Source organism: Tahibacter harae (assembly GCF_024437735.1).
GTDB classification, from domain to species: Bacteria; Pseudomonadota; Gammaproteobacteria; order Xanthomonadales; family Rhodanobacteraceae; genus Tahibacter; species Tahibacter harae.
Genome location: NZ_JANFQO010000029.1, coordinates 1 through 57,671, shown reverse-complemented (window position 1 = coordinate 57,671; position 57,671 = coordinate 1). Strand labels below are relative to the sequence as shown.

General features: G+C 67.0%; 37 protein-coding genes, 1 pseudogene and 1 CRISPR repeat array (1 of these 39 running past the window's edge). Of the genes and pseudogenes, 25 read left to right on the top strand and 13 right to left on the bottom strand.

The features are described 5' to 3' along the window. Positions 1 to 11, top strand: partial view of a JAB domain-containing protein gene (locus tag NM961_RS21995; protein ID WP_255916583.1) — the 3' end only. Its footprint begins 565 nt before the window's first position; the window shows 11 of its 576 coding nt (coding positions 566-576); its start codon lies beyond the left edge, outside the window; its stop codon occupies positions 9 to 11. Positions 12 to 711: 700 nt separating this feature from the next. Here the strand turns inward: NM961_RS21995 and NM961_RS21990 are convergent. Beyond that, positions 712 to 2,328, bottom strand: coding sequence for a jacalin-like lectin (locus tag NM961_RS21990; RefSeq protein WP_255916582.1), 1,617 nt, complete (start codon positions 2,326 to 2,328; stop codon positions 712 to 714). 228 nt (positions 2,329 to 2,556) lie between these two features. Continuing rightward, positions 2,557 to 3,027 (bottom strand): hypothetical protein, encoded by a 471-nt coding sequence (locus NM961_RS21985; RefSeq protein WP_255916581.1) that lies wholly within the window; start codon positions 3,025 to 3,027, stop codon positions 2,557 to 2,559. Positions 3,028 to 3,499: 472 nt separating this feature from the next. Between NM961_RS21985 and NM961_RS21980 the strand changes: the two genes are divergently transcribed. The 8 genes from NM961_RS21980 (at position 3,500) to cas6f (ending at position 14,677) form a co-directional block, all read left to right on the top strand. After that, a complete protein-coding gene (locus NM961_RS21980) occupies positions 3,500 to 5,017 on the top strand; it encodes an MBL fold metallo-hydrolase (protein ID WP_255916580.1) in 1,518 nt (505 codons plus the stop codon). A gap of 204 nt (positions 5,018 to 5,221) precedes the next feature. Next, on the top strand, positions 5,222 to 5,770 hold the full coding sequence (locus NM961_RS21975; protein WP_255916579.1) for a dihydrofolate reductase family protein: 549 nt from the start codon (positions 5,222 to 5,224) through the stop codon (positions 5,768 to 5,770). Positions 5,771 to 6,182: 412 nt separating this feature from the next. Continuing rightward, positions 6,183 to 7,163 carry a type I-F CRISPR-associated endonuclease Cas1f gene (gene cas1f / locus NM961_RS21970; RefSeq protein WP_255916578.1) on the top strand — a complete coding sequence of 327 codons (981 nt, stop codon included), beginning with the start codon at positions 6,183 to 6,185 and terminating at the stop codon, positions 7,161 to 7,163. Further along, positions 7,160 to 10,519 carry a type I-F CRISPR-associated helicase Cas3f gene (cas3f, locus tag NM961_RS21965; protein ID WP_255916577.1) on the top strand — a complete coding sequence of 1,120 codons (3,360 nt, stop codon included), beginning with the start codon at positions 7,160 to 7,162 and terminating at the stop codon, positions 10,517 to 10,519. Before cas1f ends, cas3f begins: the two co-directional genes overlap by 4 nt. 191 nt (positions 10,520 to 10,710) lie before the next feature. Further along, a complete protein-coding gene (gene csy1, locus NM961_RS21960) occupies positions 10,711 to 12,048 on the top strand; it encodes a type I-F CRISPR-associated protein Csy1 (protein WP_255916576.1) in 1,338 nt (445 codons plus the stop codon). After that, positions 12,045 to 13,055 (top strand): type I-F CRISPR-associated protein Csy2, encoded by a 1,011-nt coding sequence (csy2, locus tag NM961_RS21955; RefSeq protein WP_255916575.1) that lies wholly within the window; start codon positions 12,045 to 12,047, stop codon positions 13,053 to 13,055. Before csy1 ends, csy2 begins: the two co-directional genes overlap by 4 nt. A 16-nt stretch (positions 13,056 to 13,071) precedes the next feature. Then, complete coding sequence (gene csy3 / locus NM961_RS21950; RefSeq protein WP_255916574.1) at positions 13,072 to 14,112, top strand: type I-F CRISPR-associated protein Csy3; 1,041 nt, start codon at positions 13,072 to 13,074, stop codon at positions 14,110 to 14,112. Position 14,113: 1 nt separating this feature from the next. Further along, complete coding sequence (gene cas6f / locus NM961_RS21945; protein WP_255916573.1) at positions 14,114 to 14,677, top strand: type I-F CRISPR-associated endoribonuclease Cas6/Csy4; 564 nt, start codon at positions 14,114 to 14,116, stop codon at positions 14,675 to 14,677. A gap of 132 nt (positions 14,678 to 14,809) precedes the next feature. Further along, positions 14,810 to 18,741: direct repeats of the CRISPR family, unit length 28 nt; unit sequence GTTCACTGCCGTGTAGGCAGCTCAGAAA. 154 nt (positions 18,742 to 18,895) lie between these two features. Here cas6f and NM961_RS21940 read toward each other — a convergent pair. The 3 genes from NM961_RS21940 to NM961_RS21930 form a co-directional block, all read right to left on the bottom strand. Then, positions 18,896 to 19,648 carry a DUF8616 domain-containing protein gene (locus tag NM961_RS21940; protein ID WP_255916572.1) on the bottom strand — a complete coding sequence of 251 codons (753 nt, stop codon included), beginning with the start codon at positions 19,646 to 19,648 and terminating at the stop codon, positions 18,896 to 18,898. 2 nt (positions 19,649 to 19,650) lie between these two features. Beyond that, a complete protein-coding gene (locus NM961_RS21935; RefSeq protein ID WP_255916571.1) occupies positions 19,651 to 20,181 on the bottom strand; it encodes an NUDIX hydrolase in 531 nt (176 codons plus the stop codon). A 466-nt stretch (positions 20,182 to 20,647) separates the two neighbouring features. Next, on the bottom strand, positions 20,648 to 21,055 hold the full coding sequence (locus NM961_RS21930; protein ID WP_439334238.1) for a VOC family protein: 408 nt from the start codon (positions 21,053 to 21,055) through the stop codon (positions 20,648 to 20,650). Positions 21,056 to 21,299: 244 nt separating this feature from the next. Here NM961_RS21930 and NM961_RS21925 point away from each other — a divergent pair, with 244 nt between their 5' ends. Further along, positions 21,300 to 24,137, top strand: a complete 2,838-nt coding sequence (locus NM961_RS21925; RefSeq protein ID WP_255916569.1) for a delta-60 repeat domain-containing protein — start codon at positions 21,300 to 21,302, stop codon at positions 24,135 to 24,137. A 121-nt stretch (positions 24,138 to 24,258) separates the two neighbouring features. Further along, a complete protein-coding gene (locus NM961_RS21920) occupies positions 24,259 to 25,560 on the top strand; it encodes a TolB family protein (RefSeq protein ID WP_255916568.1) in 1,302 nt (433 codons plus the stop codon). Positions 25,561 to 25,855: 295 nt separating this feature from the next. Here NM961_RS21920 and NM961_RS21915 read toward each other — a convergent pair whose 3' ends face one another. Then, positions 25,856 to 26,206: a hypothetical protein gene (locus NM961_RS21915; RefSeq protein WP_255916567.1), complete on the bottom strand. Its 351-nt coding sequence runs from the start codon at positions 26,204 to 26,206 to the stop codon at positions 25,856 to 25,858. A 219-nt stretch (positions 26,207 to 26,425) separates the two neighbouring features. Here NM961_RS21915 and NM961_RS21910 point away from each other — a divergent pair, with 219 nt between their 5' ends. After that, positions 26,426 to 29,707: an amidohydrolase family protein gene (locus NM961_RS21910; RefSeq protein WP_255916566.1), complete on the top strand. Its 3,282-nt coding sequence runs from the start codon at positions 26,426 to 26,428 to the stop codon at positions 29,705 to 29,707. Between the two features lie 464 nt (positions 29,708 to 30,171). Further along, complete coding sequence (locus NM961_RS21905) at positions 30,172 to 31,065, top strand: ETX/MTX2 family pore-forming toxin (protein ID WP_255916565.1); 894 nt, start codon at positions 30,172 to 30,174, stop codon at positions 31,063 to 31,065. Positions 31,066 to 31,230: 165 nt separating this feature from the next. On the opposite strand, the gene NM961_RS21900 is transcribed toward NM961_RS21905, so the two are convergent. Then, positions 31,231 to 33,984, bottom strand: coding sequence for a site-2 protease family protein (locus NM961_RS21900; RefSeq protein WP_255916564.1), 2,754 nt, complete (start codon positions 33,982 to 33,984; stop codon positions 31,231 to 31,233). A gap of 198 nt (positions 33,985 to 34,182) precedes the next feature. Between NM961_RS21900 and NM961_RS21895 the strand changes: the two genes are divergently transcribed. From NM961_RS21895 to NM961_RS21880, 4 genes and pseudogenes are all read left to right on the top strand, one after another. After that, positions 34,183 to 35,598 (top strand): MBOAT family O-acyltransferase, encoded by a 1,416-nt coding sequence (locus NM961_RS21895; protein ID WP_255916563.1) that lies wholly within the window; start codon positions 34,183 to 34,185, stop codon positions 35,596 to 35,598. A gap of 8 nt (positions 35,599 to 35,606) precedes the next feature. Continuing rightward, positions 35,607 to 36,830, top strand: coding sequence for an alginate O-acetyltransferase AlgX-related protein (locus NM961_RS21890; RefSeq protein WP_255916562.1), 1,224 nt, complete (start codon positions 35,607 to 35,609; stop codon positions 36,828 to 36,830). A 10-nt stretch (positions 36,831 to 36,840) separates the two neighbouring features. Next, a complete protein-coding gene (locus NM961_RS21885; RefSeq protein ID WP_255916561.1) occupies positions 36,841 to 38,055 on the top strand; it encodes an alginate O-acetyltransferase AlgX-related protein in 1,215 nt (404 codons plus the stop codon). A 67-nt stretch (positions 38,056 to 38,122) separates the two neighbouring features. Further along, positions 38,123 to 38,407, top strand: a pseudogene (locus NM961_RS21880) (RebB family R body protein); the annotation flags it as partial. A 391-nt stretch (positions 38,408 to 38,798) separates the two neighbouring features. On the opposite strand, the gene ppc reads toward NM961_RS21880, so the two are convergent. Then, positions 38,799 to 41,525, bottom strand: a complete 2,727-nt coding sequence (gene ppc, locus NM961_RS21875) for a phosphoenolpyruvate carboxylase (RefSeq protein WP_255916560.1) — start codon at positions 41,523 to 41,525, stop codon at positions 38,799 to 38,801. Between the two features lie 173 nt (positions 41,526 to 41,698). Between ppc and NM961_RS21870 the strand changes: the two genes are divergently transcribed. Continuing rightward, a complete protein-coding gene (locus tag NM961_RS21870; protein WP_255916559.1) occupies positions 41,699 to 42,256 on the top strand; it encodes an ECF-type sigma factor in 558 nt (185 codons plus the stop codon). Then, on the top strand, positions 42,253 to 45,018 hold the full coding sequence (locus tag NM961_RS21865; RefSeq protein ID WP_255916558.1) for a serine/threonine-protein kinase: 2,766 nt from the start codon (positions 42,253 to 42,255) through the stop codon (positions 45,016 to 45,018). Before NM961_RS21870 ends, NM961_RS21865 begins: the two co-directional genes overlap by 4 nt. Positions 45,019 to 45,163: 145 nt before the next feature. Here NM961_RS21865 and NM961_RS21860 read toward each other — a convergent pair whose 3' ends face one another. The 3 genes from NM961_RS21860 to NM961_RS21850 all read right to left on the bottom strand — a co-directional run bounded on the left by NM961_RS21860 (position 45,164) and on the right by NM961_RS21850 (position 49,067). Continuing rightward, positions 45,164 to 45,796, bottom strand: a complete 633-nt coding sequence (locus NM961_RS21860; protein WP_255916557.1) for a hypothetical protein — start codon at positions 45,794 to 45,796, stop codon at positions 45,164 to 45,166. Positions 45,797 to 45,923: 127 nt separating this feature from the next. Continuing rightward, positions 45,924 to 48,503 carry a serine/threonine-protein kinase gene (locus NM961_RS21855; RefSeq protein ID WP_255916556.1) on the bottom strand — a complete coding sequence of 860 codons (2,580 nt, stop codon included), beginning with the start codon at positions 48,501 to 48,503 and terminating at the stop codon, positions 45,924 to 45,926. Next, positions 48,504 to 49,067 (bottom strand): ECF-type sigma factor, encoded by a 564-nt coding sequence (locus NM961_RS21850; RefSeq protein ID WP_255916555.1) that lies wholly within the window; start codon positions 49,065 to 49,067, stop codon positions 48,504 to 48,506. It abuts the gene before it with no gap. Between the two features lie 239 nt (positions 49,068 to 49,306). On the opposite strand from NM961_RS21850, the gene NM961_RS21845 reads away from it, so the two are divergent. Then, positions 49,307 to 50,377 (top strand): choice-of-anchor Q domain-containing protein, encoded by a 1,071-nt coding sequence (locus NM961_RS21845; RefSeq protein WP_255916554.1) that lies wholly within the window; start codon positions 49,307 to 49,309, stop codon positions 50,375 to 50,377. A gap of 111 nt (positions 50,378 to 50,488) precedes the next feature. Then, entirely contained in the window at positions 50,489 to 51,547 is a 1,059-nt protein-coding gene (locus NM961_RS21840; protein ID WP_255916553.1) for a choice-of-anchor Q domain-containing protein, read from the top strand. A gap of 180 nt (positions 51,548 to 51,727) precedes the next feature. Here the strand turns inward: NM961_RS21840 and NM961_RS21835 are convergent, their stop codons facing one another. Both NM961_RS21835 and yihA read right to left on the bottom strand, forming a co-directional pair. After that, positions 51,728 to 53,092 (bottom strand): glutamate--cysteine ligase, encoded by a 1,365-nt coding sequence (locus NM961_RS21835; RefSeq protein ID WP_255916552.1) that lies wholly within the window; start codon positions 53,090 to 53,092, stop codon positions 51,728 to 51,730. Positions 53,093 to 53,327: 235 nt separating this feature from the next. Then, a complete protein-coding gene (gene yihA, locus NM961_RS21830) occupies positions 53,328 to 53,933 on the bottom strand; it encodes a ribosome biogenesis GTP-binding protein YihA/YsxC (protein ID WP_255916551.1) in 606 nt (201 codons plus the stop codon). A gap of 153 nt (positions 53,934 to 54,086) precedes the next feature. Here yihA and NM961_RS21825 point away from each other — a divergent pair, with 153 nt between their 5' ends. The 4 genes from NM961_RS21825 to NM961_RS21810 all read left to right on the top strand — a co-directional run bounded on the left by NM961_RS21825 (position 54,087) and on the right by NM961_RS21810 (position 57,341). Continuing rightward, a complete protein-coding gene (locus tag NM961_RS21825) occupies positions 54,087 to 54,749 on the top strand; it encodes a c-type cytochrome (protein ID WP_255916550.1) in 663 nt (220 codons plus the stop codon). A 161-nt stretch (positions 54,750 to 54,910) separates the two neighbouring features. Further along, positions 54,911 to 55,585: a thiol:disulfide interchange protein DsbA/DsbL gene (locus NM961_RS21820; RefSeq protein ID WP_255916549.1), complete on the top strand. Its 675-nt coding sequence runs from the start codon at positions 54,911 to 54,913 to the stop codon at positions 55,583 to 55,585. A 23-nt stretch (positions 55,586 to 55,608) separates the two neighbouring features. Then, on the top strand, positions 55,609 to 56,247 hold the full coding sequence (locus NM961_RS21815) for a thiol:disulfide interchange protein DsbA/DsbL (RefSeq protein WP_255916548.1): 639 nt from the start codon (positions 55,609 to 55,611) through the stop codon (positions 56,245 to 56,247). Positions 56,248 to 56,531: 284 nt separating this feature from the next. Continuing rightward, complete coding sequence (locus NM961_RS21810) at positions 56,532 to 57,341, top strand: endonuclease/exonuclease/phosphatase family protein (RefSeq protein ID WP_439334239.1); 810 nt, start codon at positions 56,532 to 56,534, stop codon at positions 57,339 to 57,341. The last annotated feature ends 330 nt before the right edge of the window (positions 57,342 to 57,671 follow it).

Genomic DNA, 57,671 nt, shown 5'->3' with positions numbered 1-57,671 from the left:
AGCGGCGGTGACGGCGATGCCAGCCTGGCGCGGAGGCGGCGCGGCACCGGCGCCGCTGATCGCGGCAGCGAACCGGCCCGGCGGATCGGCGGCGGCCCGCCAGGCCGCGGCACAGGGGTTCAAGGCGGAAGCGCCGCCAGGATGGGCGGCCCGGTTGAGGGATCAACCGCTTCCGCATCCGCTTTCAGGGCTTCCGGTAGGGCAAAAAGCCTTTCCGGCGGCGCTTTTTGGGTATGCGGATACCGAAAAAGCCCCTCCGTTCGGGCTTTTTGCAGTGGCAGTTGACGCTTTTTTGCTCAACGGATGCGCTTGGAGCGCCGGCGGAAGGGCAAAAAGCCCGACCGGTGATGCTTTTTTGCTCAACGGAAAGCGCTTCCACTGGCGGTCCGCGCGTATCGCGAGGCGCTGAAAGTGCCTCGGGCACCGCCGCAAGCACCGGCGCAGGCGGCACTTTCGCCCCCGGCGCCGGTTTTCCCGCCTACACCGGCCTTTCAATGCCCAGAAAAACAAAGCCGCCCAACCGGGCGGCTTCGCTCATTACCAAAGCCGCCGAACTGGGAAGCCGCCGAACTGGGACACCCACATTGCGAACTCAGCCACCGAACTGGGACACCCACGTTTCATACTCGGCAGCTGCCCGGGATATCCGCCCCGCCGCCGCACTGCCGCGGCGGGGACGGAAACTGCCTAGTTGCGAACGGAAGGTGTCACTCAAGTCCCCTGAGGCGGCGCGATCGACAGCTCGCAGCGCCAGTGGAACGTCAGGGCCTTGATGTTGTCGGTGGATGAAGCGCCTTGCAGCGACTGGCCGGACAACCCGGTCAACCACGTGGCTGTGGCTCCCGGCAGCGGCTGGACGTCAAATATCGCGTTGCTGTTAGTACCTTCGGCGCCGCCGGAAATCGTCCTTCCCTCGTTGGTGGTGAAATGCAGCGCGTTGATGAGGCCAGTCTGGTAGCCGCCGGCGGATTGTATGACCGAGCTGCGGTCGAGCGAGAGGCTCTGCACCGCACCCCCGTTGCCACCGAGTTTGTCCTGGGCAACGCCATCAAAGGAGAGCTGCAGTGCGTCAATAAGACTACCGCTCCACATTGACAGCTGTGTAAGTACCTTGCCCTCCGCGCGCTGGTCGAATTCGGTGGCGCCCTGATAATCCCCGAACGGCCCAACGGCGTAGTCGATCTGCGGCGCCGTGACCGGCAATGGCTTTTCCGGATCGAACCAAGCCCAGAGCTGGCTGGGGGCGTTGCTGAGGGCTAACGTCAGTGCCAGCTGGTTAGCCACCTGGTCTTTGAGTTGCTGCTGGTGCCAGTCGGCCTCGGTGCGGTTGGTTATGAAACCGCGCCAGCCGGTGAGAAGATCAACCACCAGGTAGTTGTCGCGGCTATCTTCCTGCACGACGATCAGCTCCAGGCGGCGCGCGATGATCCGCTCGCTGGCCAGTTCGAGCAGGTTCTGGTAGTTCGCGATAAGCCCCTGGATCTCCCGGGTCAGCTGTTCACGGTACTCGGCGCCGGGCTCACTGCCATGGTAGTACGCGTAGTGCTGCAGGTTTTCGCGTAATGTGGCCAATTGCAGCGTGGCGTAGGGCATGAAGAAACTGAGCTTGCTCTCCGGGGCCGTTTCGTCAACGAAATAGGCAGCTGCATTGTTGACGGTGTCGAAGAGATTGCTGAAATTGTCCACCTTGGCGTCGTACTCGCTATCGGGCGTGTCGACGAAACGCCGGGCGGCGCCGTACAGCGAGTTCAGCATGTCGTTCAGGTTCGTATACGTGATTTGCCAGTACACCCCGGCCACGGCCTGGTTGATGTAATTCTGGGTACTGCCCCACACCTGGTCGTTGTTGTTTGGATCGGGCCACAACCCGCCGACTAGCGTGCCCAATGTACCCCCGACAACGGGGATCAGGTTCAGCGCAGCGGAGATCATCGTACGCAGGTAGTTGTTGACGTCTGTCGCGTTGACTACCGAATCGGACGCTTCCGTGGCAAAGGGCCCACCTTCTGTAGATTCGACGAACCACGAAGGCCGGGTATCAAACAACTGGAAGCTGCTGATATTTCCGCCCATGTCGTACTGGCCCAAGTCCGAAATTTCGGTATTGGGACCGAACATGGCGTTGCGGCCCTCATAGTCATCGTCTTTGTAGACCACCAGCCAGGAGCGCGACCCTGTCTTGAGGGAATCCGGCTCGTCGCCTTCCTTCTTGCCATCGGATTGGGTGTAGTCGTCCAGGTTGTTTACGCTCTTGGGCCCATCAAAGCGCAGCGTGGCCCCCCGAAAGGCATCGTCATCCCAGAACTGCACCCAGCAGCCATCGCTCATACACTTCCCCTTGAGAGAATAATGAAGTTAACGCGACAAGTACCATTTAGGCCACATGCGCCATTTTTCTGAGCGCAAATCGGGAGGCGGAGCTATCAGCGGGGCAGCTGCCGGAACTGGGACATTCGCCCGCAACGCCGGTTCTCCGCACACTCCGCCCCTCCAAGCCCCCAAAAAAAAGCCGCCCAACCGGGCGGCTTCGTTCGTTGCTACAACGCACCGGCGCCGTTACGCCGGCACCTCACCAACTTCCTTCACCCGCTTCTTGGCAAACCGCGCCGACAGCTCGCGCCGCAGGCTGTCCAGCCCCTGGCTGCCGCCGATGGCCTTGAGCAGGGCGTAGCCTTCCAGCGCGGTGACCATGATGTCGCTGCCCAGGGCGGCTTCGGTGTCGGCGCCGCGTTCGGCCAGGCGTTCGATGCGGTCCAGCAGGGGGCGCAGGCGTTCCAGCGCGGCCATGTCCTGGCGTGCGGCGGCCAGGTCTATGCTGGGCGGCACCACGTTGGGGTTCTGTTCCAGCACGCTGAGGGTCTGGCGGCAGAAGGCTTCGGATTTCTGGCCCATGCGGGTGAGGCTGCGGCGGTCCTCTTCGCTCAGGGAAATCAGGTGGGTGAAAACGCCTTCGATCTGCGCGAGGGCGGCTTCGACGGTGGCGACGTGTTCGTCGGTGATGGTGAGGGAGACCAGGTTCTGGCTCATGGGACTTCTCCTTGGTGGTGCGTTCCTTGTGAATACCCGTCCGCGCCACTGGTGCGGATCGGGCGGTTTGCCACCGGCACTTTGGGTTATCCGGGCCATGCCGGACAGGTATTTTGCAATAGTGGCAAATGCGCCATAACGTGAACTTTTTTCATATGGCAAATCGCGTCAACGCCTGGCGTCGCTTTGCCGGCAGACCTGTCCGCGCACAGCCGCACCGACGAAACCGCCACTTTTGCAGAACCCATGGATTCCCTGCGATACCGCTATCGGCGTGAAAGCACTCCAGCTGAGCAACGGTCCTCTCCAATTTGTTGCCACCTCACCCGCATCTCCCGCGCATTTCCGCACAACCCTCCGCCGCACGGCGTATGTCCGCTTCAGGTCGGCGCAACGCTGTAGTCGCCCGACAGCACCGTGGCTAGATTCCCGCCGCCGGCACCTGGCGCCGTTACTTCTGAGGATTCTGCTCATGCTGCGACTTTCCCTACTTAGCCTGGCGTTGCTGCCGCTGCTCGCCCTGGCAGACAACCCCGAGACCCTGACGGAACGCTCCAACGAACGCGCCCGCGGCGTGATCGACGCGGCGGTGGCCGCGATGGGCGGCGCCGAGGCGGTACAGAGCGTCAAAGTGCTGCAACTGACGCTGGAAGGTGAAACCTGGCCGCGCCTGCAGATGCAGACGCCGCAGGCACCGTACCAGGATGGCTACTCCAAAGAAGTGCTGCTGCTGGACCTGGCCAATAGCCGCGTCAAGCTGGAGACCCGCCTGCGCGGCAACGGCTTCGAGAACCACGGCACCGTAGTGCTCAAGCGCGGCGAAGGCACCAACTACGATCACCGCGCGCGCAGCGTGACGGCCATTCCCGCGGCGCAGGCCAGCCAGCAGCAGTTTGTGCAGTACCAGCGGCGCCTGCCGAATCTTATCCTGCGCCAGGCGCTGGATCGCCCGACCTCGCTGCGCTACCTCGGCGAGGAAACCTTCAACGGTGCGCCGCATGACGTGGTGACGTTCGTGATGCCGGATACGCAGCAGATCGCCCTGTATGTGGATGCAAAAACCCGGCTGATTTCCAAGTACGACCTGATCTACGTCGACCCGCTGACCGGCGACGAGGCCGCAGAAGTGCTGTTCAGCGACTACACCGACAGCGGCGGCGTCAAGGTGCCGCAGCGCTGGGAGTTCCGCCAGGCCGGTGAAGTGGCATCGCGTTTTTCAGCGCAGGTGGCGATCAATCCCGCGATCAGCGATGCCACGTTCGAGGTCGCGGCGGATGGCTATGCCAAGGCGCAGCCCGTGCCGACGGAACTGCCGCAGCGCGTGGAAGACCTGGGCGGCGGCGTCTACGTGATCCACAACGGCGCCGGCCAGAACCAGAACACCCTGGCCGTGGCCTTCGACGATTTCGTGCTGGCGGTGGAGGCGCCGGGCTCCAGCGCAGGCGCGGAGAACGTGATACAGCGCATCAAGGAAACCATTCCGGGCAAGCCCATCCGCTATATCGCCATGACCCACCACCACGGCGACCATATCGGCGGGCTGCGCGGCTTCATCGCTGAAGGCGCCACCGTGGTGACTACACCAGGCAACCGCGGCGTGGTCGAAAGCCTGGCCCAGGCGCCGCAGAAAGACCGCCTGGCCCGCGCACCGCGCACACCGGAATTCCTGTTCGTGGAGAAAGGCCGCCGCGTCATCAGCGATGGCAAGCAGACGGTGGAACTGCTCGACGTAGGCCCGCATCCGCATGCGCGCGAACTGCTGGTGGCCTACCTGCCCAAGCAGCGGCTGCTGTTCCAGGGCGACCTGTTCGCCATGCCGAACAACGACGCGCCGCTGGGCCCGCCGCAGGAAAGCAGCCTCGCGTTTGCCCAGTTCCTGAAGAACAAGAAACTGCGCGTGGACAAGATCGCCTCAGTGCACGGCCGCACGGTATCGATCGAGGAATTTGTCCAGGCCGTACAGCCGGGCACGCCGACGGCGGCGCGCTGACGGCTTGCGGCAGGTGCTGCGCACGGCCAGCGAGGCCGGCGCAGCGCCTTGCGCAGTCCGGTGCACGCGGTGTGCCGGCAGGCTACAGTCGGGCACCGGATTCCGTCGCACTGGCCTGTCGAACGGGAAGTGCCTCGTTCGTCGCTGCTACAGGCGGAATCCGCCGTTCATTCCGAACGGAAGCCGCCCACGGAGGACTTGCCCATGCCGCTGCGACCGCTACGCTACTCCATCAACGTCACCCTGGACGGCTGCTGCGACCACCGCGCACTGGCTGGCGGCGACGAATTGCACCGCCACGCCGCCGAAACCCTGGCCCAGGCCGACGCCCTGATCTTCGGCCGCATCACCTACGAAATGATGGAGAGCGCGTTCCGCCCGGCCGCCGGATCGGCTGCGGAACAGACCGATCCCTTCGCCCGCACCATCCACGCCGCAAAGAAATACGTGGTATCGCGCACGTTGGCCCACGTCGACTGGAACGCGGAACTGCTGCACGGCGATCTGGAAAAGGCGGTGCTGCAGCTCAAGCGCGAACCGGGCAAGAGGCTGCTCATCGGCGGTGTGAAACTTCCGCTGGCCCTGGCGGAGCTGGGATTGATCGACGAGTACGAAATCATCGTGCATCCGCATGTGGCCGGTCATGGGCCGGCGCTGTTTGCGGGGCTGTCAAAGCCCATCGAACTGAAGCTGGTCGGCCGCAAGGAGCTGGCTTCGGGGGCGGTGGCGATGCGGTATGAGCCGAGGCGGTAGGCACTGAACCTGCTTCCGGCATTTCCTTGACCCTCGTTGCGCCGCCCCGCGGCGCAGCTGGCACAGGCCATTGCAGGTTCTACGCTCCGTGACTTTCCGGAGCGTCGTTTCTGTGCCATCCGAAAATCTCTCCGTAACCTTGCCGAGCAAATCCATGCCGCTACTGGTTACGCCGAGGCGGCTGCCGAGGTCATGAGAGTTCTCACCGGCTGGCGACAGACTGGACAAAGCCGAGTGCTGGTGTCCTGTGCGGCGTCATTCCGGTGCCGTCTCAAGCAGTGAGACGAAGCTGGCTATACCTCGCAGCCGCCCTCGGCAAAAACCCGTCGCAACTTCTGCACAATTCACGCAGGAAGCGCGCGCCGGCCGCACCACGGGCCGGACGCCGACCCGCCTTGCAAAGGAGCCAGCCATGCAGGACTTCTCCCCCACCGACCTGAAAAGCATCCTGCATTCCAAGCGCGCCAACCTCTACTACCTGGAACATTGCCGCGTACTGGTCAACGGTGGGCGGGTCGAGTACGTCACCGACGAGGGCAAGCGTTCGCTGTACTGGAACATCCCCATCGCCAATACGACGACCCTGCTGCTGGGCACCGGCACTTCGGTCACACAGGCGGCAATGCGCGAGCTGGCCAAGGCGGGCGTGCTGGTCGGTTTCTGCGGCGGCGGCGGCACGCCGCTGTTCAGTGCCAACGAAGTCGATTTCGATGTGTCCTGGCTTTGCCCGCAGAGCGAGTACCGGCCCACCGAATATCTGCAGCAGTGGGTGCGCTTCTGGTTCGAGGAATCCTCACGCCTGGCCGCGGCGCGTACTTTGCAGCTGGCCCGGCTGCAGCGGCTGGAGAAACACTGGACCAGCAGCCGCGAACTGCAGCAAGCCGGCTTCGCCGTTCCGGCCGATGCCATGCGCGACCTGCTCGCGCGCAGCCGCGAAGTCGTCGCCGCAGCGCCGGACAATGCGTCATTGCTCACCGAGGAAGCGCGCCTGAGCAAGGCGCTGTTCAAGCTCTGCGCCCAGACCACACGCTATGGTGAATTCACCCGCGCCAAGCGCGGCAGCGGCAGTGATCCGGCAAACCGCTTCCTGGATCACGGCAACTACCTGGCCTACGGCCTGGCCGCCAGCGCCTGCTGGGTACTGGGGCTGCCGCATGGATTGGCCGTACTGCACGGCAAGACGCGGCGCGGCGGCCTGGTGTTCGATGCAGCCGACCTGGTCAAGGATGCGATCATCCTGCCGCAGGCCTTCCTCTCCGCCGTGCGCGGCGACGAGGAGCAGGAATTCCGCCAGAGCTGCATCGAGGCGCTCACGCGCACGGAGGCATTGGACTTCATGATCGAAACCCTGCAGCAGATCGCCCATACGACGCCGGCCGCTGCGCGCGCATGAATATCCTGCTGGTATCGCAATGCGACAAGCGCGCCCTGGTCGAAAGCCGCCGCATTCTCGACCAGTTCGCCGAGCGGCGCGGCGAGCGCACCTGGCAGACGCCGATCACCCAGGCCGGCCTGGACACCTTGCGCCGCCTGCTGCGCAAGACCGCGCGCAAGAACACCGCCGTGGCCTGCCATTGGATACGCGGGCTGGACCATAGCGAGCTTTTGTGGATAGTCGGCGACGCCACCCGTTTCAACCTGCAGGGCGCCGTGCCGACCGATACCACCACACGCAATGTATTGCGCAGCGACAGCGAGAACGACTGGCATACGGGCGAGGATATACGCCTGCTTGCCGCACTGGCGGCGTTGCTGCACGACATCGGCAAGGCGAGCGACGAGTTCCAGGCGCGCCTGAATCACCGTGCGCTGGAGCGTAACCAGTACCGCCACGAGTGGGTTTCACTGCGCCTGTTCCAGGCCTTCGTCGGCGACAGCACCGACGCGGAGTGGCTGCAGCGCCTGATCGAGCCCAGCGCCGAGGACGATGCGAGCTGGATTCATCGTTTGCAGCGCGACGGCATCGACGCAACCGATCCGACGCCGTTCAGGCATATGCCGCCGCTGGCGCAAGCCGTGGGCTGGCTGGTGCTCACGCATCATCGGCTGCCGATGAAGCCGGGCAAGGATGCGCAAGGCAGGAATGTCAGGCTGGGCGGCAGGATCGCGACTTTTGGCGATGCCGACAATCTGCTGCTGCAGATCCAGGCCAGCTGGAACGAGACGCCGACCACGGAGGACCGGAAAACGCTGGAACCCTACTGGCGCTGCGGTCGACTGCCCACGCTGAGCACGAGCTGGCGCAAGCAGGCCGCCCGTGTCGCCAAGCGGTTGCTGGAACGGCATTCGGCACAAAACGCCAGGAATTGGCTGGAAAATGCCTATGTCATGCATTTGGCGCGGCTGAGCCTGATGCTGGCCGATCATCACTATTCGACCTTGCACGAGGAAAAAGACCGCATAAAGGGAGACAAGGACTACCCGCTGTTCGCCAACACGAAGCCCCCTGGAGAACCGAACCAGCCGCTGGACGAACACCTGATTGGCGTGGAAAAGCACGCAGGCATCATTGCCCGCGCGCTGCCGGATTTCTGCCGTGCGCTGCCGCGCCTGGTCGGGCACAAAGGCCTGCGCAAGCGCAGCGAGAACGAAGCCTTCCGCTGGCAGGACCGCGCCTGCGATACCACGGCCGCATTGCGCGAACGCGCTGCGCGGCAAGGCGCCTTCATCGTCAATATGGCATCGACCGGCTGCGGCAAGACATTGGCCAATCTGCGCATCATGAATGCACTGGCCGATCCGCGGCGCGGCCCGCGCTGCGCCATCGCCCTGGGTCTGCGCGTACTGACCTTGCAGACCGGCGAGGCGCTGTCCAAACGGCTGGGTCTGTCCGATGACAAGATAGGCGTGCTGACCGGCGGCGCTGCCAGCCGTGAACTGCAGACCTTTTATCGCCGGCAAGCCGCGAGCACCGGCTCTGCTTCGGCGCAAAGCCTGCTGGATGCGGACAGCCACGTGTACTACGAGGGCAATGCCGATGATCCCGTGCTCATGCGCACCGTGCACGACCAACGGGCCCGCCAACTACTGTCGGCGCCGATCCTGGTCTGCACCGTCGATCATCTGGCCCCCGCCACCGAGGGCCACCGCGGCGGCCGCCAGATACTGCCCATGCTGCGTCTGCTCAGTGGTGATCTGGTGCTGGACGAGCTGGACGATTATGACGTGGAGGATCTGCCTGCGCTGACCCGGCTGGTCTATTGGGCTGGACTGCTGGGGGCGCGGGTGTTGCTGTCATCGGCCACGCTGGCGCCGGCCTTGGTACAGGGGATGTTTCTCGCGTATCAGGCCGGGCGTCGCTGCTTCCAGGCGAATCGGGGCGAGCGGCCCGGGGAATCTGCGTCTATCTGCTGCGCGTGGTTCGATGAGTTCGAGCAGCAGGCACTGGATTGTGGCGATGCGCAGTCGTTTGATCAGCAGCATCAGGTATTCGCGCTGAAGCGTGCGCAGCATCTGGCTGGGGCGGTTGTGCGGCGCAGGGCGCGGTTGGTCGATTTGCGGATGGCGCCGGCGAGCCACGAGGAAATCCGCCGCGCTGTCGCCACCCGCATGCGCGACGAAGCGGTTGCATTGCACGGCGAGCACCATAGTGTCGATCCGCACAGCGGCAAGCGTGTGAGCTTCGGCCTGATACGAATGGCGAACATCGAGCCTATCTACGATGTCGCACGCGCACTCTATCGCCTGGGTGCAGCGCCGGAGCACCAGATTCACCTGTGCGTGTATCACTCCCAGTATCCATTGCTGTTGCGCTCTGCCATAGAACAGCAACTCGATGCCGCGCTGGACAGGCATCAGGAAAACGCGGTGTTTGATCTGCCGGCGATACGCCGCGCCATCGACAGCCATGCCGCACAACATCATCTGTTCATTGTGCTGGGCAGTCCCGTTACGGAAGTAGGCCGCGATCACTGCTATGACTGGGCGATACCCGAACCCTCATCCCTGCGCTCGCTGATCCAGCTGTCCGGCCGCGTGCGCCGCCATCGTGGCGGTACTTGCCTCAGTCCGAACATCGCAATGCTCAGCACTAATGTGAAGCATCTGGAGAACCCATCGCAGGCGGCGTTTCATAGGCCAGGCTTCGAACAGGACAGCGGGCCGTTCAAGCTGCAATCTCATCAGCTGACTGATTTGCTGGGCGAACTGCTGGATGCAGAGCAGCAGTGCATCATCGATGCACGCCCGCGCATCATTGAAGCAACACCGCTGCGGCCGCAGCAGCGGCTGGCCGATCTGGAACACGCCCGATTGCGCGACAAGATGCTGCCTCCGCCGCAGGCAGCGCCCGTGCATCCGCGCCTGGCGAACAGCAAGTCCGTGCCGCGGCTGCTCAATGCCAGCAGTGTCTGGGACAGGGCTGGCATCCATCTGACGGGTGCGCTGCAGCAACAGCAGCCGTTTCGCCGGAGTTCGCCTGTGGTCAATCTGATGTTGATGCCGAATGAAGACGGCGATGACTTCGAGATCTACCAGATCCGCAACGACGAAGGCGGCGTCATAAAAGGCCGGCGCGACGAGAAGGTCTACGTCCTACAAGAGAGGAATCTCGTTCCCGAGACAGAAGTAAGCGGTGAGGGTATTTGCCCTTGGGTGCGGCTGGACTATCTGGAGCTGTTGAACGAAGTGGCCGAGGAGCAAGAGCTAACCCTGGCCGAGGCGGCGCTGCGGTTTGGGCAGCTGGACGTGAGGCCGTCTGAGCGGGGGTGGTGGTTTCATCCGGCGCTGGGGTTTTCCAGGCGCCGGTGAAGCATCGGCTAAGCGCTGCGTATGCGGCAGTAATTAGGGTACCAAACGACCAGTTTTACTTTTCCGCAAATTTGCGTTCCACATCCGGAGAACTAGATGATTAGACTCTCGACGTAGACATCGCCAATCGGCCTAACCAATCGCCGGAGCACATTGCTCCGGAACTTGACGCTACCTCCACGGGATTTCCCATGACCCACTCATCAGATGATGAGCGACGGGCAGCTTTTCGCGCAGCAATCCAACGTTTTCTGAATGAACGACGCGATTCCAAGCTCGAAAAACTGCCCGACGACGACCCCAAACGCACCGAACTGGAAACCCAGTTCCACCCCGAAACCTGGATCGAAGACGCCGCCCGCCGCGTCAGCCAGATCCAGGCCGTAACCCACTCCCTCAAGCCCATCCACCCGGATGCGCGCGGTACCAATCTCTACTGTCCGCCGGGAACCCTGCATGGCCACACCGAACTCGGCAGCCATGTGCTGGACCAGGAATTCAGTGGCGATGTCGTTGGCAACGCCGCCGCCCTCGACGTCTACAAGTTCCTGCGCGTGGAAGCCAACGGCACCACCCTGCTCGCCGCCGCGTTGGCCGAAGACCCGGACCTGATCGCCGCATTCAGCACCGACAGCGAACGCGCCGCCGCCTGGAGCCGCGCCTTCGCCAGGCTGGTACAACCGCGAGGCGATCTGGCTACGCATACGTATGGCAAACAGGTCTACTGGCTGGTTGGCGACTTTCCTACCAACGACAGCGACTATCACCTCCTCGCACCGCTGTATGCCACCTCGCTGACCCATCGCCTCCACGTCACCATCAATGAAGGCCGCTTTGGCGATGCCGCCAAAGCCGCGCGTGAAGCCCGCAAGGAAAAGCGCACCCACGAGCACGGCTTCGCCGAATATCCAGACCTGGCTACGCAGAAACTAGGTGGTACCAAGCCACAGAACATCAGCCAGTTGAACAGCGAACGCGGCGGTGTCAACTACCTGCTGGCCTCCCTGCCACCGCAATGGAAATCAAAAGTGCGGGCACCGCTAGACACGGAATCGGCCTTCAATCGCTTCAGCGCGCGCGACCTGGTGAAAGAACTGCGTGACTTCCTGGAAACCGATCCTGCCAAGACCCTGCCCACCCGGGAACGTCGCGAAGAGCTGGTTGACCGGCTGATCGATGAATTGATCTGGTTTGCCGCCGAAATGCGCGATGCACTGCCTGCTGGCTGGAGCGCCCAGTCCACCTGCCGCCTGCCGCTGGCCGAACAACTCTGGCTGGATCCCGGCCGCGCCGCCCGCGACGACGATTTCCACAGCGAATGGCGGCGGATGAACTGGCCCGAGGAAATCGGCCGCAGCTTCGGCTATTGGCTCAACAAGGAACTCGGAGAGCGTCTACCTGTAGGCCTGATCGAACAACGCCACTGGGCCAAGGAGCTGCTGGGCGACGAAGCCTGGGCGGCTGACCTCAAGGAGCTACGCCGGCAGATCGAACAGGAGCGCAGCGAGACAGAAGGAGAGACGGTATGAGCGAACTCCTTTCCGCCACCCAGGGATTGCTGGTCCTCCCACGCCTGCGCGTACAGAACGCCAACGCCATCTCCAGCCCCTTCACCCACGGTTTCCCAGCCATCACCGCGTTCCTCGGCCTGATGTGGGCCCTGGAACGCAAGCTCGGCAAGGACTATCCGCTGATCTTCACCGGCGTCGGCGTGATTTGCCACCGTCACGAAGAACAGGTCGCCGGCAACAGTTATCACCGCGCCTTCCGGCTGACACGCAACCCCGTCGACAAGGACGGCAGTACGGCAGCCATTGTCGAGGAAGGGCGCATCCATCTGGAGATAACGCTGGTCTTCGGCGTCGCCGGTGATGCGCTGCTGGAGGACGATAACCACCGATACGAGCGCGCCAATGCCATCCTGCAGCAGGTGAGCCAGATGCGCATTGCCGGCGGCACGATCCTGCCTTCACCGGGCGGCGATTTTGGCAATCGACCACAACTGCTGCCGTTTCCGGACCAAGCGGAAGATCTGTCCCTCATGCTGCGCTCGCTGCGCCGTCGCTGGCTGCCGGGTTTTGCCCTGGTCGCACGCGATGATCTGCTCGCACAGCGGCTGGCGCAGTTGCGCGAGACAGACCCGAAAGCGACCACGCTGGACGCCTGGCTGGATCTGTCCCGTCTCAATTGCCGGCCCGCACCCGCTCCTGCGACGAGGCCGGATGACGAGGCGGGCGAAGCCAAAACACCAGCCGCCGAATGGATCTTCGACAAGAAGCCCGGCTGGATAGTCCCCATCCCCGTCGGCTACGGCGCACTCACACCGCTGCAGCCCGCCGGCAGCGTACGCAACGCGCGCGACAGCGAAACACCGCTACGTTTCGTAGAAAGCCTGTATTCCCTGGGCCAATGGATAGCGCCGCACCGGCTCGATTCCTGGCAGCAATTGCTCTGGTACGGACACAGCGATGTCGAGGCCGGTCTCTACCGCGCCCGCAACGACTACGCCGCCGACCTCTCCGCCCCCACGCACTGAATTCGAGGAACTTGTCATGGCCGATAACACCATCAAGACCGCATCCGTTCTCGCTTTCGAACGCAAGCTCGATCCTTCCGACGCGCTGTTCCACGCCGCCACCTGGGCCGGACGCAACGACATCGGCGCGTGCAAGCCGGTCGCGATCAATACCAAGTCCGTGCGCGGCACCATCTCCAACCGCCTCAAGACCAAGGACCAGGATCCGGCCAAGCTGGATGCGATGATAGAAAAGCCGAATCTGCAGACCGTGGATTTCGCCGCGCTCCCGGCCGACACCGATACCTTGTGCGTGAGCTTCACCCTGCGCGTGCTCGCCGGCACCGGCCGCCCCTCCGCCTGCAATGACTCGGGCTACCGCAAGCGCCTGGAGCAGACCATAGACAGCTACGTCAGCGCCAACGGCTTCAGCGAACTGGCGCGGCGTTATGCGGCCAATCTCGCCAACGGCCGCTTCCTCTGGCGCAACCGCATCGGCGCGGAGCAGGTGGAAATCCGCATCGACCATCTGGTCGACGGCAAGCCGGCAAAAAGCTGGACCTTCGCCGATGCGCTGTCGCTGACGCTGCGCAGCTTCGACGCCAAAGCGGCTGATGCAAAGAACATCGACGAAATCGGCGCACTGATCGCCGCGGGACTGGGCGGCGAAAGCCACGTGCTGCTCGGCGTGCGCGCCTGCGTGCGTGTGGGCGCCGGCCAGGAGGTGTTCCCCTCGCAGGAACTGATACTCGACGACAAGGCCAAGGACAAGAAGAGCAAGACGCTGTACCAGGTCGACAGCATCGCCGGCATCCACTCGCAGAAGATCGGCAACGCACTGCGCACCATCGACACCTGGTATCCGGACCCGGACAACGATGGCCTGGGCCCGATCGCGGTCGAGCCCTACGGCTCGGTGACCACGCTGGGCAAGGCGTATCGACAGCCCAAGAAGAGCACCGACTTCTATTCGCTGCTGGACAACTGGGTGCTCAAGGGCAAGGCACCGGACATCGGCGACCAGCACTACGTCGTGGCCGTGCTGATCCGTGGCGGCGTGTTCGGCGAGGCCGGCTGAGATGGACCACCATCTCGATCTGCGCCTGCGGCCTGATCCGGAATTCGCCGCCAACCAGCTGCTCAGCGCGCTCTATGGAAAATTCCACAGAGCGCTTTCGCAGCTCGGACGCGAGGACATAGGCCTGAGCTTCCCGCGCGCAGGCGGCCGCGACGGACTGGGCGACATACTACGCCTGCACGGTAGCGCCGAAGCCCTACAAGCACTGCAGGCAACGGCCTGGCACAACACCCTGCGCGACCACGTCGACATCGGCGCGGTGCAAGCCGTGCCGGCGGACTGCCGCTTTCGCAACGTCCGCCGCGTCCAGGCCAAGAGCAACCCCGAACGCCTGCGCCGCCGCCTGATGAAACGCCACAACCTGGACGCCGCCACCGCCGCCGCCCGCATCCCCGACACCACCCGCGAAACCCTGTCCCTGCCCTACGTCCGCCTCAACAGCTCCAGCACAGGCCAGCCCTTCCTGCTGTTCATCGCCCACGGCCCCGTGCAGGAGCAACCTGTCGCCGGTCGTTTCAACAGCTATGGACTCAGCCAGGAGGCGACTGTGCCTTGGTTTGATTGAACCCTTTTTTGAGGTTGCTTGGTTACAACTAGAACGATCAAAGACTTACAGCTACCCGGGGAAATTGGGTAGCTGTTTTGTTTTCTGGGGTAAGCTGTTGGTTCTAGGGGGGAAGATGGGGGGAGGTGGGTTGTTCACTGCCGTGTAGGCAGCTCAGAAATCAAGATCCAAACCCTCGGCCGTGCCCTGGCCGTTCACTGCCGTGTAGGCAGCTCAGAAAGGCCACGGTCCAGACCAGCGTCGGCGGATAGTGTTCACTGCCGTGTAGGCAGCTCAGAAAATCTGTCGGAGGCGACGCCAACCCCTGCCATTGTTCACTGCCGTGTAGGCAGCTCAGAAAGAGCCCATCATCGCCGCATTGACGATGCTACGGTTCACTGCCGTGTAGGCAGCTCAGAAACGCATGCACGAGGCCGCGGTGCGCTATCTGCACGTTCACTGCCGTGTAGGCAGCTCAGAAATTTGAGCCAGGCCGCCTGCATGCGCTCGGTTTGTTCACTGCCGTGTAGGCAGCTCAGAAAGAAGAAAGAAACAGGCGGTCAGCAGTGACCGAGTTCACTGCCGTGTAGGCAGCTCAGAAAATTGCGGCGCGCGCGGATGACGGCGTTTTCCAGTTCACTGCCGTGTAGGCAGCTCAGAAAGTCAGAAAAAATGAGCTGCGTTGCAAGCGTTGGTTCACTGCCGTGTAGGCAGCTCAGAAATTGAGGGTAGGCCCCAACAGTTGTGCCGCTTGGGTTCACTGCCGTGTAGGCAGCTCAGAAAAGTCTGACACCAGCGCCAGTGCATCCGGCTTGGTTCACTGCCGTGTAGGCAGCTCAGAAATTTGACAGGTCTATGTGCGCATCCGTGTCCGAGTTCACTGCCGTGTAGGCAGCTCAGAAATCTACGTCCCGCGTTGATGTGTCAGCCCGTTTTGTTCACTGCCGTGTAGGCAGCTCAGAAATTGATGCAGTCGATTTGCGTCGAGTCCAGCGCGTTCACTGCCGTGTAGGCAGCTCAGAAAGTCAGGAACGGCCCCAGCACCGCATTCGTAGCGTTCACTGCCGTGTAGGCAGCTCAGAAATCTTTGGATTCGACGGGCGCGACCGGCTGCACTGTTCACTGCCGTGTAGGCAGCTCAGAAAATTGCAGAATGGGCACGGCACAAGGTCGGATTGTTCACTGCCGTGTAGGCAGCTCAGAAAGCCCTGAACGACTACAGAAAATCACGTTCGCCGTTCACTGCCGTGTAGGCAGCTCAGAAACACGGCGTGCGGCCGTACCCCGTGCACGCCGGGTTCACTGCCGTGTAGGCAGCTCAGAAAGTTCGTCGGTAATTCGGGTGGTTACCGTATTTGTTCACTGCCGTGTAGGCAGCTCAGAAAGTTACCGATACCGTCCGTCCGGCCGATCCGGAGTTCACTGCCGTGTAGGCAGCTCAGAAAGGATCGTGCCGCCGGCCCGGTACGTACCGGTAGTTCACTGCCGTGTAGGCAGCTCAGAAAGGGATGGTCCGGTCCGTGTTCGTATCCCACGAGTTCACTGCCGTGTAGGCAGCTCAGAAATTGCGCGGCTGCTGGCGCTGCCACTGGCTGCCGTTCACTGCCGTGTAGGCAGCTCAGAAATCGCCGCCGGGCGAGTTGATGTCGAGCACGATGTTCACTGCCGTGTAGGCAGCTCAGAAAGTGGACTGGGACGGCAAGACGCCGCGGACCTGGTTCACTGCCGTGTAGGCAGCTCAGAAAACAACGCGGCCGGAATCCTCATGTACGGCCGCGTTCACTGCCGTGTAGGCAGCTCAGAAACATGGGCGTGGCCAGGCTGCTGTCGTGACCATGTTCACTGCCGTGTAGGCAGCTCAGAAATGCACGCCGCGGCGCAGGTCGGCCAGCACGTCGTTCACTGCCGTGTAGGCAGCTCAGAAATGAAAGTACCAGTGATATCGGGACTTGGTGAAGTTCACTGCCGTGTAGGCAGCTCAGAAAACTCTGGCGCCTGCGACCAGTCGGGGCCGGACGTTCACTGCCGTGTAGGCAGCTCAGAAATTGTCTGTTGGCGCTGCGCCTTCGCTCGCGCAGTTCACTGCCGTGTAGGCAGCTCAGAAATAACCATTCTTCTGTGTTGCACAGTCTGGATCGTTCACTGCCGTGTAGGCAGCTCAGAAAAATGATCGCGAACGCCGCGATGTACACCGCCAGTTCACTGCCGTGTAGGCAGCTCAGAAAATTGAGCGGACCGACGAGGCGGCCAAACAGGGGTTCACTGCCGTGTAGGCAGCTCAGAAACAGGAACGCTTCGTGATGCGGCGCGCGTTCCGGTTCACTGCCGTGTAGGCAGCTCAGAAATCGGTGGGAAGTGGCTGCGCGAAGGTCAGACCGTTCACTGCCGTGTAGGCAGCTCAGAAATGTTGCACCCGTCGCCCCAGCCGGCCCCGTAATGTTCACTGCCGTGTAGGCAGCTCAGAAAGGCAGGGCGCTGAAACGGAACAAGGACCATGCGTTCACTGCCGTGTAGGCAGCTCAGAAAAGCGGGTCCAACTTCTTGGCAATGCCGGCTGCGTTCACTGCCGTGTAGGCAGCTCAGAAAGATCCGGAATTCGCGGGAATCGTTCACGTCGAGTTCACTGCCGTGTAGGCAGCTCAGAAATTGCCGTCGCCGGCCAGCTTCACCGAGCACAGCGTTCACTGCCGTGTAGGCAGCTCAGAAAAGAACACCGCAACTGGCCTTCCGGCCGCGCACGTTCACTGCCGTGTAGGCAGCTCAGAAATGTCGCTTGCGACCGGCCTGAGCAACGTGGCGGTTCACTGCCGTGTAGGCAGCTCAGAAATGGCGGCACGCCGCGTGGCGATGGCCGGACGGGTTCACTGCCGTGTAGGCAGCTCAGAAAATCACCAGCACTGGCGTTGAGTATCCGGTTGTGTTCACTGCCGTGTAGGCAGCTCAGAAAGCAGGGACGCGGGCGAGAAGTTCAAGGACATTGTTCACTGCCGTGTAGGCAGCTCAGAAAATGGAATACCTGTTCCCGCTTCACAACCTGGTGTTCACTGCCGTGTAGGCAGCTCAGAAAAAAGCTTGCGCAGGCCGGCGGACTTCTCAGGGTTCACTGCCGTGTAGGCAGCTCAGAAATTGCCGCGGGGAGGAAGTGACGATGACGACCCGTTCACTGCCGTGTAGGCAGCTCAGAAATCGTAGGGACCTGGCGATTCATACCTGTCGTTGTTCACTGCCGTGTAGGCAGCTCAGAAAGTAGCGATGGGCGAACCGTTGACCAGCCAAGTGTTCACTTCCGTGTAGGCAGCTCAGAAAATCTTGGGCATGGTGCTGCGGATGCGCTGCTCGTTCACTGCCGTGTAGGCAGCTCAGAAAAGCAGTCGTTCGGGTCCTTGCCGCGGCGCACCGTTCACTGCCGTGTAGGCAGCTCAGAAAAGGCTGGAACCGTTGTTGATGGTCAGCTGCGGGTTCACTGCCGTGTAGGCAGCTCAGAAAAGGCTGGAACCGTTGTTGATGGTCAGCTGCGGGTTCACTGCCGTGTAGGCAGCTCAGAAAAGCTGATCCGATTCATCGCGCGCGCTCCAGCTGTTCACTGCCGTGTAGGCAGCTCAGAAAAGCGGCACGCCGTGATAGTGCGCCGCAGGGACGTTCACTGCCGTGTAGGCAGCTCAGAAAAAGCTCTGGCGAGCGTTGGAGGGTTGGGGCAAGTTCACTGCCGTGTAGGCAGCTCAGAAATGGTCAAGCGCGCCGTATCGCAGATGATCGCGGTTCACTGCCGTGTAGGCAGCTCAGAAATACGACCGTCACGAACCTGGGCCGCTACAACCGTTCACTGCCGTGTAGGCAGCTCAGAAAACGGTGCCGGATTCGATCACCAGCAATACGGAGTTCACTGCCGTGTAGGCAGCTCAGAAACTCAACCAGGGCGATGCCGGCGAGCCGCGCGTGTTCACTGCCGTGTAGGCAGCTCAGAAATTCGTGGTCTAAAGGCCGCGGCCTAAACCACGTTCACTGCCGTGTAGGCATCTCAAAAATGGGAAGCCAGCAGCAGTCCCCTGGACGGCGCGTTCACTGCTGTGTAGACAGCTCAGAAATTGACCAGCACGGAGCGCTCGATCAGCTCATAGTCAATGCCATGCAGGCAGAGCCCCTGCAGCACAGCCCCAAAATCAGCGTTCCGCTCAGCCCGTCGCCGCTCCTCTGCCTTCGATAGCGGACTCGCCCCCAGCTCCAAAACCTTCCGATGCTTCACTTCCATACCAACCCCAACCTCTCCCGCGCCTTCGCATCTCCACGCTGCGCCGCCTTCTCCAGCCACTTGCGCGCCGCTTTACGGTCGCCTTTCGCGTGGCGTTCCAGCCGCAGTATGGCGGCGTTGTAGGCGGCCACGGTGTCGCCGAGGGTGGCGGCGGTTTCGTAAGTTGCCAGGGCGCGTTCGGGGCAGAGGGCGAACATGTCCCAGCCTGCGGCGGCCCGGCGCAGGCCTTCGGCATCCTTGGTTTTGGCGAAATGGTCGTGGGCGGCGACGAGCCAGCCGCTGGTCAATGCGGCCATGACATCGGCGCCGGGCTTGAGGCGATAGGCTCCGGAGGTGGTGCGCAGGGTAAAGGCCTGGCGCGTGGTGCGCAGGCTGCCGTCCTTGCGGACCCAAAGAAAGCCGTCCATGCCGTTGACCGGGAAGCCGTCCAGGGCCTGGGAGAGTTTCTGTGCCAGCGAGCGGCCGCCGGCGTCGGGTGCGACGCCGGTCCAGGAGCCGATCAGTTTCACGGATTTGACCGGATCCTTCAGCCCGGGGCGGACCAGCGCGGCGATATCTTCTATCGTGAGGATGCGCTGTTCGGCGTCGTAGAAGTGCCAGGGGCTGGTCTGCATGGCAAGACTGAATTCGGTCGGATCGCCCTGGCGGTTTTCGATGTAACAGTGACGGCCGATGCGACGCGGCACGCCGGGCGCTGCTGTCCACAACTGTGCCCGCAACACCGCCACGGCCCGCTGCTGCAACCCTACCGTTCCAGTTTCGCCACGAACCGCCGCATATGCGGATCGCTGCGCTCGAACGGCACCTCGCCGAAGCGGAACCAGCGCACGGCAGTGAACTCGTCCGCGTCGAAGCTCAGGGGCTGCGAACGGCCGGCGTGGACCACGTACCACAGCGAAACATCGGTATGCCCTGCCGTCAGGCCTACAGTGGTGGTGCAGGTAATCATCAGCGGCGCCGCGACGGGCTGCAGCGGCGTCAGGCCGAGTTCTTCCTTCAGTTCGCGCACGACGGTGTCGCGCGGATGTTCGCCGGGTTCCACATGGCCGCCGGTGGGCAGCCACAGTTGGGCGTTGCGGTGGTCGACGAGCAGCACATGGCCGGCATCGACGACGGCGAAGTAGGACACCAGGTGCTGCGGCGGGGTCGCAGGCTTGGCGATGCGGCAGAGTTCCGCGCCGGAATCTATCCAGGCCAGGGTCTGGTTCTGGTGGGCGTGTTCCAGCGCATCGAGCGGCTGGATCTGCTGGACCTCGCGGCGGATAGCCTGGCGCATGCGTCGGTTCGTCGGTTGCCTGGGAGCGGCCGCTTGGCCCGCGGATGGAATGATGCGGCCGCGTTCGCGCGACATCGCGGAAGGATCCGCCGTTAGCTTAGGAATCGGACGCTCCGCCGGGCAAGCGGATCCGGCCCGCCTCCGATTCCGGTTCCGCAGCGGTCGACGCCGTTCGCGAAGAAGAACAGATCCGAAGGCCGGCATACCAGCGCATTCAGGCCGGCGAAATCTGCCGGGACGAGGAGGCCGGGCGCGTCGGTCCTGCCGCCTTTCAGCGCCGGGATCGCCGTTGTCCCGGCGCTGTTCCAGGTGACGTCGACTCAGCGGGGCGGCGATGCGGCGGCGCCGGGCATCGCTTGCCGACAAAAGCGGCCAGCGCCGCGCAGAGCGTTGCGCCGGCCGCTGCGTTACCCCGTCGATCGGCCACGCAGCGGGAAAGCAACGCCGCCCGCTGCGCCGACGCGGCTTACACCGGCTTGACCACCACCGATTCGGCCGTCCGCGTCGATGCGCCGTGATAGACCGCTTCGAGGTTGTTGCCGTCCGGATCGCGCACGAAGGCGGCGTAGTAGCCGGGGTGATAGTTGCGTTCGCCGGGCGCGCCGTTGTCGCTGCCGCCGGCGGCCACGGCGACGCGGTGGAATTCCTTGACCGTGTCGGGGGACGCGGCCTGGAACGCCAGGTGTACCGACGACACGCCGGAGGCATCGGCGGCGGTGACGAAGAGTTCGTCGCAGGAGAAGGCATGGGCCGTGTCGAATTGCAGCGACAGGCCGAATACGGCGAGCACGCGGCGGTAGAACTCGCGCGAGCGATCGAGGTCGGCGACGCGCAGATGGACGTGATCGAACAGGCGTCCGCGGTGAAATTCCATGGGATGGTCCTCCATCGTGTGAAATGGTGCAGCATCGCACGGGAACGGCGGCGGTCAAGCCTGCGCCGGGCATTGCCGGCGGCAGGAAACACCGGAGTGCGTCGTCCTGTCGTGATAGCGGGATCAGCGGCGGGCCGCCGGCACAGGAAGCCGCGGCGCCTGTCGGCCGCCGCGCGGGGCATCGTGTCAGCTTTGCGCCGCGACCGCGTACGTCTCCGATCGACAGATCCGGAGGACGTTCGCCATGCCCACCCCGCCGCGCGTAGTGCTGACCCTGCTGCTGTTGCTCGCCGCGCCATTGCTCGCGCAGAACGTTGACGGCCGCCTGGACGTGAGTTTCCTGCAGGAGGGCTGGGCGCAGCCCAGCCTGAGCTTCGGCGGCAGCCCGGCACCGGAGCAGCTGCTGTACGACGCGGCCGTCGATGCGGCCGGCCGCGTGGTCGCCGTGGGCACGCTGCGCAATCCGGCAAACCCGGCAGACTACGACTGTGCCCTGGTGCGCACCACGCGCGACGGGCGGCGCTGGGATTCCAGCTTCGGCCCGCTGGGCCAGCGCCGCATCACCCTGAACCGCGGCGGCGCAAATACGGAAACCTGCACGGCGCTGCTGGCGCTGCCGGACGGATCGCTGATCGTGACGGGCTATGCCTCCACTGCCGGCGACCGGCTCAGCGGCGTGGTGGTAAAGCTGGATGCGAACGGTGTGCCGGACGCGGGCTTTTTCGACAACGGCGTGTTCGAGGCGAACGCGCAGCTGGGCTGGACGGCGCCGAACGAGTCCAGCGTGCTGCGCGATGTCATCGTGGATGCGCAGGGCCGGCTGCTGGCCACGGGCTATCACTTCGTGGATGCACAGCGCCGCGGCGTAGTGCTGCGCTTCACTACTGATGGCAGCCTGGATACGGCCTTCGCCACCGGCGGCGCGGCGGTGCTGGAAGACACGGCCAGCGTGACCGCGCTGATGTCGGCGCTGGATTCTTCCGGCGCAATCCTGGTCGCCGGGCTGGCGGAACTGCCGCCGGCGCCGCGCTCGGCCGTGGTGTTCCGGCTCGACGACAGCGGCCAGCCGGACCGGGATTTCGGCGACGGCATGGACATGCCCGGCGCCCAGGGCGGCAACGGCCGCGGCTTCGTACCGCGCTGCAACCGCATCGGTTCCTTCCTGGTGGATGCGGCGGATCGCCTGATCTTCAGCTGCGAACCCGATCCCAGCGGCGCCACGCCCGGGCCGATACTGGCCTCGGGCGTGCTGCGGCTCGCGCCCGACGGACAGCCGGACACCGGCTTCAGCAGCGACGGTTTTCTGGAATTGTTGCCTTTCGGCACACCGCTGGGCGTGATCGAAACGCCGGCGCGCCTGGCGCTGCAGGCCGACGGCAAACTGCTGGTCGCGGCGACGACGAGTTTCGCCAGCCACCCGGACAACCCCAGCGATATCTTTGTCACGCGCATCAACGAGGACGCCAGCTACGACGATATCGGCTATTTCTCCGGCTACAGCCTGTTCCGCCTGGAAAACCCGTTCGCCGCCACCGACAGCAGCCGCGAATCGGTCAACGGCCTGGCGCTGGATCCGCTGGGCCGTCCGCTGATCGCCGGTTCGCGCACGGCCGGCGGCGTGCTGCGCAGCCTGCTGCTGCGGCTGGGCATGCCCGACCCGCTGGAAAGCCGCGGCTTCATCGATGCGAGCTTCGGCGGCGGCAAGGGCTTCATCACGCAGAAGTTCAGCACCACGCCCGGCAACCGCGACAGCACGACGGCCTATGCGCTCAGCCAGGATGACAGCGGCAGGAATCTGGTCGCGGGCCGCCTGCGCTTCGACACCGATCCGTCGCCGACCTATCTCTGCGGCTTGTTCCGCACCCTGCCCGACGGCACGGGTTTCGACACCAGCTTCGCGCCGCCGAACGGCTTCCGCACGCTGGGGCTGGACCCGAACGGCGCCAACGGTTTTCTGTGCAGCGCCGTGCTGGCCATGCCCGATGGCTCCAGCCTGATCGCCGGCGGAGTCGGCAGCAACGGTACGGTGATACGGCTGCGCGCCGATGGCAGTGTCGATACGAGCTATTTCGGCAACGGCGCACTGGAGACCGGGCCTGAACTGGGCTTCGCTGCACAGGGCCGCAGCGCGGTCTTTTACGGCATGGCGCACGACCGCCAGGGCCGCGTGCTGGTGGTCGGGCAGACCCAGCAGACCGTCGCCGGCGAGAGCGAAAACGGCGGCATCGTGCTGCGCCTGCGCGCCGACGGCAGCATCGATACGAGTTTCGGCGCGAACGGCTATCGCCTGCTGGTGACGGCGACGAATCCGCGCCGCCTGTTTCTGTCCAGCGTTGCGCCGATGAGCGACGGCAGCCTGGTCGTGGCCGGGCTGGAAGGCTCCAGTGTGCAAGGCAACCGCGGCAGCGTGGTGTACAAGCTGCGCGATGACGGCAGCGACGACAGCACCTGGCCCGGCGGCGGCTACCAGCGCCTGGCCGGCACCTGCCTGGGCACGTATCACCTCGCGCTGGATGCGCAGGACCGCGTGCTGCTGCACTGCCAGCGCAGCGACAGCCCGGGCGACCTCGGCATCCTGCGGCTGCTGCCCAACGGACAGCCCGACATCAATTTCGGCAACGCCGGCATTGGCCGCGTGCAGTTCGGCCCGCCCGGCTCGCCGGCCGACAGCGCGACGGAACTGAGCGCCTTCCTGCCCACGGCCGACGGCAAGCTGATCGTGGTCGGCACCCACCGCAACAGTGCCGCCGACGATGCGCTGCACGGCACTACCGATATTGGCGTTGCCCGTCTGCGCGACGACGGCTCGCCCGACAGCGAAACCTTCGGCCGCTACAACGGCGCCAGCCTGCTGCGCCTGCCTGTCCCCGGTGGCCGCTTCCAGGATTTCCCCGACGCAGCCCTGCTGCAACCCGACGGCAAGGTGCTGATCGCCGCCACCCGCGGCGACCAGCGCCCCGGCGTGCCCTCGGCCAACAGCACGGAGGTGGTGCTGTTGCGGGTGACGGCGGATGCGCAGGCGGTGGTGGACGAGCGGCTGTTCAGCGACGGCTTCGACGGAAGCGGCACGGGCGCGGACTGATCATGCGGGCGATGCTATTTCGGTTTAGGTGCTTGCGGGACGAACCCGCATACGCACTTTTCTCATAAATACCGAGGTAGCTATGTCCACTCCACGACTCGCGCGGCGCCATGGCGTCCGCGTGCTTGCCGTCCTCGCGCTGGCGCAACTGGCCGGCGTCCCATCTCCCGCCACCGCTGCAGCGGTTGCCGGCAGCGGTTCGCCGGTATATGCCAATGCGCATAACTACGGCCCGCTGTCGGTTTCCGAGGACGGCCGTTTTGTCCTGTTCCTGTCGGCGGCCGACAACCTCGTTGCCGGCGATACCAACGGTTATCCCGATCTGTACTTGCTGGACAGCGCGGATGGGAGCTTCAGCCGCATCGACACGCACAGCAGCGCCGAAGCGCCGGTGTACGGGGATGCCGCCGTATCCGACGACGGCCGCTATGTCCTGTTCGCCAGCCGCTACGACCCGGGCAGCGCCACGCTGCTGGCGGCCGCCCAGGTCTACCGGCTCGATCGTGATACGGGCAGTGTGCTGCGCCTGAGCAGCGATGCCCTGGGCCAGCCGGGGAACGCCAACAGCTATGCGCACGATCTGTCCGCCGACGGGCGCTATGCGGTGTTCAGCACCGACGCCGGCAACCTCGTCGGCGCCGCCGCGGGCTATGGCCAGGTCTATCGCCATGACGCGGTCACCGGCCTGCGCGAACTGGTTTCGGGCGACAGCACCGGCCAGCCGACGGCCGGCCACAGCGCGCATGCGGAGATCACCCCCGATGGCCGCCATGTGCTGTTCGTCTCCTCCGCGCTGCAACTGCCGGCGGGCACCTTCGCCGGCACCTTCGTGCGCGACATGGTGGCGGGCGTGACCACACTGGCCAGCGCGGCCAACGACGGCAGTGCCGCGCTGCAAGGCTACGTGTACGCCCCGGCGACGATCAGCTGCAGCAACCGCCGCATCAGCGCCGACGGCCGTTTCGTGGTGTTTGACACCATCACGCCCATGGCGCCGGGCGACACCAATGGCGAGCTGGATGTCTATGTGCGCGATCGCGTGGCCGGCACCACCCGCTGGGTCAGCGATGCCGTGGGCGGCACGGCGCCGCTGGAGTGGAACCGCTGCGGCAGCCTCAGTGCCGACGGCCAGACGGTGGCCTACCTGTCATTCTTTTTCGCCAGCGACAGCCGCCTCTACGTGCGCAGCCTCGCCGACAATACGCTGACGCAGGCCGCCTCCAGCGGCTGGGGCGAAGCGGAAACACTGGGTTCCGCCAGCCTCAGTGGCGACGGCAGTGCGCTGTTCCACACCCAGGCCGTGCCGCTGTTTCCGTTCCCGCAACTGGTGCGCTGGCGCCAGTCCGATGGCCAGGCCGTGCTGACCCAGGTACCGCCGAGTACCGTACAGATCTTCGCTGACAGCTTCGGCCCGGCGCAGTAAGCCGACCCGACACGGCATTCGTATCGCCGCCGGCGCGGGCAGGCGCCGCCGCGGCAAACATGCCGGAGCGCTTGCGGACGGCTTCGCCGAACGGGAGTCCGCTCAGGGCAGGATCAATCATTGACGCGGGCCTTGCGAAGCGACGGCCATTTTCGCAGGAAAGAGCGCCATATACGGCCGTTTCTGCCCGATTACGCGCACTCAAGCAGCAGCCACGCAAACGTTGCGCGCCGCCCTTTCTTGACCGATCCCGCCGCTATCCCGAACGCAATCGCAAACAGATCACGCCCGGCTGCTACGCCGGCTGCACGTCATGCAGCTTCCACACGCGCCCCGCCAGCAGGTTCAGGCGATGCTTGACCACGGCATGCGGCAGGCTGGTCACTACCTCGACTTCGGTATGCAGGTCGGACTGCTCCGCGGTGACGCGGGCGCTGGCGTCGCTGGCGCCGAGGTGCGGGTCCACCGCGTCGGGGTCGGGCTGCAGGGCTTTCCAGCGCTGCCACAGCGCGGGTTCGCGCAGGGCCGACTGCAGGGTGCTGGCGAAGCTGTCGGGGCTGACGCCGTCGAAGGACAGCTGGGCATACTCGCCGCGGGCCTGGGAAAGATCGCCGATGCTGAGGAAATAGCGCTGCGTCGCAGCCATCTGGTGCTCCTTTGGCAATGGCGCGGGGCCTTGCGCCCCGCCGTTGCGCCAGTCTAGCGCGGGCAGGTGTTATGGCGGCGTGGCAGTTTGCCGGGATTGCCCTCAGGCGGTCCGGGGACGGTGCCGCCCCCCGACCTTGGGCGTACCGGGACTTTCTTCCCGGGTATGCGCGGCCGGGCTGGCCTAGGATTGGGCTCTTACCACATGGGGAGACACCTGATGCTGCGCCACCCTCTGGCCCTCGCCCTGGGCCTGCTGCTCGCTCTGCCCGGCTTCGCCGCGGACAAGAAAGACGACAAGAAGGCCGACAAGTGGGACGTGAATGCGCCCCACGGCCAGACCAAGTCGGTGAAGTTCAGCACCGATGAAGGCACCTGGATGGACCTGGACGTGAGCCGCGACGGCAAGCAGATCGTCTTCAGCCTGCTCGGCGACCTGTACCTGCTGCCCATCGAAGGCGGCAAGGCCCGCCGCATCACCAGCGGCCCGGCCTGGGAAGTGCAGCCGCGCTTCTCGCCGGACGGCCGCGAGATCGCCTTCACCTCCGACCGGGGCGGCGGCAACAACCTCTGGCGCGTGCGCACCGACGGCAGCAACCCGGTGCAGGTGAGCAAGGAAGACTTCCGTCTGCTGAACAACCCGGTGTGGACGCCGGACGGCGAATACCTGATCGGCCGCAAGCACTTCACCGGCCAGCGTTCGCTGGGCGCGGGCGAGCTGTGGCTGTACCACAAGTCCGGCGGCGCCGGGCTGCAGCTGACCAAGCAGAAGAACGACCAGCAGGACCAGGGCGAACCGGCGATCAGCCCGGACGGCCGCTACGTATACTTTTCCGAAGATGTGACCCAGGGCCCGTTCTTCCAGTACAACAAGAACGCCCACGACACCATCTACGCGATCCGCCGCCTGGATCGCGAAAGCGGCGAAGTCAGCGATCTGGTCTCCACCCCCGGCGGCGCGGCGCGGCCCCAGCCTTCGCCGGACGGCAAATCGCTGGCCTTCGTCAAGCGCGTGCGCGAGAAGACCGTGCTGCATGTGCTGGATCTGGACTCGGGCCAGGTCAAGCCGCTGTGGGACGGCCTTTCCCACGACATGCAGGAAGCCTGGGCCATCTTCGGCCCGTATGCCAACTACGCCTGGACGCCGGATTCGAAGAACATCGTGATCTGGGCCAAGGGCAAGCTGTGGCGCGTGGACGCGGCCAGCGGCAAGCCGGATGCGATCGCGTTCAGCGCCGACGTGGAACAGACCGTGGCCGCGCCGCTGCGCTTCGAGCAGTCGCTGGACTCGGGCAGCTTCGCGCCCAAGATGATCCGCGACGTGGCCACCAGCCCGGACGGCAAGACCGTGGTGTTCCACGCCGTCGGCCACCTGTGGACGCGCAGCCTGCCCAACGGCACGCCGCAGCGCCTGAGCAGCAACAACAGCAGCTTTGAATACCAGCCCAGCTTCAGCGCCGATGGGCGCAAGCTGGTCTATACCACGTGGTCGGACGAGAAGCAGGGCGCCATTGTCGAGCGCGATCTCGCCGGCAATACCGAGCGCACCCTGAGCACTACGCCGGGCTTCTACTATTCGCCGCGCTATTCGCCGGACGGCCGCCAGGTGGTCTGGTCCAAGCAGAGCGGTTCCTCGCTCACCGGCTCGCTCAACACCGGCGAGACCGGCGTCTATGTGATGGCCACCAGCGGCGGCGTGCCGAAGCGCATTTCCCGCGATGGCGCCGAGCCGCAGTTCAGCGCCGACGGCAAGCGCGTGTTCTTCCTCACCGGCGGCGGCCTCAAGAAGAAGCTGCAGAGCGTCGGCGTCAACGGCGAAGAGCCGCGCGACGTGTTCGACCTGAAGTACACCGATTTCGTCAGTATCAGTCCGGACGGGCGCTGGGTCGCCTTCACCGAACTGTTCAACGCCTATGTCGCGCCACTGCCGCAGACCGGCAAGGCGATAGAGCTGAGCAAGGACACCACGGCGATTCCGGTCAGCCGCGTTTCCGACTACGTCGGCTCCTACCTGCACTGGGGCAACGGCAGCTCGACCCTGCACTGGATGGTCGGCAATGAATACTTCACCCGCGATCTGAAGGACGCCTTCGCCTTCGTGCCGGGCGCGCCGGCCGAACTGCCCAAGCCCGCCGCGGCCAAGGGCATAGAGCTGGGCCTGCGCACCGCCGTGGACAAGTCCACTGATGTCGTCGCCTTCACCAATGCGCGCATCGTCACGATGAAGGGCGAGGAAGTGATCGAAGGCGGCACGGTGCTGGTCGAGGGCGACACGATCAAGGCCGTGGGCAAGAACGTCAGCGTGCCGGCCGGCGCGCGCACCGTGGATGCCAGCGGCAAGACCATCGTGCCGGGCTATATCGACGTGCACGCCCATGCCAGCCATTTCAGCACCGGCGTAGTGCCGCAGCAGAACTGGGCCTACTACACCAACCTGGCGTTCGGCGTCACCACCATGCACGATCCGTCGGCCACGACCGAGACCGTGTTCTCGCAGGCCGAGCTGGTCAAGGCCGGCGACATGGTCGGCCCGCGCGTGCTGTCCACCGGCACCATCCTCTACGGCGCCGACGGCGATTTCAAAGCCGTGGTGAATTCGCTGGACGATGCCCGCGCGCACCTCAAGCGCATGAAGGCCAACGGCGCCTTCAGCGTGAAGAGCTACAACCAGCCGCGCCGCGAACAGCACCAGCAGATCAACCAGGCCGCGCGCGAGCTGGGCATGCTGGTGGTCGAGGAAGGCGGTTCCACCTTCAATTTCAACCTGCCGATGATCCTCGACGGCGCCACCAGCATCGAGCACAACGTGCCGGTCGCACCGCTGTACAACGACGTGATCAGCCTGTGGAAGCAGACCGACGTGCGCAACACGCCGACCCTGGTGGTGAGCTACGGCGGCCTGTCCGGCGAATACTGGTGGTATGCCCGCGACAATGTCTGGGAAGACAAGAAGCTGGCCCGCTTCTTCCCGCGCGAAACGCTGGACGCACGCTCCATCCGCCGCGAGACCGCGCCGGACTGGGACTACTACCACATCGAAGTGGCCAAGGCCGCGAAGAAGCTGCGCGACAACGGCATCCGCATTCAGATCGGCGGCCACGGCCAGTTGCAGGGCCTGTCGCCGAACTGGGAAATCTGGAGCCTGACCCAGGGCGGTTTCAGCAACTACGAAGCCCTGCGCGCGGCGACCATCGACGGCGCCGACCTGCTCGGCCTGTCCAAGCAGATCGGTTCGCTGGAAGCCGGCAAGCGCGCCGACCTGGTGGTGCTGAACGCCAATCCGCTGGAGAACATCCGCGCCACCATCGACACGCGCTACGTGATGGTCAACGGCCGCCTGTTCGACGTGGACGCGGATATGGCCGAAGTCGGCGGCAAGCAGCGCCCGGCGCCGAACTTCTACTGGCAGCACCACCGCGATGGCCGCACCTTCGGCACCGAGTTCGGCCCGACCGTGCCCTGCCACTGCCCGAAGTCCGGGCCGGGGCATAACCACGACTGATCCGGCCACGGCTGCCGCCGCCGCGCAGGTGGCGGACGGCAGCCGGCAACGGTGAGCGGCACCAACCCCGCGCCCGGTGCGCGGGGTTTTGCTTTGTACGGCCGGCGCAGGCGCGATCCTGAAGGCGCAAAGCCGTGCGCAGAGGCAACAAGCCCGCGGACGAACGGCCAGCCGCGCAGAGCAAGCGCATAGCGCATCGCGCCGCCCCGGCACTTGCAACATTGCAACAACGCCGCCGCGCACCCAGGCGCGGATTTTTTCTTTTGTGCGATGGCCGCAGCCCGTTTTTCCGCTTGTGTCGGAAACAGGCAGGCAGCGCGGAAAGGGCCGCGCCGCCGCGGGCCGGGATGGCCCGTCACGACTGCGGACAACCTTTCCGCGGCCAGGCATGCCCGGCCTGCGGGCAACCGCTTCCGGCGCACCAGGACGGCGGCGCGCGGAAACCCGAGCACAGGAAGAAACCGATGAGCTACAGCATCGACATGACGCTGCGCGGCGTATTGCGCGACGGCGGCTGGCGCGACGAAGCGGACCTCAACCACATGTCCACCGAGGACAAGCGCAATACGCTGATCGTCTGCCTGGCAAACGCCTCGCGCGATTCCGCCGGGCATTACCAGGGCATGGACAACGATCGCCTGGTCAGTGCCGCGGCCATCGTGATCTTCCTGCAATGGGCCGGCATCCGCGACCTCAAGGCGCTGCAGAGCCTGAGCCAGGACGACCAGCGCAATATCCTCATCATCGAGAACAACAGCCATGCCGACATCGAGATCGGCAAGCTGCAGGGCTACAGCAACGCCCAGCTGGTGAACATCGGCCTGGAATGGCTGAACAAGCGCCGCACCATAGGCGCGATCCTGGAGTTCTACTGGAACCTGGACAATGCGCGCATCATCAACAGCGCGCCCGACATCATCGAGACCCAGCACTACGACAACAGCGGCTCGTCGATACCGCTGAAGTCGAGCTTCAACGTATCCAAGGAAATCACCAACCAGTCGTCGTTCTCCCACGAACACGGCTTCGAGGTCACCCTGGGCGCCACGCTGAAGTTCAAGGCCGGCATCCCCATCGTCGCAGAGACCGAAGCCTCGACCAAGATCGAAGCCTCCACCAGCCACGACTGGAAATTCGGCGAGCAGAACTCGACCAAGCAGAGCTACAGCCACACCAGCGCGGTCGAAGTACCGCCGCGCAAGCACATCCAGCTCATCGCCCAGATCACCAAGAGCACGCTGGACGTACCCTACCGCGCCAAGATCCGCGCCGCCGACGGCACTACGGCCTGGATCGAAGGCACCTGGAACGGCGTGGCCACGGCGAATCTGGTGGTGCGGCAGGTGGATGTGGCCTGACCCGCAGGGCAGATGGCACAGCGCTCTACCGCAACGGCAGCCGCAACGCCGCGGGACAGTGCTCCACACAGATCGAGGCGCAGCTGCAGCTTCGCAACCGCTGGACGCCGTGGTCGCAACCGCGGCGTCCGCACAACGCGGCGCCGCAGATACGGTGCCGTGGAATCACAGAGCCATTCCGTTGCTCTTCGCCCGCTGCCGCGCAATCGTTTCGCGCAACAGATCCTCCACCCGCGCAGCGCGGTATGGCTCGCCGGTACCGGTCAGGCGACTGTCGGCCGGGTTGTCCGGGCACCAGAATACCGTCGGCTGATACAGCACGGCTTCCACCACGATGCCGCCGATCATGATGCAGGCTGTCAGGTCGGGAAAGCCGTCTACGCCGGACTGGCGCGTGCGCAGCAGCTGCTGTGTCTGCGCATCGAGCTGGGCGGTCGGCTGCCAGCGTTGCAGCGGCAGCAGGCGCAGCGGCGGAAAACCGTCGTGGCGGGCGTAGAGTGCCTGCAGGTCGGGTGGGATCTCGTGTCCCAGGCGCTGGCTGGCGGCGGCGATGTGAGCCGGGTCCGCCGGTCCCGGCCAAGCCAGTTGCGGTGTCAGCTGGCGCTGCAACCAGCTGGGCCGCTCGGCAGCAGCGAGTAGTTCTTCCAGGCTCGCATTGGCCAACCTGGCACGCTCGCGCGCGAGGCTCTTGTCGTAGCTCTGCCGGTATTGCCTGCTCTGGCCGTAGTCCATCCATTGCAGTTCAACGTACTGGCGCAGATTGCCAAACGCCACGCTGCTTCCCTCCGAATCCAGCAGGTAGACACGCAAGTCCGCATGCAGCGGCGGCGTTGCATCGTCGTAGAGCAAGGCCTGGCCGTATCCGCTGGCGTGGCTGAGCAACAGCAGGCCACGCAGCTGCGTCGGGGTGAGGTTAATTTCGACATCGGGCAGTTCTGGTGCATGGAAGCCAATGCGGCCTTCGTACGCCCATCCGTCCAGATCCAGGTCGCCCGCGGCACTGGCCCGGTCCAGCTGATCCGGCGGCAACAGATCGAGCGCTGCCATGGCGCCGGGCAGTGTATACACCTGCCGTACCTCCGCAGGCAGTTCGCGGCCCAGCCGGGTTCCCGCAGCCGCCAGCGCGGCGGCATCGGCGGGTGCCATTTGCCGCACGTCCGGCTGTTCCTGCAATGCCTGGCGATGGTCGCGCAGGTCTGTCAGCAGCACGGCCAGTTCCTGCTGGCTCGCACGCTGTTTCCATTCCGCGGCCTGCGCCTGATAGTGCGCCGTGTCGGCGGAAGCTCCGGCACGGTCCTGCAGCATGGCGACACCGATCACCGCCACCACCACCGGCCCGGCCAGCAACACGCTGTAGACCAGCCCCACCGCCAGCCGCTGCAACGGCCGCATCGGCCGTACGGCCAGGTTGCGCTCGGCCTCGGCGCCCAGGGCCAGCCGCGGCGCGGCCAGCGCGGTGGGGCCCTGCACGGCGTCGAACACCTCGAATATGCGCTGCCGGCGCAGCGCCGGCAGTTTCTGCTTTGCCAATTGCGGATCCTTGCGCAGGCGCGTGAGCACCTCGCCCAGGCTCCAGCGCGAGCGCGCCAGCGGCAGCTGCAGGGCTGCCAGCACGGCCAGCAGGTAGAAACCGGCCCAGATCGCCAGCCCGCCCCCGACCACACAGGCCACGACCAGGAACACGGCGCTCAGCCGCGGCGCGCCGGCCGGCAGCAGTTCCTGCACGACATGGGCGCCGTCCAGCGGCGGCAGCGGCAGCACGTTGAGGTAATTGAGGAACAGGAAGACCAGCGCGGCCTGCGCCAGCAGACCTTCGCGCGAGACCAGAAAGCCCAGCACGCCGCCCAGGCCCTGGCCGTCCAGCGACAGCCACAGCAGCAGCCAGCCGATCACGATGCCGGGCAGGGGCCCCATGAGGCTCATCCAGGCGCGACGCGCCGCATCGGGCCTGGCTTCGTGGCCTATGGTCACGCCGCCGACCAGGGGCAGGGCCAGCATCTGCACATTGCGGTAGCCGAAGGCGCGCATGGCCAGGTAGTGGCCCAGTTCGTGGATGGCGATGACGACGAACAGGATCAGCGCAACGCGCGCGTCCCACAGCCAGGCACCGGCGGCCAGGAACAGCGCGACGCTGAGGGCGAACAGGCCGGCCTGCACGCGCCGCGGCACGGGGCGCAGGGTCAGGCGCTGCTGCACCTCGGCCAGCCAGGCCAGGCGCGCCGGCGGCACCGGGCCGCGGCTGGCGATTTTCGGCGCGCGGCGCAGGGCGCCCAGGATTTTCAGCGCGAAGGCCAGTTTCGGACGCAGCAGGCCGCGGCGGTCGCGGTACAGCTTGCCGCGGCGCAGCAGCGAGTCGATGCGCGCGGCATGCAGCTCGCTCGCCTGCCAGTGCAGCGCCGCGTCGTCCGTGCCGGCCAGATCGACCCGGCCCTGGCGTTCGCACCAAGCGGCGTGCAGCTGCTGCTGGGCAGCGAAGTCGGCGCCGCCGATGGTCTGGCCCAGCACCTGTCCGTCCGCGCTGATTTCCGCATACGGGTCGAAGGGCTGGCTGACGCAATGGCGGCCGTCGTCGAGGCGGCGCACGAACCAGCTGCTCAGCCGGTTGGGCTGCACCGCCGACTGCGGCGGCGACAGCCATACCGTGTCGCCGCTGTCCACATTGCGCCAGGCCGCCCACAGCAGCACCGGCATGCCGCTGTCGGCCGGCGCATCGAGCTGGAACCAGTGCGGCCCGGTATAGCCCAGGGCACGGAGTTCCTGTGCTGCTTCCTCATGCAGATCGGCCAGGGCCTCGGGCACGCGCACCGCGCCCAGCGCCCGCGCCGGCCGCGGCACGAAGACGAAGGACAGCATGGCGCGCAGCTGTTGCAGTTGCAGCAGCAGGAAGATGGCAGCGATCAGGGCGAGGATGTCGGTCATGGCCGGGACAATCGACAAAGGGCGGCAATTGTGATCGCTTTCACAGCCGGCCGCGCTGCGCCAGGCGCCGGCACCGCGAGCCTGGCGGGGCCGGAATACGCCGTGCCTGGACTATGAAACAATAGGCGATCCATCCCCTGCAGCTCCACGTGCCGTACCGGCGCAGGGGTGTCGCCGCCCCCAGCCGCCGAAGCGCCCATGGTCTTCTCCAGCGTCGAGTTCCTGTTCCTGTTTCTGCCGCTGTTCCTGCTCGCGCAGAATTTCCTGCCCTGGCGCAACCTGAGCTTCGTGCTGTTCAGCCTGGTTTTTTATTTTGCCGGCGAGGGCTGGTTCACCGCCGTGGTCGCGGTTTCCGTGGCGATCAACTACGTGTTCGGCCTGCGCATCGGCGATGCGGCCGATCCGCGCAAACGCAAGCAGTTGCTCGCCGTCAGCGTGGCATTGAATCTGGCGCTGCTGATTTTCTTCAAGTACGCAGGATTCATCGCGGACACTCTTTTCCATCCGGCGAAAGATTCCATATGGATGAACATTCACCTGCCGCTGGGAATTTCCTTTTTCACTTTCCACGCCATCTCGTACCTGGTCGACATCTACCGGCGTGACGCGCGCGCCGAGCGCTCCTTCGTCAATCTGTCGCTGTACATGCTGATGTTCCCGCAGCTGATCGCCGGTCCCATCCTGCGCTTCCACATGGTGGCCGGACAGCTGCGGCGCCGTGTGGTCACTTCGCGCCACGTCTACTACGGGCTGCTGCTGTTCTGCTTCGGCCTGGGCCAGAAGGTGCTGCTGGCCGACACCATGGCCGGCGTCGCCGATCCGCTGTTCGCCCGCGCCGATACGTTGTCGACCCAGACGGCCTGGCTGGCCGCCATCTGCTACACCCTGCAGATCTTCTTCGACTTCGGCGGCTACTCGAACATGGCGATGGGACTGGGCTGGATGGCCGGCTTTCATTTCCCGCGCAATTTCAACTTTCCGTATATCGCCCGTTCCATCACCGACTTCTGGCGCCGCTGGCACATGAGCCTCTCGCGCTGGTTCCGCGATTACCTCTACATCCCGCTCGGCGGCAACCGCCTGGGTCCGCTCAAGACCTATCGCAACTTGATGATCGTGTTCCTGCTGTGCGGCCTGTGGCATGGCGCCGCCTGGACCTTCGTGCTCTGGGGCGCCTACCACGGCCTGCTGCTGGTGCTGGAGCGGCTGGGCTGGGAGAAGCTGCTGCAGAAGTCTCCACGCCTGCTGCAGCATGGCTATACGATGCTCGCGGTCATCGTTGGCTGGGTGCTGTTCCGCGCCGCCAGCGTGGAGCAGGCCGGGCAGATCCTGGCGAAGATGTTCCTGCTGCGCACGGCGGAGGACCTGACCATCCGCCAGATCCTCAACGGCGAGGAAATGGTCGTGCTGGTCGTCGCCATCGCGCTTTCGGCACCGCTGGTCCCGGCGCTGCTGCGCCGCCTCGTGGCCCTGCCCGGGCTGCGGCCGTGGCCGCGCCGCGTGCCGGCCTGGCAGTATTCCGCCGGCGTGGTGCTGGGGCTGTCCATCCTGCTGGGCGCGGCGCTGAAGATCCTCACCGGCGCCTACAGCCCGTTCATCTATTTCCGGTTCTGATCGCCGCCATGACGCTGATCACTACGCGCGCCCGCATCCTGACCAGCCTGCTCGCCGTGCTGCTGTTGCTGCCGGTGGCCGGCATCCGCCTGCAGGACCCGATACAGCTGAGGTTCTTCCACAGCCGCACGCTGAACGAGCTGCCGCAGGCGGACAGCTTCGCCGCCAATCCGGTGGAGTATTTCCGCCAGGCGCGGGGCTGGCTGGCCGACCGCATCTATCCCATCGTGCAGGCCTCGATGCTGCACAAGAAGATCCAGTACTACGTGCTGCATACACCGCCGCAGCGGCGCGTGACGCTGGGCGACGGCGGCTACATTTTCCTCAACGGCGGCAGCGACAGCTCGCTCAACGAGACGTTCGAGACCACGTGCATAGGATCGCACCAGGAGGCGCTCGCGACGCAGCTGGTGGACGCCCTGCGGGCGATCGGCGAGTTCGCGCGCCAGCGCGGCATGGCGCTGGATATCGTGATCGTCCCGACATCCGGCACCTTGTACGGCGACCACCTTCCCGCCTCGGTGCCGCGCAAGTACCGCGAAGCCTGCGCCGCGCGCGCCACCGGCGATTCGCCGCTGTTGCGATTCACGCCGCCGCCGGGCGTGATCTTCTCCTTCCCGTTCCCGGCCATGCGCGAAGCGCGCGATGTCCCGGGCTTCTTTCCCAAGGGCAACTGGCACGCCCAGGGCATGAGCCTCAAGGTGGTGCGCGACGCCTATCTCGCCGCGCGCAATGTCGCGCCGCCGCCGAGCGAGCGCCTCACCCTCACCCAGGGGCCGTCGGAAATCATGGCCACCTACGGCATCGACGTGCCGCAGCCGGTGTATCTCATACAGAACGATCAGGTGCTGGACGATCCGCCGCAGCGCGAGGCGCTGGCCCGCGCGGTGTCGGACCTGTTCATCGGCTCGACCACGTCCACGCATGCCTATGTCAACCGCTCCGCGGCGCTGGACGAATCCGTGCTGATGGTGTCGGACTCCTACGGCGAGGCAGCCGCCAGCGTATACGCCGCATCCTTCAGGGAGCTGGGCCAGATCCTGGCCAACAACCTGCCTCCGGAGAACGTCGCCACCCTGGTCGAGCGGGGCCGCAGCCTGCGCAAGACCGACCGGCTGATGCTGTTGCTGCAGGAAGGCAGCGTCTACACGCTGATCGTCTGGTCGAAAGCGTTTGCCGCCGCGCCGCCACCCGCCGCCGCGGCGACGGCGGATGCCGCTACTGCGCCCTGACGCCGGCCGCATGCGGACCAGGCCCGACGCGGTGCGGCTGAGCGCGGGTGCGCGCCTGTGGACGACGCTGGCGGCGCTGTTCCTGCTGATTCCCGTGCTCGGCATGCGCCTGCAGAGCACCGAGCGGCTGGAACTTTTCCACAACCGCAGTCTGCAGCCCTGGCCGGCCGCGGCGGCGTTCGCCGCCGATCCGGCGGCCTGGTTCCGTGCCGCGCGCGGCTGGCTGGGCGACCGGGTCTATCCGATCCGCCGCGCGGCGCAGTGGCGCAAGCGCCTGCTGCTGAATGTGTTCCATACCGCGCCGGGTCGGCAGGTGGCGCTGGGCGAGGACGGCTATGTCTTCCTCACCGGCACCAGCAACGCCACGCCCTACGACATCCTGGAAAACATCTGCCTCAAGGCGCACATCCCCGCCGCCGGCCCGGCCATGCGGCGCGCGCTGCGCGAAGCGGCCGGCTACGGCCAGCGCCGCGGCATCGCGGTCGATGTGGTCGTGCTGCCTACCCTGCTTACCCTGTATCCGGAGCGCCTGCCCGAATCCGTGCCGCCGCAGTACCGCGCCGCCTGCCGCGCCGCGGCCGCCGGCGATTCGCCGCTGCTGCACATCGCCGCGCCGGCCGGCGTGCACTACGTGTTTCCGTTCCGCGAATTGCAGGCGCTGCGCGACGATCCGGGCTTCTTTCCGCAGGCGAACTGGCATGCCAGCGGCTGGAGCGTGCAGGTCGCGCGCGACGCCTACCTGGCGGCGCTGGGGCTGGCACCGCCGGCCCAGGAAACCCGCACGGCGGCCCAGGCGCCGTCGGAAATCCTGCGCCTGTCCGACCTGACCCGCGCGCAGCCCGTCTACGAACTGCACAACGCCGACGTACAGGCCGACGGCGACGGCGAAGCCGGCTTCCGCACGGCGATCGCGGCGCTGATCCCGAACCCGCGCTTCATCACCAGCGTATTCGTCAACGCCAACGCGGCCAGCGGCGAATCGGTGCTGATCCTGTCGGATTCCTACGGCCAGCTGTTCGCGCCGGCCCTGGCCGGCGCCTTCCGCAGCGTGGCCCAGATCACGGCCAACGAGATGGCGCCCGGCGACGCGGCGCGGCTGATCGAACAGACCGACCGCTGGCGCAGGCTGGACCGCGTCATCCTGCTGACTCACGACGGCGGCGCATTTCGCGTCTACGGCTGGACCCAGTCGCTGCGCGTGGCAGCCACCCGGCTGCAGCCCTGAGCGGCGCACACGTACACATCGCGGACAAGGACTACACTGCGCAAAATTCCCACCGACGGAGTGCGCCATGAGCTTCCCCACCGCCGTGAATTCGCAGATCACCGACAGCGTCACCCAGGCCGCCGCACCCGCGGGCGTCAATCCGCAGATCACCGATGCGGTGACCCAGGCGAATGTGAAGGTGCTGGCCGAAGCGCCGGCGCTGGCCCTGGGCAGCATCTACCAGTCCCTGGCCCATTCCACCGGCGTGCTGTTCGAGAACGCGGTCAACGCCCAGCAGCAGCAGAATATCCTCGGCCAGGCGGCCACCACGCAGGGCATCATGCAGATCTATTCGACGGACACCGCCGCCGATGCGGTGAGCATCGCGAAGGCGCTGGATGCCTCCAGCGATGCGGTCGCCGACCTGCGCAAGGTATCGGCGGTGAATCCGCAGATCACCGACGCGGTGCGCTTCACCCTGGACAGCAACCTGCTGCACAGCGGCGACGTGGCCTACGGCGCGCGCGCCGCGGCCGATGCGCTGGGCGCGGCGATAGAGCGCATCAACCGGGCCAGCTACGAAGCGCGCCTGCAGCTGCTCAAGCAGGCCGCGGCGGCCGCCTGCCTGGCCGGCATGGTGCGCGATCCGGACAAGGCCGATGCCTATGCGGCCGTGCTGGAAACGGTGAAGCAGCTAGGCTGAGCGGCACGCGCCGCCGGCCGCGGCGGGGTCCGCAACCGGCCCCGCCGCGGCGGTCGTTTCAACCGGTGTTCTGCACGCCGGCCGCTATCCCGTTCACCGTCGCCGCCAGCGCCTGGAACAGTTCGCCCTCCGGCCGCTCCTGCGCGCGCCAGCGCGCGAGCAGGTCGACCTGCAGCAGGCTGATGGGATCGACGTAGGGATTGCGCAGGCGTATCGACTGGCGCAGGCGGCGGTCGCTGGCGAGCAGGTGGTCGGCCTGCTTGAGCTGCAGCACGGCAGCCAGGGTGAGACCGAATTCCGCCGCGATGCGCGGATGGAATTCCGCATGCAGCGGTCCGGCCAGGCCGGAGTACAGGGCGAAGATGTCCATGTCGCTCTTGGCCAGCAACATTTCCACATCGTCGATCAGGGTGGCGAAGAAGGGCCAGTCGGCGGTCATCTCGCGCATGGCGTCCAGGCCGTAGCGGTCGATGCCGTCGGCCAGCGCGGTGCCTATGCCGTACCAGCCGGTAAGGCCGGCGCGGTTCTGCGACCAGGCGAACACCCACGGTATCGCGCGCAGGCTGGCCACGCCGCCGGCGCCGCCGCGGCGCGGCGGGCGCGAGCCTATGCGCAGGCGCTCGATCACGTCGATGGGCGTGGCGGCGCGGAAATATTCGGCGAAGCGTTCCGACTCGTGCACCAGGGCGCGGTAGTGGGCGCGCGCGACATCGGCCATGTGCCCGGCCATCTCGCGCCATACCGCCTCGCGCGGCTCGGGCGGACGCGGCCGCAGCGAGGCGCGCAGCACGGCGCCGGTGGTCTGTTCCAGGTTGCGCAGCGCGATGGCGCGGATGCCGTATTTGCGGTGGATCACCTCGCCCTGCTCGGTCAGGCGCAGGTAGCCGTCCACCGAGCCGCGCGGCGCGGCGATGACGGCGCGCTCGGTCTTGCCGCCGCCGCGGCTGACCGAGCCGCCGCGGCCGTGGAAGAAGGCGATGCGCACGCCGCTGCGCTGGGCCAGCTCGGTCAGCAGCACCTGGGTGCGCTGCAGCGCCCAGCGCGAGGCGAACAGGCCGCCGTCCTTGGCGCTGTCGGAATAGCCCAGCATCACCATCTGGCGGTTGCCGCGCTCGGCCAGGTGGGCGCGGTAAAGCGGATCGGCGAACAGCTGCTCCAGTACCTCCTGCGCGGCGCGCAGGTCGGCGATGGTCTCAAACAGCGGCGCCACATCCAGCGGCACGCGACCGGCCTCGTCGCTGCAGCCGGCCAGACGCGCCAGCGCGAGCACGGCCAGTACGTCGGCGGCGCTGCGGCTCATGCTGATGATGTAAGGGCCTATGGCCTCGCTGCCGTAGCTGCGCTTGGCCGCGGCCACGGTGCGGAACACATCGAGCGTGGCGGCGGCGCCGGGCGCGTCGGCGGCGGGCGCGGCGGCGCTGGCGATCACTTCGGCCAGGCGGCCGCGCCGCTGCGCGGCTTCGCGCTGCGGCCACTGCGCATCGTCCAGCAGCAGGGCCAGGGCCTGGTCATGGGCGCCGGATTCCTGGCGCAGGTCCAGCGTGGCCAGGTGGAAACCGAAGGTGTCCACGCGCTGCAGCAGCTGGCGCAGCGCCAGCCAGCCCGCATGCGTGCCGCGGTGGGCGCGCAGGCTGGCAGCGATGAGTTCCAGATCGGCACGGAACTGCGCCGCATCGGCATAGCCTTCCTCGCGGCCGGCCGCGGTCGCGCTGAGGCGCGCGCTGAGCAGGCTGATCAGATGCCGGTATGGCATGTCGGCGTAGCGCGGCTTGAGCTTGGCCGCGGCCTTGGGCAGCAGCGCGCGGTAGTCGGCCAGGCGCGCCAGCACGGCCTCATCCACGCTCACCCGCGACAGCGACTGGCTGAGCAGGCGTTCCAGCTGCGCCAGCTCGCGCCGGTAGGCGGCCAGGATCAGCGCGCGCTGCGCCGTCAGCGCGGCGCGCACGGTATCGGCGCCCACATTCGGATTGCCGTCCATGTCGCCGCCGACCCAGGTGCCGAAATGCAGCAGCGGCGGTACCGGCGGCATGGGGCCGAGTTCGCTCAGCACGTCCTCGAACACCTCGAAGAACACCGGCAGCATGGGATAGATCACATCGGCGAGGAAATAGCCGATGTGTTCCATTTCATCCTGCACCGTGGGCCGCTCGCTGGCGGCATCGGCGGTCTGCCAGCTCGCGCTCAGGACCAGGCGCATGCGTTCCTGGTCGGCGCGGCGCTCGGCCGGCGTGCGCTGGCGGTCGATGTCGGCGATCAGGCATTTGACCAGCACCTGTTCCTTGTCCAGCAGCGAGCGCCGCACGGCTTCGGTCGGGTGCGCGGTGAATACCGGCTCTATGCGCAGGCGCGCCAGCAGTGCGGCGATTTCCTGCTTGTCCACGCCGTCGCGCTGCAGGTCGCGGATGACTTCGCGCAGGCTGCCGGGCTGCGGCGCCGCGCCGGCGCGTTCGTAATCGCGGCGGCGGCGGATGCGGTGCACGCGCTCGGCGATGTTGATGGCCTGGAAATACGTGGCGAAGGCGCGGGCCAGGTCGGTGGCGCGGTCGGCCGGGCCGGCGAGCAGGCCGACCAGTTCGGCGATGGAGCCGCCGTGTTCGCGCCGGCGTATGGCCGCGGCGCGCACCTGTTCGACCTGGGCCAGGAAGCCGTCGCCGAGCTGATCGGCCAGGATTTCCCCGACCAGCGCGCCCAGACGCTTGACGTCCTCGCGCAGCGCCTGGTCGGCGCGCGGGAAGTCGACCTCGCGCAGGGTGTCGGCGGGAACGGTTTCGGTAGTCGCGCTCATTGCGGGCACCAGATGCGGCTGACAGCCAGGAATAGCCCGAGACAGGCGACGCGCGCAAGCGCACGGAGCCGGTTTCCGATAGGACGATTGGTTATTCGCCGGCGGGGCGCGCCGGCCCGGCTTTACCTGAACGCGGCATCCTGCTTGACTGTGTGCCACAGGGGACGCCACGCATGACGGCATCGGTCGACATCACCCGCCAGATCGACGCGGCGCGCGGCGGCGACGCTGCCGCGCTGGACCGGCTTTTTCCCATCGTATACGAGGAACTCAAGCGCCTGGCGCGCCAGGAGCTGGCGCGCGAGCGCCCCGGCCACACCTGGCAGCCGACCGCGCTGGTGCACGAGGCCTATCTGCGCCTGGTCGCCCAGCGCACGCCGGACTGGTCCGGGCGGGCCTATTTCTTCAGCCTGGCCGCGACCATGATGCGGCGCATCCTGGTCAACCACGCACGCGACCGCGCCGCGCAGAAGCGCGGCGGCGGCATCGAGGCGGTGACCTTGTCCCAGGCCGAGCCCGTGGTCGAGGGCGATCTCGACCTGGTGCGCCTGCACGAGGCGCTGGATGCTCTGGCCGCGCTGGATGCGCGCCAGGCGCGCGTGGTCGAGCTGAAATTCTTCGGCGGGCTGGAGATCGACGAGATCGCCAGCGTCGTCGGCGTCTCCAATGCCACGGTGCGGCGCGACTGGAACCTCGCCCGGCTGTGGCTGGGCCGCGAGCTGGCCGCATGACGCCGCAGCGCTGGCGGCAGTTGCAGGACGTGCTGGCGCCGCTGCTGGAGCTGGAACCGGCGGCACAGCGCGCCGCGCTGGAACGCGCCTGCGCCGGCGACGCGGAACTGCTGGCCGAGGCGCTGGAACTGCTGGCGCACCAGCAAATCCTGCCGCCGCGGCTGCCCGCCGCGGCGCTGCGTCCGCTGGCCGGTGCCGACGAGGACGAAGACCACTGGCTGGGCCGGCGCATAGGCCTGTTCGTGCTGGACAGGCGGCTGGGCAGCGGCGGCTCCAGCACGGTCTACCGCGCCCACCGCGCCGACGAGTTCGAGCAGGTCGTCGCGATCAAGCTGCTGCGCGAAGGCGACCGCCGCCTGCAGCGGCGCTTCCAGCGCGAGCGCAGCATCCTGGCCGGGCTCAACCATGCGCACATCGCGCGGCTGTTCGATGCCGGCAGCACGCCGGAAGGACGGCCGTACCTGGTGCTGGAGTACGTCGACGGCCGCACCTGGGACCGCTGGCTGGCCGAGGACAGGCCCGACCTCGCCACCCGCATCAGCCAGTTCCTGCGCCTGTGCGAAGCGGTGGAATACGCCCACCAGCGCCTGCTCGTGCACCGCGACATCAAGCCGGCGAATATCCTGGTCGATGCGCAGGGCTCGCCGCGGCTGCTGGATTTCGGCATCGCCGCGCTGCTGCGCGACGGCGCCGATTCCACCGTCACGCGCGAAGGCGGCCAGGCGCTGACGCCGGCCTATGCCGCGCCTGAGCAGGTGCGCGGCGAAGCCGTCACCACTGCGACCGACGTCTATGCGCTGGGCCTGGTGCTGTACGAAACCCTGTGCGGCCAGCATCCGTTCCGCCGCACCGGCGACAGCGAGGCGGAACTGCTGCGCGCCGCCGCCACGCGCGAGGCGGAACGGCCCAGCCAGCGCCTGGCGCCGGATGCGGCGCTGACGCCGGCGCAGCTGCGCGGCGATCTGGACAACATCGTGCTGACCGCGATCGAGCGCGAACCGGCACGGCGCTACAGTTCGGCGCGCGGCCTGGCCGACGATCTGCGCGCCTGGCTGGAACGGCGGCCGGTGTCGGCGCGGCCGCATACGCCGGCCTATCTGGCGCGCAAGTTCGTCGCGCGCAACCGCGTGGCAGTGAGCGTTGCCGGCGCCGGCCTGCTGGCGCTGCTGGCCGCCGGCGGCGTCGCCCTGTGGCAGGCGCGCATTGCCGTGCACGAGCGCGCCATCGCCCAGCAGCGCTTCGCCGACGTGCGCCGCTTCGCCAACACCCTGCTGCTGGACTATCACGAAGGCATACAGAAACTGGCCGGCTCGCTGCCGCTGCAGCAGCGTCTGGTGCGCGACGGGCTGGATTATCTGGAACGCCTGCGCGACGGCGCCCGCGACGATGCCGAGCTGTGGCGCGAGATTGCCGCGGGCTATATCAAGATCGGCGACCTGCAGGGCAATCCCTTCGCCGCCAACCTGGGCGACTACGCCGGCGCGGCGCGCAGCTACGAACAGGCGCGCGCCTCGCTGGAACAGGTGGCCGCCCTCGGCGCCGGCGACGAGGCGGCGACACGGCTGTGGCGCGCGCGCCTGCTGCTGCGCCGCGCCCACCTGCATTATCAGGACTCCGAATACGAACCCGCCCGCAGCGGCTATGCCGACGCCGTCGCCCTGCTGCAGCAACTGCACGAGGCCCAGCCCGGCGATCTGGAGTTGGTGATCGAATACAGCGACGCGCTGGATGCCTACGGCGACCTGATCGGCCGCCTGGGTCAGAGCCCCACGCCCGACGGCAACGGCGCGCGCCTGCTGTACCTGCGTGCGGCCGCGCTGCGCGCCGGGGCGCTGAACGAAGACCCCGGCAATACCCGCCTGCGCTACGCCGTCTACAACAGCCAGCTGCGCGAGGGCACGCACTGGGCCGGGCTCAACGACATGGCGAAGGCGGAAACCGCCTTCCAGCAGGCGCTGGCCACAATCCAAGCCCTGGTCGCCATCGATCCGGACGACACCTACCGCCAGCGCGAAGTCGGCGTGGTGCTGACCCGCCTGGTGCAGGTGCAGGATGCGCTGGGCAAGCTGGACGAATCGGTGCAGACCGCGCTGCGCGCGCTGCAGCATATGGAACGCATGCTGGCGCAGGATCCCGGCAACGATGCGATGAAGCTCGGCGTTTCCTCGGTCACCGGCTGGGCTGCGCGCCAGTTGGTCAAGGCCGGCCGCCACGACGAGGCCCTGCCCATCATCCGGCGCCAGATCGCGGTGAACGAGGAACGCCTGCGTGCCGCGCCGGACAATCCGGATGCGCGCTTCAGCCTGTCCCTGGCTTACCGCCGCCTGGGCGAACAACGCGCCGCGGCGCGCGATTTCGACGCGGCGCTGGAAGCGCACGGCAAGGCGCTGGCAATGCAGCGCGAGCTGGCGCCGCTGTCGCCGGAATACGCCCTGGGCGCGGCGCTGTCGCTGCTGCACTGCGGCCGTACCGAGCTGGCCGCCGGCCGTGTCGCCGCCGCACGCGCGACGCTGGCGCAATCGGTGCAGCAGTTCGAGACCCTGCTCGCCGCGCAGCCCGACACCGATGCCAGCTACCGCGAAGAGCTGGCCGAAGCACACAGCGCCCTGGCCGATGCCTGGCTGGCCGCGCCGGCCGCGCGCGAACGCGCCGCCGCAGCGCTGACCCGCGCCGAGGCGATCTGGGCCGCAGCCGAGAACAGCGGCACGCTCACGCCCAAGGCGGCGAAGCTGCGCGAGCGGATGCGTGCGGCGAGCCGGTAGCGCGGGCGTCCTGCGTTGAATAGCCCGGCGAAAATCCAGACGACGCCGCGCGTTGATCGTCGCCCCTCACCCCGGCCCTTTCCCCCGGCGCAGCCGGGGGAAAGGGAGCATTCCGGCGGCTGCGGATGCCGTCGCCATCCGCGTACTACAGCGCAATGTTGATGGTCACGCTGTTGTTGCTGCTGCCCGCGATCGAATTGTTCAGCGTGCTGGCATAGCCGCCGCAGGCATTGGCGGGAACCGGCGGGATGGTCACGTCGTTGCCCGTCATGCTCGCCGTCGCGGCGTTCCAGCTGCCCTGGGCGTTGAGCGTCATCGGGCCGAAGATGCAGTCATTGCCCAGCGAGACCGGGAAGCCGCTGACCGTGGCCGAGATCAGGTGCAGATAGACGTCGTAGACCTGGATGCCGGCGGTGTTGCCGCCGACGAGGGGGTTGTAGCTGGTGCCCAGGTGGACCAGCTGCGTGTTCAGCGTGACCAGGCCCAGGCCGTTGACGTTGGATTGCAAGGTCGAGGGCGGAAACCAGAAGCGGCCGCCGTAGACCGCGGGCGAGGCCTGCTGTGCCCCGTTGACGTGGGAGCCTGCCGGGAACGGCATGGGATAGCCGCGCACGACGAGCTGGCCGGAAACGGGCCGGCCTTCAAACAGCTGGCGGAAGATGCGATCCGGCGGCGTGCCGTCGGGCGCGGTATCGGAAGCGGCGGCCTGGCCCGCGGCCAGCAGCAGGGCGGTCAGCAGCACGGCCGCAAGGCGGCGCGGAGCGGTTTGGACAGTCATCGGAATTCCCCCGGTTGAGTGCGCAGCGGACGGAACACCCGTCCTTGCCGCTACACGCCCGCAAACGCGGCGGGAACGCTCATGCCGGGAAAAATTTCTTCGCCGGGATTTCGCGCCGGTCGCCCGCTCAGGGCCGCGCTGCGCGCCGATACGCAGACAGCTCCGCCGCATCGGCGGGAAAGCTGCTTTCGGCGGCGGCCAGCGCGCGGGCGAACCAGGATGCGGCCGCTTCGCCGCGCCGCTGCGCCAGCTCGCCGCGCAGGCGCAGGCCCAGGGCCAGGGCGCGCGAGGCCGGTTCCGCTTCCAGCGCCGGCAGCGCGCGGTCCAGCGCCGCCGCGGCTTCGGCTTCGTGCGCCTGCGCCAGTTCGGCCGCGGCGATGTCGACGCCGAGTTCGGCGATGACGCGGCTGTCGGCTGCTACCAGTGCGAGCAATTGTTCGCGCACGCGCTCCAGCCGCGCCCGCGCCGCCGCGGCGTCGCCGGCCGCCAGTTCGACGCCGGCGGCCGTCCACAGCGCCATGGTCTGCGGCATCGAGGCGGCGCCGGCGGTCTCGGCGAAGATGTCGGCGGCAAGTGCGAGCCGTTCCAGCGCACGCGCGTGCAGGCCGTCGCGGCTGTCGAGCTTGGCCAGCTCCAGCAGATGGTTGGCATAGGCATAGGAGCGCTCGCCGGCGATCGCGCGCAGACGGCGCGCGCTGTCTTCCAGCGCCGGTCGCGCCTGTGCCAGGCGGCCGCGCGACAGCAGCTGGGTGGCCAGCTGCGCGTCCAATGTGACGACCTGGATGTGATCCTCGCCGTAGTGCGCGGCGTAGATCGCGCGGGCGCGGCGCAGGCTGGCCTCGGCCTCGTCGTAGCGGCGCAGCAGCGCCTGCAGGTTCTGCACGCGGCCCAGGACGAAGGCGGCGCGCAGGCTGTCTTCGCCGTGACGGCGCCGGGCCAGCGCCAGCGCGCGCTCGGCCTGGGCCAGCCCGGCGCTGTAGTTGCGGTCGTCGCGCAGCAGCAGGGCGCGGGTGAGCCAGGCGTCGATGGCAATGTCCTCGCCTTCGGCGCCCAGCGCCGGCAACAGCACGTCCAGGCGTTCCAGCCAGGCGCGCGCCTGCACGCTGTGGCTGGTGCGCTGGGCGGCCCAGGCGGCGCGTTCCAGCAGCGGCGCGAGCACGGCCGGTGCGGCGCCGCCGCCGGCGTCGTAGTCGGCGATCGCGCGTTCGAGCTGCGGAAACGCCTGCGCCCAGTCGTTGGTCGCCAGATGGATCTTGCCGATGACGCCGTGCAGCCGCGCGCGCAGCAACAGGTCGGCCCCGGCATCGTCGGCGTCGAGCATGCGCCGGCCGCGTTCGAGCAGCGTCGCCGCGGTGAGCTTGTCGCTGCGGTTGCTGCCGGGATCGGCGGCGTCGAACAGGCGCTCCAGGAAACTGATCGTGGCGTTGGCGCGCTGCGCTTCGCGGCGCGCGTCCTGCGCCGCCTGCAGGGCCAGTGCGGCGAACGCGAGCAGCCCCAGTGCCGCTACGGCGGCTATCGCGACCGGCACGCGATGGCGCTGCGCGAAACGCAGGGCGTGGTAGCCCAAGCCGGCACGGCGCGCACCGACCGGCCGCGATTCGAGCACCGCGAGCAGATCCGCCGCGAGCGCATCCATGGAGGCGTAGCGGTCGTCGGCGCGCTTGGCCATGGCCTTGCGCAGCACGGCATCCAGATCGCGCCAGGGCGCCCGGCGCGGCGCCGGCGCAGCCGCCGCCGTGTCGCTGCGGCGCCGCGCGGCGTTGAGGGTCAGCGGCTCGTCCTCGCTGACTGCGCGCGCCCAGGCCAGCGGCTCGCGCGGATCGCCCGCATACGGCAAGCGTCCGGCGACCAGCACGAAGGCGAGCACGCCGAACTGGTAGACGTCGGTGGCCACGCTGACCGGCTCGCCGCGGAACTGCTCGGGCGCGGCGTATTCCGGCGTCATCGGTCCCACGCCCTGGCGCGTAAGCAGCGGCGCGTCGTCGTCGGCCAGCAGTTTGGCGATACCGAAATCCAGCAGCTTGACGTGGCCATCGCCGCTGACCAGCACGTTGGACGGCTTGAGATCGCGGTGAATCACCAGATGGCGATGCGCATAGGCCAGCGCCGCGGCGACGGCGAGCAGCAGGCGCAGGCGCCGCTCCAGCGGCAGGGCCCGGGCGCGTGCGTAGTCGGTCAGCGGCTGGCCTTCGACGAATTCCAGTACCAGGAAAGGTTCGCCCTGCTCGCTGTGGCCGGCGTCGATCAGCTGCGCGATGTTGGGATGACGCAGCGGCGCGAGGATGCGCCGCTCGCGCTCGAAGCGCGCGCGGGCGCCGGGGCCGGCGTCGCGCAGCAGCTTGAGGGCGACGGTCTGGGCGAAGTCCGCATCGACGCGCCCGGCGCGATAGACCACGCCCATGCCGCCGCTGCCCAGGGCTTCGATCAGGCGATAGCCGGCGACGCAGTCGCCGCTGCGCGGGCCTGCCTCGACGCGCTGTTCGTGCTCGGCCGCGGCGCGCGCCGCCAGTTCGGCGACGATGGGCGTGTCCAGCAAATGCGGCTGCCGCGCGCGGTGCAGCAGGCGTTCCAGCAGGGGACGCAGCTCGGCCTGCTCCGGCGCCAGTCCGGCGAGGAATTGCGCCTGCGCCTCGGCCGGCAGCTCCTGCGCCGCGTCCAGCAGCGGACGCAGGCGGCGCCACAGCGCCGGCGACAGCGGCGTATCCATTCAGCCCGGTCCGGCCGGCAGCGCATCGCAGAGAAAGATGCGCGCGGTCTCCCAGTGCCGCCGCACGGTGCGCTCGGTCACGCCGCGCAAGCTGCCTATCTCGGCGAAGGACAGGCCGGCGAAGAAATGCCATTCCACCAGCTCGGCCAGTTCGGCGTCGCAGTCCTGCAGGTGTTTCAGTGCCTGGTCCAGCTCCAGCAGTGCCTCCAGCGCGACGCCGCCGAGTTCCAGGCCGTCGGTCATCTCCACCCGGCGCAGGCCGGCGCCGTGCTTGGCCGTGGCCAGGCGCCGGCCCAGGTCGATCACGATTTGGCGCATGGCCGCGGCGATCAGGCTGTAGAAATGCCGGCTGTCGGCCAGCGCGGCCTCGTCGCGGCCGGCCAGACGCAGGAACACCTCGTGCACCAGCGTCGAGGGGCTGATCGTCAGCTGCGGCCCGGACCGGCGCAGCGTGCCGCGGGCGATGCGTTTGAGTTCCGTGTAGATGCGCTCGAACAGCAGGTCGCGCGCGCTGGCCTCGCCCTGGCGGCAGGCATCGAGCAGCGTGGTGATCTCGGGACGCATCGGTGCGGTCGGCGGTGGCTGCGGGCGTTGCCGCCCAGCCTGCCACGGTGTCCGGACGGCCGCCAGCAGCGGCCGGTGCGGAATACCGCCCGGGCAGCTGCCAGCAGCTGTCCGCTGTGCGCCTGGAGTCCGCCGGCGGCAACTGTCCGGAATCGTGCGGTTTCTCGTATCGGGCTGGCTGGCGCAGCGCAGCCGGCACCGGGCCGGCCTGCGGCTGCGGCAACGCCAGAGGACTTACGATGAATCTTCCCGCCCGTTTCGCCCTGCTGTTTCTCGCCCTGCCCGCCGCCCCGCTGCAGGCCGCCGTGTTCTGCGTCAACGACAATGCCGGACTGGTGACGGCCGTGGGCGCGGTCGGAACCAACCAGCAAAGCGACGAAATCCGCATCCGTCGGGGAACCTACGAAACACCGCTCGGCGCGGAGCTGCAGGCCCTGCTGACCGACAACCTCGGCCTGACGATTTCCGGCGGCTGGAGCGGCGACAACGGCGCCTGCACCACGCGCATCAACGATGCGGCGGCCACGGTGCTGCGGCGCGGCTATCTCGACAGCGGCAGGGTGCTGGTGCTGAAGACTTACGACCAGCCGGCGGCGGAAATCAGCCTCAGCAACCTGACCCTTGCCGACGGTTTCAACACCTCGGATGCCGGCTGCCTGTGGATGGTCTCCAATCGTCCGCTGCTGTCGGTGGAGCGTGTCATCTTCACCGGCTGCATCAGCGCCGGCGACGGCGGTGGCGCCTATCTGCTGGGGCCGCGCGTACGCCTGTTCGGCAACCTGTTCCGCGAGAACGGCGCGGCGCGCGGCGGCGCGTTCTTCCTCGACGTCTCCGGCAACGGCAGCCGCGCCGACGTCAGCAACAACACCGCCATCGCCAATGTCAACCTCGCCAGCAATCAGGCCGGCGGGGCGCACCTGGTCGCGCAGTCGATCACGTCGCAGGTGTCGCTGAACAACAACATTTTCTGGAACAACGCCACCAGCGCGTACAGCTACGACCTCCGGATCGAAAGCGGCAGCCCGGTGTATTCGTTCTACGACCATATCGACCGCGTCGCCGGCATTTTCGCCAACGTACCGCTGGGCCGGACCAGCGGCGATCCGCAGCTGGAGAGCATCGCCAACCCGGTGCCGCGGCAGGATTCGATCAGCCGCGACTCCGGCTACGACACGGCCGTGGGCGGGCTGCCGGCGATCGATCTGCGCGGCGTACCCCGGCCCACCGGCCTGCACATGGACCGCGGCGCCTACGAGCTGGTGCCGCCGCCGGATGCGATCTTCGCCACCAGCTTCGAGCGGGCCAACTGACAGGCCGGATCGTCTGTCCGGAATCGCGCGGTTTCTCGTATCGGGTCGCGCGACGGAGGGCAGGTGCCGGCACTGGGCCGGCGCCTGGCCCTTCCGGATCCGGAGAATCTCATGCGTCTGCACACTATCCTGACCGTTCTCGCCGCCCTGTCCGCGCTGCCGGCGCAGGCTGCCACCAATTTCTGCGTAGGCACCAGCGCCGAGCTGCGCGCGGCGCTGAATGATGTGAAGACCGATGGCGACGACAACGGCATCCGCCTGCGCAGCGGCACCTATACCACCTTGCCGGGTACGGCGTTCACGACCACGGCCACTGACAATCACAGCATCACCATCACCGGCGGCTGGGCCGGCGCAGGCTGCAGCTCGCAGTCGCAGGATCCTTCCCTGACCGTGCTGCAGGCCGATCCCGGCTCGGCATCGCGGGTGCTGCAGATCACCGGCGGCGTGCTGAACCAGTACGAGATCAGCCTCAATAACCTCACCCTTCGCAACGGCGACGCACCGGTCAACGGCTACGGCGGCTGCCTGCTGCTGACCGCGCAGGAGCAGAACCTGCGCGTGGAACGCCTGATCTTCGAGGGCTGCAGGGCGACGCTGGGCACCGGCGCGGCCCTGCACGTGGACGGGATGCTGATGCGCGTCAGCGGCAATCTCGTCACCGACAACACATCCCGGCGCGCGGCAGTGTCGCTGAACGTGCGCGACGGCGGCTGGGGCTATGTCAACAACAATACCGTCACCGGCAATCTTTCCGCCGGCGCGACCGGCACGGCCCTGGGCCTGCTCGCGGTCACCGGCGTCGGCGGCCGCATCTGGTTCAGCAACAACATCATCTGGGGCAACAACCCGGGCACGACGAACTTCGACCTCGACATCGGCCTGGCGGACACCGTGTTTTCCTACAACCACCTCGGCAACGCCATCGGCAATACCGGCCCGCAGAGCGTAGGCACGACCTTCGGCGACGCCGGTTTCACCGGCGGCAGCCTGCCCCAGCTCGCGCCCGGCTCGATGTGCCGCGACAGCGGTACGAACAATCCGACGGGAGGCACGCCGGCGCAGGACCTGCTCGGCCGCAACCGGCCGCAGGGGCCTAAGACTGACCGCGGTGCGTTCGAGGCGCTGTTCATCGAAGCCATCTTCAGCGATGACTTCGATCTGAATTGAACCGCGGCGGCAGCGGGCCAGCGCAAGGTCGCGGAACCGCAGAACCCGCCGGAATTTCGACCCGGCGGCAGAGCCCCTGCGTCAACGGGGCGGACACTGCGTGCGCGGCCCGCGTCTGGCGGGCTTGCGCCGCCGGTCGGAAGCGTGCAGTAGCCGCGCCGCGGCACCTTGCACGAACCCTTAGTAGGCGAACTCGCGGAACACCGGGTCGATACTGCCGCCCCAGGGGCCGTGGAACAGTTCCAGCTTGCGTTCGGCCGGGGTCTGGTTGGCCTCGGCGAATTCGATCAGCGGCTCCAGGAATACGGCCTCGTTGGCGCCGCCGCTGTTGTAGCGTTCGCGCCGTGCCAGGCCGTGGGCGGAGATCTTCAGCGCCTCCAGCGCCAGTTCGCGCACCGAGGCGTTGCGGAACGGCAGCTTGAAGCCGTGCCGCGGCACGCCGTCGCGCAGGGCGTGGCGCTCGGCCAGGCTGAAGTTCTTGACCAGGTCCCAGGCCGCATCCAGCGCGGTGTCGTCATACAGCAGGCCGACCCAGAACGCCGGCAGCGCGCACAGGCGGTTCCACGGGCCGCCGTCGGCGCCGCGCATTTCCAGGTATTTCTTCAGCCGCACTTCGGGGAAGGCCGTGGTCATGTGGTCGGCCCAGTCCTTCAGCGTCGGCGTCGCGCCGGGCAGGTCGTCCAGCTTGCCCTGCAGGAAGCGGCGGAAGGACTGCCCGGCCAGGTCGATGTACTTGCCGTCGCGGTAGCTGAAGTACATGGGTACGTCGAGCAGGTAGTCGACATAGCGCTCGTAGCCGAAGCCGTCCTCGAACACGAAGTCGAGCATGCCGGTGCGGTCGGGATCGGTGTCGGTCCAGACGTTGGAGCGGAAGCTGAGAAAACCATTCGGCTTGCCGTCGGTGAACGGCGAATCGGCGAACAGCGCCGTGGCGATGGGCTGCAGCGCGAGCGAGACGCGGAACATCTTGACCATCTGCGCTTCGTCGCCGAAGTCCAGGTTCACCTGCACGGTGCAGGTGCGCGTCATCATGTCCAGGCCCAGGCCGCCCTTGAGCGGCATGTAGCGGCGCATGATGCCGTAGCGGCCCTTGGGCATCCACGGCATGTCCTCGCGCTTCCACTTGGGCTGGAAGCCCATGCCGAGGAAGCCCAGGCCGAGTTCGTCGGCGACGGTCTTGACCTCGCGCAGGTGGCCGGTCACTTCGCAGCAGGTCTCATGCACGGTTTCCAGCGGCGCGCCGGAAAGCTCCAGCTGGCCGGCGGGCTCCAGGGTGACCGAGGCCAGCCCGCGGGTCAGCGCGATCAGGTGATCGTTCTCGCGCACCGGCTCCCAGCCGAAGCGGGTCAGGCCCTGCAGCAGCGCCCCTATGCCGCGGTCGCCCTCCCAGGTCGGCGGGCGCAGGTCGTCCAGGCGGAAACCGAATTTCTCGTGCTCGGTGCCGATGCGCCAGTCGGCGCGCGGCTTGGCGCCGGAGGCAATGTAGTCGACCAGCTGCTCGCGCCGCTCGATCGGGACTTCCTTGACCGCACTGGGACCGGACATACGCGACTCGCTGGCTGAAGGGAGGGGCGGAATTTGGGGCGCCGGTCCCGATAAAAAGGGGGCTGCGGCCAGGCGTGCCTGGGCTGCGCCGAGTTGCCTGGCCCCGAGATTTGCACGGCGGCGGCGTCAGGCGCTACCGCCTTGGGGCCGGGACTGGGGATTCGGGATTTGCAAACGTGGGGCTGGACGGATGGCCGGGCGAGCCTGCCGCGTCGAATCCCCAATCCCGGACACCCTACTCCCGCGGGGCCAGAAAGGCGCCAATCACCTGCCGCGCCTCGTCGATGCCGACCTTGTCCAGCGCGGAGAACGGCTGGATCGTCGCACCGGGACACAGCGTACCCATCTCGCGCCGCGTCGCCAGCAGGGTGCGGGCGGCCTCGCCGCGGGAGAGCTTGTCCACCTTGGTCATCAGCACATGGCAGGGCAGCTCGATGTCGCGGCAGTACTGCAGCATCAGGCGGTCGAAGTCCTTGAGCGGATGGCGGCTGTCCATGATCAGCACCACGCCGCGCAGGGACTGGCGCCCGGTCAGGTAGGCGTCGATCAGCTCGCGCCAATGGTCGCGCAGGCCGGTGGGCACCTTGGCGTAGCCGTAGCCGGGGAGGTCGATGAGGCGGCGCTGCTCGTCCAGCTCGAACACCACCAGCTGCTGGGTGCGCCCCGGCGTCTTGGAGGTGCGCGCCAGGCCGACCTGGTCGCAGATACGGTTGAGGGCGCTGGACTTGCCGGCGTTGGAGCGGCCGGCGAAGGCCACCTCGGCGCCGGTATCGGCCGGCAGCTGGTGCAATTCGTGCGCCGCCAGACGAAAGCGGGCACGGCGAAACAGGGCTTCGGACATGGAATCAGCTCAGGCCAGGGCCGCAGACAGGCGCGGCGTTTGACCGTCTAGGGGGGGCTGGTACAATTCGGCGGTTTTCTGTCCCCCACCCGGGAGAATTCCGGGGGATGGCCTTGTTTCCAGCCAGTTTCCAGCATAGTGGAGTCGAGTGTAATGAGTTTTCGGCGCGTAGTTGCTCTGGCGGGCTTGCTCGCAGTGGGGTCGGTCCAGGCGGAAACCGCCGCTTCTCATGCGGTTGTCGGTGACGCCAAGGCCGGTGAGACCAAGGCCGCCGCCTGTGGCGCCTGCCACGGCATGGACGGCAACTCCACCGACAAGCAGTACCCCAAGATCGCCGGCCAGCAGGCCGACTACATCGCGCGCCAGCTCGCCCTGTTCAAGTCCAGCGCGCGCAACAACCCAGTCATGCTGGGCTTCGCCTCCGGCCTGTCCGACCAGGACATGCACGACCTCGGCGCCCACTTCGCCACCAAGCAGGCCACCGCCGGCAACGGCGACCAGGCCCTGAAGGCACGCGGCGAGCAACTCTGGCGCAGCGGCGACACCAAGCTCGGCGTGCCGGCCTGCATGTCCTGCCACGGCCCCGCCGGCCGCGGCAATCCGGGCTCGGGCTATCCGCAGCTCGCCGGCCAGTGGACCGATTACGTCGTGGCCAAGCTCAAGGACTGGAAGAGCGGCACCACCTGGGGCGAGGACGACCGCGCCAAGATCATGCCGGACATCGCCAAGCGCCTGTCCGAGCAGGACATCAATGCCGTCGCTTCCTATGCCGAAGGCCTGCACACGGCCAAGCCGGTCGTCACGGCCGCCAAGTAAAGCCGAACCCGCGCCGAACCGCGTCCGCGGTTCGGCGTGAACTCGCCCCGGCCCGGCGTGTCTGTGCTGGCCACGGGGTGACGGCGGCCTGCGATGCCGCCTACGCTCCGGTGTTCGTCGTTCCGCGTGCCGATGCGGCCGCAACCATTCAGGAGATCCGGATGTTCCAGCGTCTTGCCCTAGGTCTTGCCGGCCTCGTCCTCGCCGCCGCGGCGAGCGCCCAGGACGGCCAGTGGAAGGAAGGCACGCACTACTTCGCCATCACGCCGCCGCAGGCCACCGCGCATCCGGACAAGGTCGAAGTCACCGAGGTGTTCTCCTACGGCTGCCCGGCCTGCTTCACCGCCGCGCCGTCGATCAAGAAGCTCAAGTCCAAGCTGCCGCCCAACGCGGTCATGACCTATGTGCCGGCTTCCTGGAACACCGCCGAGCAATGGCCGCTGTTCCAGCGCGCCTACTACACCGCCGAAGCCCTGGGCGTGGCCGAGAAGGCCCATGACGACATGTTCCCGGCGATCTGGAGCAACGGCCCGCTGGCCGTCGTGGTCAACGGCAAGGTCAAGGATCCGGCGCCGACGCTGGAAGACGTGGCCAAGTTCTACGAGAAGTACGGCGTCAAGCCGGCCGACTTCATCGCCACGGCGAACTCCTTCGCCATCAACACCAAGATGAAGAAGGCCGACACCTACATCAAGGCGGTGCAGGTCGACTCCACCCCGACCATCATCGTCAACGGCAAGTACCGCCTCAACGGCCGCAGCGCCGGCGGCAGCTGGGAAAGCCTCGAAGCCCTCGTGCTGCACCTGGTGCAGCAGGAATCGGCGGCCGCCAAGTAAGTCCGTAATCCAAGGAGATTCCCATGCTCAAGCGATTGCTGTTCCTGCTTGCCGGCCTGCTGGCCGTCAGCGCCTGCGGCGCGGCCGACGACAAGGCCGCCGCCGTGACCAAGACCGACTGGAAGGAAGGCGAGCACTATTTCGTGCTGGAGAAGCCGCAGCCGCCGGCGGCCGGCAAGTCCGAGATCGTCGAAGTGTTCTCCTATGCCTGCCCGCACTGCGCGCACTTCCAGCCGTACATGGACCAGCTCAAGACCTCGGTGCCCAAGTCGGTGCAGGTCAGCTACATGCCGGTGGTGTTCAACCCGTCCTGGGAGCCGCTGGCCCGCGCCTTCTACGCCGCCCAGGCGCTGGGCGTGCTGGACAAAACCCACCAGCCGCTGTTCGACGCCCTGCACCGCGACCACAAGCCGCTGCGTACGCTGGAAGACCTGGCCGGCTTCTACGCCGGCTACGGGGTGACCCCGGAAAGCTTCCTCAGCACGGCCAAGTCCTTCGTGGTCGAAGGCAACCTGGCCCAGGGCCGCGAGCGCGCAATGGCCTTCGAGATCCAGAGCACGCCGACCCTGATCGTCAACGGCAAGTACCGCCTCGACGCGGCCTCGGCCGGCGGCCAGGCCGAGGCTATCGCGCTGGCGCAGTGGCTGGTCAACAAGAAGTAAACGGCGTCTTTGACGCCGCGGGATCGGGGATTCGTGATTGGAGACCCCGGGGGCGCAAGGCCGGCCTTGGATTCCTGGCCTCGATGCTCGCAAATCCGCTCTCCTGAAGTCAGGCGCGGCGCCGTGACGGCGCCGCGCGTTTCACTACCCGGAATTGATGCGACGCCGCTGCAGCAGGCCGTCTCCCGCTGACCCGCCCCCGCCCCGCAACCCCGGGCTCCGTTCGCGTACTCCGCGCGAATCCGCAATCCCGAATCCCGATGACCCATGCTAGTCTGCAAGGCATGAGTGCCCCGCCCGGCTCCGCGTCCAGCACAAGCACCACGAACGGCATGGAGCGCCTGCGCCTGCTGAGTTGCAACATCGTCGCCGGCGCCAGTGTCGGCCGCTATCGCGACTACGTCACCCGCAGCTGGCTGCCGCATCCGGGCAAGCGCGCCAACCTCGAAGCGCTGGCCCGCTCCATGGAAGAATTCGACGTGGTCGGGCTGCAGGAAGCCGATGCCGGCACGCTGCGCTCGGGCTTCGTCAACCAGACCCAGTACGTGGCCGAATCGGCCGGCTTTCCCTACTGGAGCCACCAGCCCAACCGCCGCGTCTCGCGCCTGGCCCAGTCGGCCAACGGGCTGATCAGCCGCATCGAGCCCACCGAGGTCATCGACCATCCCCTGCCTGGCCGCATACCCGGCCGCGGCGCCCTGCTGGCGCGCTTCGGCAGCGGCGCGGATGCGCTGAGCGTGGTGATCTCGCACCTGTCGCTGGGGCCGGAGGCGCGCATGCGCCAGCTGGGCTTCATCGCCGAACTGCTGGCCGATGCACCGCATGCCGTGCTGATGGGCGACCTCAACTGCGCCGCCGACAGCCCCGAACTGCGCGAGCTTTACCGCAAGACCACGCTGACCCCGCCCATAGCGCCGCCGCCCACCTTCCCCAGCTGGCGCCCGCGCCGCGCGATCGACCATATCCTGGTTTCCGAGAACCTGCAGATCGACAGCCTGTGGACCCTGCCTCAGGCCTTCTCCGACCACCTCCCCGTCGCCGCCAGCGTCACCCTGCCGCGCGGCCTGCAGCAGGAGCTGCGGCGGGCGGCGTGAGCGAAGCCGGGTGTTGGAATTCGGGATTCGGCGGCGTGCCGCGAGAGTGCTCCCGAAGGAGAGGACTGGGAGGGGTGGCGTTGAATCTTGTGCTACCGCTTGAATTACCGGCGGGATCTTCAACGCACAGGCTCGCGCCGGAAACTGATGCTTCGAGGCGATCTGAATCGCCGCCCCTCACCCAGCCCTCTCCCCAAGCGCGTAAACGCGCTTGGGGAGAGCAACTGTCTTGCCCCTCACGCCGAAACAAGCGTTTAGACGGCCGCCAGCGCAGATAGCTCGTCGCGCACACGCGCATTGAGAATGATCAATAGCTTTCGCATGCAGGCC

Bases quoted from the DNA above. Each gene is read 5' to 3' on its own strand.
- csy3 (WP_255916574.1), top strand. From the start codon at position 13,072: ATGGCCGATAACACCATCAAGACCGCATCCGTTCTCGCTTTCGAACGC.
- NM961_RS21825 (WP_255916550.1), top strand. From the start codon at position 54,087: ATGAGTTTTCGGCGCGTAGTTGCTCTGGCGGGCTTGCTCGCAGTGGGG.
- NM961_RS21895 (WP_255916563.1), top strand. From the start codon at position 34,183: ATGGTCTTCTCCAGCGTCGAGTTCCTGTTCCTGTTTCTGCCGCTGTTC.
- NM961_RS21815 (WP_255916548.1), top strand. From the start codon at position 55,609: ATGCTCAAGCGATTGCTGTTCCTGCTTGCCGGCCTGCTGGCCGTCAGC.
- yihA (WP_255916551.1), bottom strand. From the start codon at position 53,933: ATGTCCGAAGCCCTGTTTCGCCGTGCCCGCTTTCGTCTGGCGGCGCAC.
- csy2 (WP_255916575.1), top strand. From the start codon at position 12,045: ATGAGCGAACTCCTTTCCGCCACCCAGGGATTGCTGGTCCTCCCACGC.
- NM961_RS21990 (WP_255916582.1), bottom strand. From the start codon at position 2,328: ATGAGCGATGGCTGCTGGGTGCAGTTCTGGGATGACGATGCCTTTCGG.
- NM961_RS21930 (WP_439334238.1), bottom strand. From the start codon at position 21,055: ATGGAATTTCACCGCGGACGCCTGTTCGATCACGTCCATCTGCGCGTC.
- NM961_RS21835 (WP_255916552.1), bottom strand. From the start codon at position 53,092: ATGTCCGGTCCCAGTGCGGTCAAGGAAGTCCCGATCGAGCGGCGCGAG.
- NM961_RS21915 (WP_255916567.1), bottom strand. From the start codon at position 26,206: ATGGCTGCGACGCAGCGCTATTTCCTCAGCATCGGCGATCTTTCCCAG.
- cas6f (WP_255916573.1), top strand. From the start codon at position 14,114: ATGGACCACCATCTCGATCTGCGCCTGCGGCCTGATCCGGAATTCGCC.
- NM961_RS21905 (WP_255916565.1), top strand. From the start codon at position 30,172: ATGAGCTACAGCATCGACATGACGCTGCGCGGCGTATTGCGCGACGGC.
- NM961_RS21890 (WP_255916562.1), top strand. From the start codon at position 35,607: ATGACGCTGATCACTACGCGCGCCCGCATCCTGACCAGCCTGCTCGCC.
- NM961_RS21840 (WP_255916553.1), top strand. From the start codon at position 50,489: ATGCGTCTGCACACTATCCTGACCGTTCTCGCCGCCCTGTCCGCGCTG.
- NM961_RS21810 (WP_439334239.1), top strand. From the start codon at position 56,532: ATGAGTGCCCCGCCCGGCTCCGCGTCCAGCACAAGCACCACGAACGGC.
- NM961_RS21865 (WP_255916558.1), top strand. From the start codon at position 42,253: ATGACGCCGCAGCGCTGGCGGCAGTTGCAGGACGTGCTGGCGCCGCTG.
- NM961_RS21935 (WP_255916571.1), bottom strand. From the start codon at position 20,181: ATGCGCCAGGCTATCCGCCGCGAGGTCCAGCAGATCCAGCCGCTCGAT.
- NM961_RS21910 (WP_255916566.1), top strand. From the start codon at position 26,426: ATGCTGCGCCACCCTCTGGCCCTCGCCCTGGGCCTGCTGCTCGCTCTG.
- NM961_RS21850 (WP_255916555.1), bottom strand. From the start codon at position 49,067: ATGCGTCCCGAGATCACCACGCTGCTCGATGCCTGCCGCCAGGGCGAG.
- NM961_RS21855 (WP_255916556.1), bottom strand. From the start codon at position 48,503: ATGGATACGCCGCTGTCGCCGGCGCTGTGGCGCCGCCTGCGTCCGCTG.
- cas3f (WP_255916577.1), top strand. From the start codon at position 7,160: ATGAATATCCTGCTGGTATCGCAATGCGACAAGCGCGCCCTGGTCGAA.
- NM961_RS21820 (WP_255916549.1), top strand. From the start codon at position 54,911: ATGTTCCAGCGTCTTGCCCTAGGTCTTGCCGGCCTCGTCCTCGCCGCC.
- csy1 (WP_255916576.1), top strand. From the start codon at position 10,711: ATGACCCACTCATCAGATGATGAGCGACGGGCAGCTTTTCGCGCAGCA.
- cas1f (WP_255916578.1), top strand. From the start codon at position 6,183: ATGCAGGACTTCTCCCCCACCGACCTGAAAAGCATCCTGCATTCCAAG.
- NM961_RS21975 (WP_255916579.1), top strand. From the start codon at position 5,222: ATGCCGCTGCGACCGCTACGCTACTCCATCAACGTCACCCTGGACGGC.
- NM961_RS21860 (WP_255916557.1), bottom strand. From the start codon at position 45,796: ATGACTGTCCAAACCGCTCCGCGCCGCCTTGCGGCCGTGCTGCTGACC.
- NM961_RS21925 (WP_255916569.1), top strand. From the start codon at position 21,300: ATGCCCACCCCGCCGCGCGTAGTGCTGACCCTGCTGCTGTTGCTCGCC.
- NM961_RS21980 (WP_255916580.1), top strand. From the start codon at position 3,500: ATGCTGCGACTTTCCCTACTTAGCCTGGCGTTGCTGCCGCTGCTCGCC.
- NM961_RS21885 (WP_255916561.1), top strand. From the start codon at position 36,841: ATGCGGACCAGGCCCGACGCGGTGCGGCTGAGCGCGGGTGCGCGCCTG.
- NM961_RS21900 (WP_255916564.1), bottom strand. From the start codon at position 33,984: ATGACCGACATCCTCGCCCTGATCGCTGCCATCTTCCTGCTGCTGCAA.
- ppc (WP_255916560.1), bottom strand. From the start codon at position 41,525: ATGAGCGCGACTACCGAAACCGTTCCCGCCGACACCCTGCGCGAGGTC.
- NM961_RS21985 (WP_255916581.1), bottom strand. From the start codon at position 3,027: ATGAGCCAGAACCTGGTCTCCCTCACCATCACCGACGAACACGTCGCC.
- NM961_RS21845 (WP_255916554.1), top strand. From the start codon at position 49,307: ATGAATCTTCCCGCCCGTTTCGCCCTGCTGTTTCTCGCCCTGCCCGCC.
- NM961_RS21870 (WP_255916559.1), top strand. From the start codon at position 41,699: ATGACGGCATCGGTCGACATCACCCGCCAGATCGACGCGGCGCGCGGC.